General features: G+C 67.2%; 55 protein-coding genes, 1 tRNA gene and 1 pseudogene (2 of these 57 only partly in view). 29 read left to right on the top strand and 28 right to left on the bottom strand.

The genetic code is table 11. The features are described 5' to 3' along the window. Positions 1 to 895 carry the 3' portion of an ATP-binding protein gene (locus NO978_RS02240; protein ID WP_257297886.1) on the top strand. 161 nt of this gene lie to the left of the window's left edge, so 895 of the gene's 1,056 nt are visible here — the last part of the coding sequence; its start codon lies beyond the left edge, outside the window; its stop codon occupies positions 893 to 895. A gap of 59 nt (positions 896 to 954) precedes the next feature. Here NO978_RS02240 and NO978_RS02245 read toward each other — a convergent pair whose 3' ends face one another. After that, positions 955 to 1,692, bottom strand: coding sequence for a metal-dependent hydrolase (locus tag NO978_RS02245; protein WP_257297888.1), 738 nt, complete (start codon positions 1,690 to 1,692; stop codon positions 955 to 957). A gap of 135 nt (positions 1,693 to 1,827) precedes the next feature. On the opposite strand from NO978_RS02245, the gene NO978_RS02250 reads away from it, so the two are divergent. Then, on the top strand, positions 1,828 to 2,091 hold the full coding sequence (locus tag NO978_RS02250; RefSeq protein ID WP_257297889.1) for a hypothetical protein: 264 nt from the start codon (positions 1,828 to 1,830) through the stop codon (positions 2,089 to 2,091). 34 nt (positions 2,092 to 2,125) lie between these two features. Here the strand turns inward: NO978_RS02250 and NO978_RS02255 are convergent, their stop codons facing one another. Continuing rightward, a complete protein-coding gene (locus NO978_RS02255; protein ID WP_257297890.1) occupies positions 2,126 to 2,326 on the bottom strand; it encodes a hypothetical protein in 201 nt (66 codons plus the stop codon). A gap of 151 nt (positions 2,327 to 2,477) precedes the next feature. Between NO978_RS02255 and NO978_RS02260 the strand changes: the two genes are divergently transcribed. The 7 genes from NO978_RS02260 (at position 2,478) to NO978_RS02290 (ending at position 9,939) form a co-directional block, all read left to right on the top strand. Next, positions 2,478 to 2,825: a helix-turn-helix domain-containing protein gene (locus NO978_RS02260; protein WP_257297891.1), complete on the top strand. Its 348-nt coding sequence runs from the start codon at positions 2,478 to 2,480 to the stop codon at positions 2,823 to 2,825. Between the two features lie 87 nt (positions 2,826 to 2,912). Further along, entirely contained in the window at positions 2,913 to 3,173 is a 261-nt protein-coding gene (locus NO978_RS02265; protein ID WP_257298053.1) for a hypothetical protein, read from the top strand. 47 nt (positions 3,174 to 3,220) lie between these two features. Then, on the top strand, positions 3,221 to 5,368 hold the full coding sequence (locus NO978_RS02270) for an OB-fold nucleic acid binding domain-containing protein (RefSeq protein WP_257297892.1): 2,148 nt from the start codon (positions 3,221 to 3,223) through the stop codon (positions 5,366 to 5,368). A 185-nt stretch (positions 5,369 to 5,553) separates the two neighbouring features. Continuing rightward, positions 5,554 to 6,789, top strand: coding sequence for a DHHA1 domain-containing protein (locus NO978_RS02275; protein ID WP_257297893.1), 1,236 nt, complete (start codon positions 5,554 to 5,556; stop codon positions 6,787 to 6,789). 223 nt (positions 6,790 to 7,012) lie between these two features. Further along, positions 7,013 to 7,804: a winged helix-turn-helix domain-containing protein gene (locus NO978_RS02280; RefSeq protein ID WP_257297894.1), complete on the top strand. Its 792-nt coding sequence runs from the start codon at positions 7,013 to 7,015 to the stop codon at positions 7,802 to 7,804. 78 nt (positions 7,805 to 7,882) lie between these two features. Next, complete coding sequence (locus NO978_RS02285) at positions 7,883 to 9,025, top strand: acyl-CoA dehydrogenase family protein (RefSeq protein ID WP_257297895.1); 1,143 nt, start codon at positions 7,883 to 7,885, stop codon at positions 9,023 to 9,025. Positions 9,026 to 9,099: 74 nt separating this feature from the next. After that, positions 9,100 to 9,939, top strand: coding sequence for a hypothetical protein (locus NO978_RS02290; RefSeq protein WP_257297896.1), 840 nt, complete (start codon positions 9,100 to 9,102; stop codon positions 9,937 to 9,939). 140 nt (positions 9,940 to 10,079) lie between these two features. On the opposite strand, the pseudogene cysE reads toward NO978_RS02290, so the two are convergent. Beyond that, positions 10,080 to 10,583 (bottom strand): annotated as a pseudogene (gene cysE, locus NO978_RS02295) (serine O-acetyltransferase); the annotation flags it as partial. Positions 10,584 to 10,852: 269 nt separating this feature from the next. Between cysE and NO978_RS02300 the strand changes: the two are divergent. From NO978_RS02300 to NO978_RS02310, 3 genes are all read left to right on the top strand, one after another. Then, positions 10,853 to 11,074: a hypothetical protein gene (locus tag NO978_RS02300; RefSeq protein ID WP_257297898.1), complete on the top strand. Its 222-nt coding sequence runs from the start codon at positions 10,853 to 10,855 to the stop codon at positions 11,072 to 11,074. Continuing rightward, positions 11,074 to 11,421, top strand: coding sequence for a hypothetical protein (locus tag NO978_RS02305; RefSeq protein ID WP_257297899.1), 348 nt, complete (start codon positions 11,074 to 11,076; stop codon positions 11,419 to 11,421). The genes NO978_RS02300 and NO978_RS02305 overlap by 1 nt, the downstream gene beginning before the upstream one ends. Before the next feature lie 147 nt (positions 11,422 to 11,568). Then, complete coding sequence (locus NO978_RS02310; protein WP_257297900.1) at positions 11,569 to 11,889, top strand: hypothetical protein; 321 nt, start codon at positions 11,569 to 11,571, stop codon at positions 11,887 to 11,889. 6 nt (positions 11,890 to 11,895) lie between these two features. Here NO978_RS02310 and NO978_RS02315 read toward each other — a convergent pair whose 3' ends face one another. From NO978_RS02315 to NO978_RS02325, 3 genes are all read right to left on the bottom strand, one after another. Further along, the gene (locus NO978_RS02315; protein ID WP_257297901.1) at positions 11,896 to 13,272 is read right to left on the bottom strand and encodes an aspartate aminotransferase family protein; all 1,377 of its coding nucleotides are present in this window, start codon (positions 13,270 to 13,272) and stop codon (positions 11,896 to 11,898) included. A 73-nt stretch (positions 13,273 to 13,345) separates the two neighbouring features. Further along, complete coding sequence (locus NO978_RS02320) at positions 13,346 to 14,647, bottom strand: MgtC/SapB family protein (protein WP_257297902.1); 1,302 nt, start codon at positions 14,645 to 14,647, stop codon at positions 13,346 to 13,348. Between the two features lie 557 nt (positions 14,648 to 15,204). Further along, positions 15,205 to 15,477, bottom strand: a complete 273-nt coding sequence (locus tag NO978_RS02325; RefSeq protein WP_257297903.1) for a PadR family transcriptional regulator — start codon at positions 15,475 to 15,477, stop codon at positions 15,205 to 15,207. A gap of 227 nt (positions 15,478 to 15,704) precedes the next feature. Here NO978_RS02325 and NO978_RS02330 point away from each other — a divergent pair, with 227 nt between their 5' ends. After that, on the top strand, positions 15,705 to 15,995 hold the full coding sequence (locus NO978_RS02330; RefSeq protein ID WP_257297904.1) for an amphi-Trp domain-containing protein: 291 nt from the start codon (positions 15,705 to 15,707) through the stop codon (positions 15,993 to 15,995). Between the two features lie 306 nt (positions 15,996 to 16,301). Here the strand turns inward: NO978_RS02330 and NO978_RS02335 are convergent, their stop codons facing one another. Together NO978_RS02335 and NO978_RS02340 are read right to left on the bottom strand one after the other, a co-directional pair. After that, complete coding sequence (locus tag NO978_RS02335) at positions 16,302 to 17,120, bottom strand: transcriptional regulator TbsP (protein ID WP_257297905.1); 819 nt, start codon at positions 17,118 to 17,120, stop codon at positions 16,302 to 16,304. Between the two features lie 415 nt (positions 17,121 to 17,535). Continuing rightward, a complete protein-coding gene (locus NO978_RS02340) occupies positions 17,536 to 19,599 on the bottom strand; it encodes a hypothetical protein (RefSeq protein WP_257297906.1) in 2,064 nt (687 codons plus the stop codon). A 123-nt stretch (positions 19,600 to 19,722) separates the two neighbouring features. Between NO978_RS02340 and glyA the strand changes: the two genes are divergently transcribed. Continuing rightward, complete coding sequence (gene glyA, locus NO978_RS02345; protein WP_257297907.1) at positions 19,723 to 20,970, top strand: serine hydroxymethyltransferase; 1,248 nt, start codon at positions 19,723 to 19,725, stop codon at positions 20,968 to 20,970. A 38-nt stretch (positions 20,971 to 21,008) separates the two neighbouring features. On the opposite strand, the gene NO978_RS02350 is transcribed toward glyA, so the two are convergent. Both NO978_RS02350 and NO978_RS02355 read right to left on the bottom strand, forming a co-directional pair. Beyond that, on the bottom strand, positions 21,009 to 21,380 hold the full coding sequence (locus NO978_RS02350) for a hypothetical protein (RefSeq protein ID WP_257297908.1): 372 nt from the start codon (positions 21,378 to 21,380) through the stop codon (positions 21,009 to 21,011). 62 nt (positions 21,381 to 21,442) lie between these two features. Next, positions 21,443 to 21,955 carry a multiprotein-bridging factor 1 family protein gene (locus NO978_RS02355; RefSeq protein ID WP_257297909.1) on the bottom strand — a complete coding sequence of 171 codons (513 nt, stop codon included), beginning with the start codon at positions 21,953 to 21,955 and terminating at the stop codon, positions 21,443 to 21,445. Between the two features lie 152 nt (positions 21,956 to 22,107). Between NO978_RS02355 and NO978_RS02360 the strand changes: the two genes are divergently transcribed. The 3 genes from NO978_RS02360 to NO978_RS02370 all read left to right on the top strand — a co-directional run bounded on the left by NO978_RS02360 (position 22,108) and on the right by NO978_RS02370 (position 24,316). Further along, positions 22,108 to 22,192: transfer RNA gene (locus tag NO978_RS02360), tRNA-Leu, on the top strand. 628 nt (positions 22,193 to 22,820) lie between these two features. Further along, a complete protein-coding gene (locus NO978_RS02365) occupies positions 22,821 to 23,705 on the top strand; it encodes a plastocyanin/azurin family copper-binding protein (protein ID WP_257297910.1) in 885 nt (294 codons plus the stop codon). 41 nt (positions 23,706 to 23,746) lie between these two features. After that, entirely contained in the window at positions 23,747 to 24,316 is a 570-nt protein-coding gene (locus NO978_RS02370) for a DUF420 domain-containing protein (RefSeq protein ID WP_257297911.1), read from the top strand. Here NO978_RS02370 and NO978_RS02375 read toward each other — a convergent pair whose 3' ends face one another. The 5 genes from NO978_RS02375 to NO978_RS02395 form a co-directional block, all read right to left on the bottom strand. Beyond that, positions 24,317 to 24,853 (bottom strand): GNAT family N-acetyltransferase, encoded by a 537-nt coding sequence (locus tag NO978_RS02375; RefSeq protein WP_257297912.1) that lies wholly within the window; start codon positions 24,851 to 24,853, stop codon positions 24,317 to 24,319. A gap of 70 nt (positions 24,854 to 24,923) precedes the next feature. Then, positions 24,924 to 26,405 carry an amidophosphoribosyltransferase gene (gene purF, locus NO978_RS02380; protein ID WP_257297913.1) on the bottom strand — a complete coding sequence of 494 codons (1,482 nt, stop codon included), beginning with the start codon at positions 26,403 to 26,405 and terminating at the stop codon, positions 24,924 to 24,926. 157 nt (positions 26,406 to 26,562) lie between these two features. Beyond that, the gene (locus tag NO978_RS02385) at positions 26,563 to 26,736 is read right to left on the bottom strand and encodes a 50S ribosomal protein L37e (protein WP_089735067.1); all 174 of its coding nucleotides are present in this window, start codon (positions 26,734 to 26,736) and stop codon (positions 26,563 to 26,565) included. Next, a complete protein-coding gene (locus tag NO978_RS02390) occupies positions 26,733 to 26,927 on the bottom strand; it encodes an LSM domain-containing protein (RefSeq protein ID WP_256297427.1) in 195 nt (64 codons plus the stop codon). Before NO978_RS02390 ends, NO978_RS02385 begins: the two co-directional genes overlap by 4 nt. Before the next feature lie 62 nt (positions 26,928 to 26,989). Further along, positions 26,990 to 28,054 carry a M20/M25/M40 family metallo-hydrolase gene (locus NO978_RS02395; RefSeq protein WP_257297914.1) on the bottom strand — a complete coding sequence of 355 codons (1,065 nt, stop codon included), beginning with the start codon at positions 28,052 to 28,054 and terminating at the stop codon, positions 26,990 to 26,992. A gap of 133 nt (positions 28,055 to 28,187) precedes the next feature. On the opposite strand from NO978_RS02395, the gene NO978_RS02400 reads away from it, so the two are divergent. Both NO978_RS02400 and NO978_RS02405 read left to right on the top strand, forming a co-directional pair. Then, the gene (locus tag NO978_RS02400; protein WP_257297915.1) at positions 28,188 to 28,487 is read left to right on the top strand and encodes a hypothetical protein; all 300 of its coding nucleotides are present in this window, start codon (positions 28,188 to 28,190) and stop codon (positions 28,485 to 28,487) included. Between the two features lie 52 nt (positions 28,488 to 28,539). Next, entirely contained in the window at positions 28,540 to 29,502 is a 963-nt protein-coding gene (locus tag NO978_RS02405) for a zinc-dependent metalloprotease (protein WP_257297916.1), read from the top strand. A gap of 25 nt (positions 29,503 to 29,527) precedes the next feature. On the opposite strand, the gene NO978_RS02410 is transcribed toward NO978_RS02405, so the two are convergent. From NO978_RS02410 to NO978_RS02425, 4 genes are all read right to left on the bottom strand, one after another. After that, on the bottom strand, positions 29,528 to 29,767 hold the full coding sequence (locus NO978_RS02410) for a hypothetical protein (protein WP_257297917.1): 240 nt from the start codon (positions 29,765 to 29,767) through the stop codon (positions 29,528 to 29,530). Position 29,768: 1 nt separating this feature from the next. Next, positions 29,769 to 30,152 (bottom strand): nuclear transport factor 2 family protein, encoded by a 384-nt coding sequence (locus NO978_RS02415; RefSeq protein WP_257297918.1) that lies wholly within the window; start codon positions 30,150 to 30,152, stop codon positions 29,769 to 29,771. 65 nt (positions 30,153 to 30,217) lie between these two features. Then, on the bottom strand, positions 30,218 to 30,769 hold the full coding sequence (locus tag NO978_RS02420; RefSeq protein ID WP_257297919.1) for a hypothetical protein: 552 nt from the start codon (positions 30,767 to 30,769) through the stop codon (positions 30,218 to 30,220). Between the two features lie 73 nt (positions 30,770 to 30,842). After that, positions 30,843 to 31,361, bottom strand: a complete 519-nt coding sequence (locus NO978_RS02425; RefSeq protein WP_257297920.1) for a hypothetical protein — start codon at positions 31,359 to 31,361, stop codon at positions 30,843 to 30,845. A 97-nt stretch (positions 31,362 to 31,458) separates the two neighbouring features. Between NO978_RS02425 and NO978_RS02430 the strand changes: the two genes are divergently transcribed. From NO978_RS02430 to NO978_RS02445, 4 genes are all read left to right on the top strand, one after another. Next, entirely contained in the window at positions 31,459 to 34,128 is a 2,670-nt protein-coding gene (locus NO978_RS02430; protein ID WP_257297921.1) for an AAA domain-containing protein, read from the top strand. 40 nt (positions 34,129 to 34,168) lie between these two features. Beyond that, entirely contained in the window at positions 34,169 to 35,017 is an 849-nt protein-coding gene (locus NO978_RS02435) for a phosphatase PAP2 family protein (RefSeq protein ID WP_257297922.1), read from the top strand. 78 nt (positions 35,018 to 35,095) lie between these two features. Continuing rightward, positions 35,096 to 35,605, top strand: coding sequence for a DUF6789 family protein (locus NO978_RS02440; protein WP_257297923.1), 510 nt, complete (start codon positions 35,096 to 35,098; stop codon positions 35,603 to 35,605). Between the two features lie 111 nt (positions 35,606 to 35,716). Beyond that, on the top strand, positions 35,717 to 36,754 hold the full coding sequence (locus NO978_RS02445) for a hypothetical protein (protein WP_257297924.1): 1,038 nt from the start codon (positions 35,717 to 35,719) through the stop codon (positions 36,752 to 36,754). Positions 36,755 to 36,824: 70 nt separating this feature from the next. On the opposite strand, the gene NO978_RS02450 is transcribed toward NO978_RS02445, so the two are convergent. Further along, a complete protein-coding gene (locus NO978_RS02450) occupies positions 36,825 to 39,623 on the bottom strand; it encodes an ATP-dependent helicase (protein WP_257297925.1) in 2,799 nt (932 codons plus the stop codon). A 337-nt stretch (positions 39,624 to 39,960) separates the two neighbouring features. On the opposite strand from NO978_RS02450, the gene NO978_RS02455 reads away from it, so the two are divergent. The 3 genes from NO978_RS02455 (at position 39,961) to NO978_RS02465 (ending at position 45,617) form a co-directional block, all read left to right on the top strand. Next, on the top strand, positions 39,961 to 40,695 hold the full coding sequence (locus tag NO978_RS02455; protein WP_257297926.1) for an MBL fold metallo-hydrolase: 735 nt from the start codon (positions 39,961 to 39,963) through the stop codon (positions 40,693 to 40,695). Positions 40,696 to 40,833: 138 nt separating this feature from the next. Next, on the top strand, positions 40,834 to 44,835 hold the full coding sequence (locus NO978_RS02460; RefSeq protein ID WP_257297927.1) for an MMPL family transporter: 4,002 nt from the start codon (positions 40,834 to 40,836) through the stop codon (positions 44,833 to 44,835). Further along, positions 44,835 to 45,617: a TrmB family transcriptional regulator gene (locus NO978_RS02465; RefSeq protein ID WP_257297928.1), complete on the top strand. Its 783-nt coding sequence runs from the start codon at positions 44,835 to 44,837 to the stop codon at positions 45,615 to 45,617. The genes NO978_RS02460 and NO978_RS02465 overlap by 1 nt, the downstream gene beginning before the upstream one ends. 191 nt (positions 45,618 to 45,808) lie before the next feature. On the opposite strand, the gene NO978_RS02470 is transcribed toward NO978_RS02465, so the two are convergent. The 4 genes from NO978_RS02470 to rqcH form a co-directional block, all read right to left on the bottom strand. Further along, positions 45,809 to 46,876: an mRNA surveillance protein pelota gene (locus tag NO978_RS02470; RefSeq protein ID WP_257297929.1), complete on the bottom strand. Its 1,068-nt coding sequence runs from the start codon at positions 46,874 to 46,876 to the stop codon at positions 45,809 to 45,811. A 405-nt stretch (positions 46,877 to 47,281) separates the two neighbouring features. Beyond that, the gene (locus tag NO978_RS02475; protein ID WP_257297930.1) at positions 47,282 to 47,716 is read right to left on the bottom strand and encodes a hypothetical protein; all 435 of its coding nucleotides are present in this window, start codon (positions 47,714 to 47,716) and stop codon (positions 47,282 to 47,284) included. A 49-nt stretch (positions 47,717 to 47,765) separates the two neighbouring features. After that, a complete protein-coding gene (locus tag NO978_RS02480; RefSeq protein WP_257297931.1) occupies positions 47,766 to 48,470 on the bottom strand; it encodes a DUF4013 domain-containing protein in 705 nt (234 codons plus the stop codon). A 33-nt stretch (positions 48,471 to 48,503) separates the two neighbouring features. Beyond that, complete coding sequence (gene rqcH / locus NO978_RS02485; RefSeq protein ID WP_257297932.1) at positions 48,504 to 50,645, bottom strand: ribosome rescue protein RqcH; 2,142 nt, start codon at positions 50,643 to 50,645, stop codon at positions 48,504 to 48,506. A gap of 95 nt (positions 50,646 to 50,740) precedes the next feature. On the opposite strand from rqcH, the gene NO978_RS02490 reads away from it, so the two are divergent. Both NO978_RS02490 and NO978_RS02495 read left to right on the top strand, forming a co-directional pair. Next, positions 50,741 to 50,980, top strand: coding sequence for a hypothetical protein (locus tag NO978_RS02490; protein WP_257297933.1), 240 nt, complete (start codon positions 50,741 to 50,743; stop codon positions 50,978 to 50,980). Positions 50,981 to 51,042: 62 nt separating this feature from the next. Then, entirely contained in the window at positions 51,043 to 51,666 is a 624-nt protein-coding gene (locus NO978_RS02495; protein ID WP_257297934.1) for a LysE family translocator, read from the top strand. A 113-nt stretch (positions 51,667 to 51,779) separates the two neighbouring features. Here the strand turns inward: NO978_RS02495 and NO978_RS02500 are convergent, their stop codons facing one another. From NO978_RS02500 to NO978_RS02510, 3 genes are all read right to left on the bottom strand, one after another. Next, positions 51,780 to 51,989, bottom strand: a complete 210-nt coding sequence (locus NO978_RS02500; RefSeq protein ID WP_257297935.1) for a hypothetical protein — start codon at positions 51,987 to 51,989, stop codon at positions 51,780 to 51,782. Between the two features lie 154 nt (positions 51,990 to 52,143). After that, a complete protein-coding gene (locus tag NO978_RS02505; protein WP_257297936.1) occupies positions 52,144 to 52,374 on the bottom strand; it encodes a hypothetical protein in 231 nt (76 codons plus the stop codon). A gap of 67 nt (positions 52,375 to 52,441) precedes the next feature. Further along, positions 52,442 to 54,100: a tRNA uridine(34) 5-carboxymethylaminomethyl modification radical SAM/GNAT enzyme Elp3 gene (locus tag NO978_RS02510; RefSeq protein WP_257297937.1), complete on the bottom strand. Its 1,659-nt coding sequence runs from the start codon at positions 54,098 to 54,100 to the stop codon at positions 52,442 to 52,444. 120 nt (positions 54,101 to 54,220) lie between these two features. Between NO978_RS02510 and NO978_RS02515 the strand changes: the two genes are divergently transcribed. Continuing rightward, positions 54,221 to 54,940 (top strand): class I SAM-dependent methyltransferase, encoded by a 720-nt coding sequence (locus NO978_RS02515; protein ID WP_257297938.1) that lies wholly within the window; start codon positions 54,221 to 54,223, stop codon positions 54,938 to 54,940. A gap of 20 nt (positions 54,941 to 54,960) precedes the next feature. On the opposite strand, the gene NO978_RS02520 is transcribed toward NO978_RS02515, so the two are convergent. Next, a protein-coding gene (locus NO978_RS02520; protein ID WP_257297939.1) for a DUF1028 domain-containing protein crosses the window boundary here: on the bottom strand, positions 54,961 to 55,469 show its 3' portion. Its footprint extends 442 nt past the window's final position; only the last 509 of its 951 coding nucleotides appear in the window; the start codon falls outside the window, past its right edge; the stop codon is at positions 54,961 to 54,963.

The following is a 55,469-nucleotide window of genomic DNA, read 5'->3' on the forward strand; positions in this document are numbered from 1 at the left end:
CGGGAGCGACTGCGAGGAGGCCGGGGAGCGCATCTCGGACCGGTTCGCGGAACCCGAGGCGTTCGTCCCGCGACTCGCCGAGCTGCTCGACGCGCGCGAGCCGGTCCACGGCGAGGAGCTGGCCCTCGCGAACGGCCGGACGCTCGAACGGAGCTATATCCCCTACACCACGCCGACGGGCGAGGCGAACATCTGGGTGTACCGCGACGTGACCGAACGCACCACCCGCGAAGCCGAGCTCGAGCGGCAGAACGAACGTCTCGCGGAGTTCGCCTCCGTCGTCTCGCACGACCTCCGGAACCCGCTCAGCGTCGCGAAGACGAGCCTGCAGCTCGCCCGCGACGACCCGGAGGGCGACCACCTCGACGAGATCGAACGGAGCCTCGACCGCATGGACCGACTCACGACGCAGCTCCTCACGCTCGCCCGCGAAGGGGACCAGAGCGAGGAACTGGAGCCGACACCGCTGTCGACGCTCGTCGAGCAGTCCTGGAGCAACGTCGAGACCGGCGGCGCGACCCTCGAGAACGACACCTCGGGCATCGTCCTGGCGGACTGGAGCCGGCTCGGCCAGCTGTTCGAGAACCTCTTCCGGAACGCCGTGGAACACGGCTCGCCGGCCGACCAGCCACACGGCACCGATGACCTGACCGTCTCCGTCGAGTCCACCGCGGACGCGATCGTCGTCGAGGACGACGGCGACGGCCTACCGGACCCGGACCTGGAGACCGAGCGGCTGTTCGAGACCGGCTTCTCCACGGAGCCGGACGGTACCGGGCTCGGACTCGGTATCGTCCAGGAGATCGTCGCGGCACACGGCTGGGAGATCAGCCTCGAGGAGGGCGCGGAGAACGGCCTCAGGTTCGAGATGACCGGCATCGAGTTCGCGGAGTAGGCACCCGGACCCGGCCACTGCCGGGCTTCGGGTCGTCTCGAAAACGAGTCGCTTGCGGCTCAGTCGAGCAGATTCTCGCTGAGGGCCCAGCTCTCGTCGCCCTCAAGGACGACGACCTCGGCGTCGCTACCCGTCCCACGCACCTCGCGGGCGAAGTCGTCGGGGTCCTGTTCGATGGGCGGGAACGTGTCGTAGTGGATCGGCAGTGCGTAGTCGACGTCGAGCCAGTCGACGGCGATGGCGGCTTGCCACGGACCCATGGTGAAGTGGTCGCCGATCGGCACCGCGGCGACGTCAGGTTCGAGGTACGGCGCGATGACATCGCGCATCTCGGTCATGAGCCCGGTGTCGCCCGCGTGGTAGAACGTCTCGGACTCCTCGTCTGCGACCTGTGTGGGCTTCGTGTCGGAGATGACGAAGCCGGTCGGCATCCCGCCGGAGGTGCCGTAGCCGGTCTCCATCCCGTTGGTGTGGTCGGCGCGGTGCATCGTGACGTAGGCGTCCCCGCACTCGACCGTGCCACCGACGTTCATTCCCATCCCACCGATGGCCTCGTAGTCGCCGAACTCGTCCCGGCAGTACTCCACGACCTCTGGCGTCGCCACGAGCGTCGTCCCCTCGTACCGGTCCACGTCGCCGATGTGGTCGGCGTGGCCGTGCGTGAGCAGGACGTAGTCCGGGTCCAGCTCCTCGGGGTCGGTGTCGGTCTTCGGGTTGTCGAAGAAGGGGTCGATGAGCAGCTCTGTCTCGCCGACTGTCACACCGAACGTCGAGTGTCCGAACCAGGTGAGTTCCATACACACGTGGGTTCGTCCGGTGCCTACTTCAAGGTAGGCGGACCGTCGCTCGGAACCGACCGCAGGAACGGAAACTTGCCGTCGCGGCTGGCCCGACCACCCACGACTATGGTCCGGTGTCGACAACGGACGGCTATGCTCGCACTCGAACTCGACGAGTTCATGGTCGAACTGAAAGACGGCAGCATCAAGAACGTGGGTCCGACGAACAAGTCGGCCTCGGCGAAGCTGTTCGACGTCGAGTCCGCCGACGTCCGGGAGTTCGGCGACAAGCGTCTGAAGTTCGTCTTCGAGGACGACTCCGGGAACGAGGTACAGGTGTCCCTGTTCCCCGAGGAGGCAGAGAAGATGGCAGCAGACGTGGAGTCGCTGGCGGCCGACTCCCCTGTGTTCGAGTGACCGCCACGGCTCCGGTGTGGGATGAGCGAGCGGCTCAGGCGTTGTTCATCCGCTGGCTGGAACGCTCGCCGCAGGTCTGACACTCCTTGACGCGGTACGGCTCGCGGGAGAACTGGGCGTTCTCCTGCTTGCTGCTCTCCGTGATTATCTGGACGGACACCTTGTGGAGCGTCTCCGTACCGCAGTGATCACAGTGTTCGGTCAACCCATCTATTGAGTCGTCAGTCGTTGCCATACTCCCACTTCAGCGCCTATCCACATAACGACCAGTTAGCGTTTTCATCCGATGTAATAACCGGGTTATCGAGTAGGTTTATCGCCGCGAGTTCGGCAGCTGAAACCCTTCGGGCACAAACCTTTTAGTCACCAACCGGTCACGTAGTGTCGTGGACGACGAGCGGCCAATCGAAGAGATACTCGATACAATCGGGGACGAGACCGCGCGAGAGGTCCTCGCAGCCGTGAGCGAGGAGCCACGGTCAGCGAAAGAAGTGGCAGAGTTCTGTGACCTCTCGCTCCCGACCGTGTATCGTCGCATCGAGATGCTCAAAGAACACGAGCTGATCTCGTCAGAGACGCTCGTGGCCCGCGACGGGAACCACTACGACGCGTTCAAGTCGAACTTCGACGCGACTGTCATTCGGCTCAAAGAAGATGAGTACGACATCCGCATCTACCGGAAGGAGAACCTGCCTGACCGCTTCTCCAGTCTCTGGGACGAGCTCGGTCGGTGAGCCACCACGTCGGGACTGCCAGCCACGGCGGCCAGCGAGGGGTGAGGGCTGGTGGTCGAACTGAGTGCGATAGCGGACGTGCTCCTGATGGGCCTGCGCCTCGTGCTGTTCGCGCTGGCGCTCGGACTGACGTTCATCAGCTTCCAGGCGTACAACCAGAAGGGCGGTAGGCGACTGGAGTCTGCGTTCATCGGCTTCGCGTTCATCAGCATGGGCGTCGCGCTGACGACCATCAGCACACAGATCACCCGAGAGGCCACTGCCGAGACCGCGACGTACTTCCAGGTCGCGGAGACGATCCCGTTCATCGTCGGGTTCAGCATGCTGTACCTCTCGCTCTATCGCTGACACAGATTCGACAACCGTTTTAGGCCGGGTCTACTCTACTCGGTCAAATGGGTAACTGTATCATCTGTGGTGCCTCTGCTGACGGGCACATATGTTCGAGCCACGAGGAAGACGTCGTCTTCACTTTCGAAGGCAACCGAGCTAACCAGCTGAAGCCCGGCCGCTACTACGAGGGGTCGGTCGACGGGTTCGCCGAATTCGGCGTCTTCGTCGACATCGGGACCTCCGTGACGGGCCTGCTGCACCGAAGCGAACTGGACCGTCGACTCGACAGTCTCGACTGGGACGCCGGCGACTCGGTCTACGTCCAGGTGACCGACATCCGCGACAACGGCAACGTCGACCTGGGCTGGTCCATCCGCCAGCGCGAGTCCGACTTCCGCGGCAAGCTCGTCCAGACGCCGGAGGGCGACGAACTGCCCGACGAGCCTGACGAGGCCGACGAGCCCGACCAGGAGAAGACCGAGCCGGTCGCCGCGGGCGGGAACGCCGGCGCGAAGCAGAAGGTTCGCACGCCCGATGCGGACGACGCCGCCCCCGCGACCACTGAATCCGACACGACTGAGGAGGCCCCCTCCGAAGGCGAGGCCGAAGGCAGCGACGAGACCGCCGACGCGACCGACGCGGTCGACGACACCGAGCCGAGTACCGCGGCCGAGACCGACGACACCGAGGACCACTCCGAGCTCGCACGCAGCACGGTCGATAGCGTCACCGACCTCATCGGCCAGGTCGTCCGCATCGAGGGCGAGATCATCAGCGTCCGACAGACCTCCGGCCCGACCGTCTTCGAGATCCGCGACGAGACGGGCGTCGTCGAGGTCGCCGCCTTCGAGGAGGCCGGCGTGCGCGCCTACCCCGACGTGGAGGTCGACGACGTCGTCCGCCTCGAGGGCGAGGTCGAGCGCCACCACGACGAGGTCCAGATCGAGACCGAGGTCCTGACCACGCTCGAGGACGAGGACGCCAGCAACGTCGCCGACCGCATGGACGCCGCGCTGGACGAGCAGGCCGACCCCGGCAGCGTCGACCTGCTCGCCGACCACGATGCCGTCACCACCGTGGCCGACGAGATCCGCGACGTTGCGACCGAGATCCGTCGCGCGGTCATCCAGGGCCGTCCGGTCGTCGTCCGGCACACAGCAACCGCCGACGGCTACGTCGCCGGTGCCGCCATCGAGCGTGCCGTCCTCCCGCTCGTCGCGGCGGAGCACGAGCGCCAGGACGCCCAGTACCACTTCTGCGAGCGCCGCCCGCTCGACGACACCGTCTACGGCATGGACGCCGCGACCGACGACGTCACCGACATGCTCGACGCGCGCGAGCGCCACGGCGAGCAGCTCCCGCTCGTCGTCCTCGTCGACCTCGGCAGCACGCTCGAGTCCCGCGAGGGCTACGAGCTGCTCGACGTCTACGGGGCCGAGTGCCTCGTCGTCGACTCGGGCTACCCCGACGACGAGGTCGTCGACGACCTCGGCGGTATCGTCGACCCGCACCTCGCGGGCGACGTCACCGACGTGACGACGAGTGCGCTCGCAGCCAACGTCGCCGCCCACGTCAACAGCGACGTGCGCGACGACCTCGCACACCTGCCCGCGGTCAGCTACTGGCAGGACACCCCCGAGGCCTACATCGACCTCGCCAGCGAGGCCGGCTACACCGAGGACGACACCGACGAACTCCGCGAGGCCGTCGGCCTCGAAGCGTTCTACCAGTCCTACAAGGACAAGCGCGAGCTCATCACCGACATCCTGTTCGAGGAGGCGGACGGACTCGCGGGCCACGTCAGCGAGCAGTTCCGCACCAAGCTCGACCGCGAGCTCCAGACCGCCCGGCGCAACCTCTCGACGCGCTCGGCCGACGGCGTCGAGTTCGCCATCCTCGACGCGGACGCGTTCAGCAACCGGTTCGACTTCCCGCCGACCGAACTGCTCCTCGACGCGCTCCACCGCTCCGAGGCAGCCGAGACCGACGACGACGACCTCGTCACCCTCGGCCTCGACGAGGACGAGCTCCACATCCGGAGCACCTCGCCCATCGACGTCCGCACCGTCGGCGACGAGATCGCCGCACAGGTCGACGGCGGCGGCGTCAGCGTCGTCGGCGGTCGCGACGGCCACGTCGAGTTCCTGGCCGGCGAGCGCGACGCCGTGCTGAACGCGGCCGTCGCCGAAATCGCGAACTCCTTCGCCTGAACGCGACGCTGCGTCTCGTTCCGTCGGTCGTCTCCGTGACCTGCACCTGGGAGTGACGACACCAGCCAGGCAGTTCCGGGCCCATCGCCTCGCGACGGGAAGTCCGGGTGGCGGCCGACGCCAGACTCACGCGAGGCCCCGAGCGGCGGCACGTTTTTCTCGCCCGCACGTCTTGCAGTCGCGTAATGACGGGGCAACTCGCAGCGAGCCAGCCGTACACGACACGCTTCGAGACCACTGTCGCGGGCGTCGACGGGCGAGCGGTCCGGCTGGATACCAGCTACTTCTACGCCGAGAGCGGTGGACAGCCGAGCGACCGCGGCACCGTGGGCGGCGTGCCGGTGGTCGACGTCCAGGTCGAGGACGGCGAGCACGTCCACACGCTGGCCGAGGCGCCGGGCTTCCACGAGGGTTCGTCGGTCGTCTGCGAGGTGGACTGGACGTTCCGGATGTACTGCATGCGGGCCCACACCGCGAGCCACGTGCTGTACGGCGCGGCGCGTCGGGTCTGTGACGACCTCGGCTACGGTGGCTTCGGCATCGACGAGGAGAAGGTCCGGGTCGACCTGACGACGTCGAGCGACGTGACCGACGAGACGCTGGTCGAACTGGAACGACTGACGAACATGGCGGTCTGGGAGTCCCGCGAAGTCGGCTGGAAGTCGGTGCCGCTCGCGGAGCTGCGCGACGACGAGTTCGTCGCGTTCAACACGAAGACGGAGGAGGGCGTGTTCGAGGGCGCCGACGAGGTACGCGTCGTGACGGTCGGCGAGGGCGACGTGGTGCCGGGCGAGCCGCGCGAGAGCCCGTGGGACGTGGCGGCCTGCGGCGGGACCCACGTCCGGAACACCCGCGAGATCGGCCCGGTGACGCTGCTCTCGCGCTCGAACCCTGGCGAGGGGATGACGCGGATCGAGTTCGCGGTCGGTGACCGCGGCATCGAACACCGTGCCGCGGAGAAACAGGCTGTGCTCGACACCGGCCGGGCGCTCGACGCCCCGCCGGCGGACCTCGCCGACGCGGCGGCGCGGCTCTCCGGGCAGGTCGAGGAGTTAGAGGAGTCGCTCGCGTCCGCCCGCCGACAGCTGGTCGCGTCGGCGCTGTCGGCAGCGGACCCGGTCGAGCGGGACGGCGCTACCTGGCTGGTCGCGACCGTAGAAGGCGTCGAGGCGAACGACTGCCGAGAACCACTCCAGGCGTCAGCGGGTCGGGATGCGGATGTCGTGGTGGCGGTCGGCGAGTCCGGAGGTACGTTCGTCGCGGTCGCAGCCGGGCCGGGCCACGACGCGTCGGCCGTGGTGGAGAGGGTGACGGCCGACTACGGAGGTGGTGGTGGTGGCAGCGGGTCGTTCGCACAGGGCGGCGGCATCGACGCATCGTCAGCGAGGGTAGCCAGGGGCCTCGGCAGCGAGGGCAGCTGAACCCCTGGCTCGGGCACGAGCGTCGACGGCGTACGACGAGGGAGGCGTACGCCGGAAGCACCGACAGACAGCAGTGGAAAGTACCGAAAGCTGTTGTCTAAAGGTTACTATTCCGACCTGAACGAAGCGAGCGGAGAGGGCCGGAACGTTCCGACGTACTCGGAAACTTTGGTAATGCAGCCTAGAAGAAAACACATATGCCCGACGCCTCGTCACGTTCTGTATGGTCGGACCGACCGAGCGCGTCGAGTTCGTCTGTGGCTCGCGCTCCCGGCGGGAGGTGCTCCTCTCGCTCGCCAGCGAGCCACGCGAGCGACAGACGGTCGTCGCATCGACATCCGCCAGCGAATCGTCGGTGTACGACGCGATGAGCCGACTCTCGGACCGCGGCTTCTGCTACGAACGCGACGACGGCTACTGGGCGCTCACGGGGACGGGACGGGCCGTTGCGGACCTGCTCGACCGTGTCGGCACCGTCGAGTCCGTGGTCGACGACACCCGACCCTACTTCGACGAGCACGACCTCGGCGTGGTCCCGGACGCGGACCGCCGGGAACTCCACCGGCTCGTCGGCTGCGAGGTCGTGGAGTCCCCGGAGACCGACCCATTCCGGGCGGCCCGCCGGGTGCGGACCGCCATCGCGGGCGCCGACCACGTCTCGATCCTCGCGCCGGTGTACGACGACCGGTTCGCCGACGCATTGGTCGAGAGCGACCCCGACTCCGCGCGGCTGGTGCTCGAGCCAGAGATACTGGAACTCGCGCCCGAGGACGACGCGAACGCCGACGAAACGCCTCCGTTCGCGGAGCTGGTCGATATCCGCGTCGCCGAGCTCCAGTTCGCGATGACCGTCACCGATTCCGGTGTCTTCCTCTCGCTCCCGAAGCTCGACGGCACCTACGACCCACAGACCGAACTCGTCAGGGAGTCCGACGCGGCCGCCGACTGGGGGGCGACGCTGTTCGAACGCATCTGGGACCGGGCGACGCCCGTCGAGTCGCTCGTCGAGGACTGAGCCCGGTCCACCGTCGGGGTCGACGTACCCGCCGCGAGAATGGGGCAACTTTTTCCACTCGCTCCCGAAGGCAGTGGTATGAATCTGAGTTCGGAGCAGGCCGCCGTCCGCGACGTGGTTCGCGAGTTCGCGGCCGAGGAGCTACGGCCGGTCGCCCGGGAGTGCGACGAGGAGCAGCGCTTCCCCGAGGATGTCTGGGATGGACTGGCGGAGCTGGACCTGACCGGGCTGACCGTCCCCGAGGAGTACGGCGGCTACGATGCCGACCCGGTCACCTACGCCATCATCAACGAGGAGCTCGCCCACGGGATGCTCTCCGTGGCGACCGCGCTGTCGGTCCACGGGCTCGCGACCTCCTGCATCGACGAGTTCGGCACGCAGGACGTGCGCGACGAGTGGCTCCCCGAGATGGTCGACGGCCGCCCCGTCGGCGCGTTCGCCCTCTCCGAGCCCGAGGCCGGCTCGAATCCCGCCGAGATGTCCACCGTCGCCGAGCGCGAGGGCGACGAGTTCGTCCTGAACGGGAAGAAGCAGTGGATCACGAACGGGAACCGCGCCGGCGTCTACGTCGTCTTCGCGAAGACCGACCGCGACGACCCCGGTTCCATCACCCAGTTCCTCGTCCCCGCGGACACGGACGGCGTCAGCGTCGGGAAGAAGGAGGACAAGCTCGGCCTCCGGGCGTCGGACACGACGACGCTCATCTTCGAGGACGCACGCATCCCGGCCGAGTACCAGCTCACCGAGGAGGGCCGCGGGCTCTCCGCCGCGTTCCAGATTCTGACGGGTGGGCGCATCGCAATCGGCGCACAGTCCGTCGGGCTCGCTCAGGCCGCCCTCGACGCAGCCGTCGAGTACGCCCAGCAGCGCGAGCAGTTCGAGCAGCCCATCGCGGACTTTCAGGCCATCCGCCACAAGCTGGCGGAGATGCAGACGAAGGTCACCGCCGGTCGCCTGCTCACCCGCGAAGCCGCCCAGAAGAAGGCCGAGGGCGCGGGCATGGAGACCGCGTTCCTCGCCAGCCAGGCGAAGTACTTCGCCAGCGAGGCCGCGATGGACGTGACCAACGAGGCCGTCCAGATACACGGCGGCTACGGCTACACCACCGACTTCCCCGTCGAGCGCTTCTACCGCGACGCGAAGATCCTCACCATCTACGAGGGAACCACGGAGATCCAGAAGAAGATCATCGCCCGGCACCTGCTCGGCGACGACGCCTGAGGCGTTCTGCCCCGCCAGTCCTTTCTCGTGCTTGACCCCTGAAATTATTAACCTCGCCCCCGTTGCCCTCAGCGATGGCCACCGGCAGGACCGACCCGAACCGGAACGACACCGACGGGTCCGACGGACGGGACGGCGAACCGACCGACCAGCGACCCACCAGCGTCTCGCCGGAAGCGCTCACCTGTCGGCTCCGGTCCGCAGTCGGAGAAGCCCAAGCGGTCACCCTCCGGGTCCAGCAGACCGAGTTCGGCTCCGAGGTCGAACGCGTGCTGCACGCCGAGGAGGCGCTGACGACGACTACCGAGCTCGACCACCACGTCACGCTGGCCTGTGCCCGCGTCCTCGTCACCGAACTGCCCGGCGCCGCATCCGACGTGCGACTCGTCCGGCCGACGCTCCGGAGCTGTGACGCCGACGACGCCGTCGCGCACGAGGCGACGTTCCGCCGCGATGGCGACACCTTCGTCCGCGAGGGTCGTCAGGGACCGCCGACACCGCCCGCGTCACCACCCTCGTACACCCTGGACCGGCTCCGCGGGAGCGGCCTCGTCGCCGGCCTCGTCGTCCCCTCCGTCGCGCGGGTCACGCGACAGCTGTTCCGCCTCCGCGAGCGCCTCGGCGACGGCGACGTGACCGTCACCGCCGACGCCCTCGTCGTCCGGTTCGATGCCACTCCGGGTACACAGCGACACGACGACATCCGGGTCGAAAACGGCGCACTCTGTGTCTGGCTGCTCGGCGAAACCGACCGCCAGGACGGTGTCGAGCGGAGCGAACGCGTCGCTCGCATCGTACCACCGTTTCCGATAACAGCCGATGGGGCGACCGCCGAGCGAACCGACAGCGTCGTCGTCAGGCTGCCACGCTGTGGCCGCGGCGACACCGCCGACGGCCCGGTCCCGCTCGACTAGTCGTCTGCCTCGACCTCGGTCTCGTCACCGGGGATCGACTCCGCCGGAGAGTCGTCGTCGACAGTCTCGACGTCGCCCGTGTCGGCGTCGTCCGCTTCGTCGTCGCCCGTCTTCCCGGAATCTTCGGGTTCGCCGCCAGCGACGCGAACCGCCGGAACCCCGGCCCAGGTCTCGCCCGTTGCGACGTCCTTCGTCAACACCGAGCCCGCGCCGACACGCGCCTCGTCACGGACCTCGATGTCGCCAATCAGCGTTGCGTTCGCACCGACGACGACACCGTCACCCAGCGTCGGGTGTCGTTTCGTCGGTTCGGGCGAGTTCCCGCCGAGGGTGACGCCGTGGTACATGTGCACGTCGTCGCCGACCTCGGCCGTCTCGCCGATGACGACGCCCATCCCGTGGTCGATGACGACCCGGCGACCCAGCTCCGCGCCCGGGTGGATCTCGACACCGGTCATGAACCGGACGAACTGCGAGAGGAGCCGCGCCGTCAGATGGAAGCCGCCCTCCCAGAGCCGGTGGATGCCGACGTGCGCCCAGACGGCGTGCAGGCCCGCGTAGCAGGTCAGCACCTCCACGCTGCTCTTCGCTGCAGGGTCGCGCTCCAGTACCGCCGCCACGTCCTCGCGGAGGCGGGCCAGCATCAGTGGCCCACCCCGTGGTCACGCGCACCCGACGAGAGACAGCAACACGCCGTGTTCGACCGGTGGTGGTCGACGGCGATACGGTCGGGTACAGATGTGACCGACATACACATTCGTGGGAGCGGAGCGGCAAAAAGGGGTACGGTTCCGCGACTGGGACGCACAGCCGCCGATTCAGGTGATCGTCGGAGGCCGTCTCCCTACCCTGTCCTTGGGTAGTGTTCCGGGCCGGTGCTTATGCGACTCCACCGCTAACAGAAGCACGAGGTATGAGCACAGACGACACAGAGTCCACGGCGGAGATCTCCGAGACCACCAGCTGGCCGGAGTTAGGAATCGCGCTGTACGAGCGACTGACCGGGAGAGGTGCGACCATCGAGTACGTCTTCGAGGAGATGGAGGTCGCGGTGCCGAGCAAGGCAGGCGAGGATGCCGACCACGCACACTGGAAGGTCGACGGCACGGTCAGCATCACGACACGCGAGGACTGATGACGACCGCGGTCGAACCGCTGTCGGTCGACGCTACACTCGACGTGACGGTCGACGGCAGTCGGTGTGCGGTCTGGACCGAGACGGAGCTACTGGTCGTCAACGCACCGACGCTGTCGGCGGCCCGGACTCTCGTCTCCGGGGTGGACGCGCTTCCGCTCCCACGGCGACGCCTGACGGGGGCGCTCTCGGCCACCGACCTCACCGTGGAGGTCCGTGTCAGACACACGCCTGTCGCACGGGTCGGGGCCGGCGTGACGCCGTCCCGCCCCGCAGCGGCGGCCGGCTACGACGCCGACGTGTCGCTGCGAGGGCTCGCTGTCGCCGCCTGGCGTGCCCTCATGTAACGGTCCCCGGCGGGAGCGCGGACTCGCGGCCGTCTCCCGCCCGCGTCGCTTGGTAGTCGAACCATCGGTGAACGACGTTCGCCGAGCTGTGGCGTCGTCGGTCAGAACACGAAACGCGCTTCAGTCACGAACGACTACCGGCGGGGCATGAGTGGACTCGACGACCTGCAAGCCGACGTGACCGAAGCCTACGACGAGATCGACGACCAGCTCGACTTCGACCGCGAGACGACGAACGAGCTGGCGATGCTCGCCGCCGGCCTCGGCACCGACACCGACCAGCTGGTCGAGCGCGCGGTGCAGCTACTGTTCCAGACCACCGTCGACTCGGGGAAGCTGGACTTCCACCTGCGCTCCGCGTACGACGTGACCTACGACGAGTACCTCTCCGGAATGACCTACGAGGAGATGACCGGCGGAAGCTTCCCACAGCCGGAGACGAACGACGACCGTCGCTACCAGTTCTGAGCCGGCTCAGTCGTTGGCCGGGGCGGCGACGTCAGAGACGTCCTCGATGGCCTCGAACAGCAGCTCCGCGGCCAGTGCTATCTCGCGCTCGGTGACGTCGAGCGGCGGCAGCAGGCGCAGCGTCTTGTAGCCACAGCCGAGGGTCAACAGCCCCCGTTTCAGCGCGGCGTCGACGACCGCGTCCCGGCGCTCTTTCATGTCGAACTCGACGCCGAGCATCAGCCCTTTCCCGCGGACATCGACGACCGAGTCGTGGTCGGCGTCGACGACGAGCTCGGTCATCTGGCGACCGCGCTCGACGGCGTTGTCGAGCAGATCGTACTCCTCGATGGCCTCGAGGGTCAACACGCCCTGAAGCGACGAGAGCACGTCACCGGCACCCCAGGTCGAGGAGAGACGGCTCTTCTCGTCGGGGAACAGCTCTTCGCGCCCGACGGTCGCGCCGACGCGCAGCCCTTTCGCGCCGGTGATGATGTCGGGCTCGATGGCGTAGTGGTCCGAGGCCCACATCTCGCCGGTCCGGCCGACGCCGGACTGTATCTCGTCGGCGATGAGAGTGATGTCGTGCTCGTCGGTGAGGGCGGCGATCTCGTCCATGAACGCGTCCGAGGGCGGCCGGTACCCACCCTCGCCCTGGATGGGCTCCATGATGATGTAGGCGACCTCGTCCGGGTTGACGTGGCCGGAGTCGGGGTCGAGCTTCCGCCGCAGCGCCGAGGAGTCGTCGGCCCCACCGGGGAAGAAACCACAGCCGCAGGAGGCGGGGTCGCAGTCCGAGTCCGCACAGAACGGTACGTCGTGGACGCTCGATATCTCGGGGAACTCGCGCCGGTACACCTCCTTCGACCGGTTCAGGGAGAGCGTACCGAGGGTCCGACCGTGGAACGCACCCTCGAAGGTGAAGCCGTACTTGCCGCCGTCGCTCGCGTCGTAGGAGAGCTTCAGCGCGTTCTCGACCGCCTCCGCACCGGAGTTCGAGAGGAAGACCCGGTCCATGTCGTAGTGGCTCGTCAGGTCCGTCAGCCGGTCCATGAGGTGGGCCGGACCGGGGATGTCCGCCTCCTCGGGCGGCCAGCCGCCGCTGAAGTAGAAGTCCTGGCCGGCGATCTTGTTGGGGTCGACGATGTCCAGTTCGGACATCGGCTCCATGATCTTCGGGTTGTTGTACCCGAGCGGCGCGGCGGCGACGTGACTCGTGAAGTCCATGAGAACGTTCCCGTCGACGTCGGTACAGAACGGGCCCTCCGCGTCGGCGGTGATGTCCCAGACGAAGTCGTAGACGTACGTGGTGGTCGCCGCGTGCTGATGGTGGTACTCTGCCCACTCCTCAGCCTTCTCCCCGGGCATCTCTTGTACCCGTGGCTCGGCCGTGTCTCTGTCCATAATCCTGCTATGGACAGGGTTCGTTTAATACATTCGTTTATTTCCACGCAACATTTGCACGGAGGCCACACCGTCACGCGAACAGGACGACGAGAGCGCCCACACCGGCGACGACGACGAGCAGGCCGCTGAGAACGGCGACCCGACGAGCGAACTGTCGGTTCGGGCTCGCGGCGGTGAGTCCCGCCTTGACCAGCACCGACGATGCCGTCGCGAGCAGCACCGAGATGACCGTGGTCGAGGTGCTGAGAGTCCCGCCGCGGTGGAGCAGCACCGCGGAGGTGGTCGCGCCGGCGCTGGAGACCAGTCCGGAGGCGGCGGCCGTCGCGATGAACCCCTCCTGGCCGAATCGCGCCTCGGCGACCGCGCCGACCACGAGGACGGCGAGGAACATCACGCCGAACCCGAGCGCGTATCGGAGCGAGAACGGGCTCTCCAGCTCCATCTCGACGCTGTCGCGCCAGTCCGCTGACCACGCCGCGACCCCGAACGAGGCCAGCACGAGCAACACGAGCGGGACCGCCGTCGGGACCAGAATGTCGGTCGAGACCGAGAACGCGACGACGATGAACAGGTTCCGGAGTGCCATCGCGGCGTCCGCGAGCAGGATGGCGGCGACCGCGTACGCGACGGCGTTCTCCTGCTGGCGGACGTAGTCCATCATCGAGCCGACGACCGCCGTCGACGAGGCCAGCCCACCGAAAAAGCCCGTGACCGCGATACCGCGGCTCCCGTAGGTCATCACGACCGCGTAGTTGACGATGCCGATGGCAGCGACCGTCACGACCATCAGCCAGACGACACGCGGCTCGATCGTGATCCCCTCGACGCCCAGTGGCTCGTAGGCGTAGGTCTGTTCGCCGGTCGGCAACAGCGGGTAGACGACGAAGGCCAGGATTGCGAACTCCGCACCCGAACGCACCTCCTCGCGCGAGAGGTTGTCAGCGAACGAGTGCAGCTCCCGCTTCAGTACGAGCAACATCGAGGAGAGCACCGCCACGGTGACCCCCTCCAGGACGAAGCCGCCGACGACGAGCGCGCCGACCCCGTAGGTCACGAGCATCGACATCGAGGTGGTCAGCGCCAGCCCGCTCTCTCCGCCCTCCAGTAGCCCACGGACCGCCAGCACCACGCCCTGGGCGACGACGAGGACGCCACCGACGACGTGCAGCAGTCCCCCCCACTGCGTCTCCATGGCCAGCAGCGTGAACACGCCGCCCGCGACCGCGATGAGCGAGAACGTCCGGACCCCGGCAGACTTCTGTGACCACTCGCGTTCGAGCCCGAGGAACATCCCGAGCGCTCCAGCGAGGATCAGCCGGATGACCGAGCTGTCCAGCGAGAGGCTCGCGGAGCCCTGAAGTACGGCGTTCACCCCACATCGTACCTCGTTCCGATGTAAAAAACCTGCCCTGGGTGGAGGTAGCCGGACGGGGTATCTTCGGCCTGCTGACCGGGGGCGTGAGCTTCATCTCGGTCGTCGGAATGACACTCGTCTACGCCCTCGTCGCGGGGTCCTGCGCTTCCGTGCGGCGACTGGGGAGCCGACCGGCGCGTTCCCCGCACTGTTCGTCGCCGCCTCATCCGTCACCATCGACCGACTCCCGCCCTCGTGTTGCGAGTGTACGTCCCGGGGCGGAACCTGCAGGTCGGGTCCGTCATGTCCGCGTACATCTTCGGCACGCTCCTGTTCGGCTGGTACGGCATCTTCCTCGGATCGGTGCTGCTGGTGCTGTCGGTCCACTTCGCACGGGTGGTGCTGCCGGCGCTACTCGACGCGGAACGAGTCCAGCCAGACGCGGTCGACCCATCGCGTTTCGAGACGGCGACGGAGCCGCCCGCGGAGACTGGAACAGAAGATGTGCCCGGTGGCTCCCCTGCAGTGAGAGTGACGGGTGAGTGCCTGGTCACCCGTCGTCGAGCCTGTGCCCGTTACTCGACGTACTGTGACTCCCATTCGTCGCGGGCGCTGATCTCTCTGCGCCCACGGCGCGTCAACGTGTAGAAGTTGGTCCGGCGGTCCCGCTGACCCTTCTCCACGAGGCCCTTGTCGACGAGCGTGTCGAGGTTCGGGTAGAGGCGACCGTGGTGGATCTCCTTCTCGTAGTAGTTCTCGAGCTCTTCTTTGATCGCAAGTCCGTGTGGTTTGTCTTTCCCGGCGATTACATACAGTAAATCGCGCTGGAATCCTGTCAGGTCGTGCATTGGGGGAACGTCGCTCGCGGTTTATTGTCGGCTATTATTAAATATATCGGCTTATCCATGCATATTCAGCGTATGACCACGGATATCGCCTTATTTTATCGTGTTCTCCGTAGCTACAGGAACTTACCGATAGCGTCTGACTGAGTGGAAACAGGCAAAACTGTACGGAATCTGTCTATATCGTCTGAGTTGAGACACTTATGGTCCGTCGGCGCGTACTGAGAGGTATGCCAGAAGAAGTGCTGTTCAAGACGGAGGCGATGCGAACCCGAAGTGACGTCGCAAACTACCTGCGGACCGTCGCTGACAAACTCGACGGTGGCGACTCGCTCACGCTGACCGCCGGCAACGACTCGGTCACGCTCGACCCGCCGGAGCGGGTCGAGTTCGAGGTCAAAGCCGAGCGGGAGACGAGCAAGGGGGACAGCGAAGGTGAACTCAGCATCGAGTTCGAGGTCGAGTGGGACGAACGGCAGTCCGGCGGTGCCGGCGACACCGGCGACCTCGCTATCGAGTAATCGGCGGCGCCGCCGCTCGACGACGCTCTTTTTCGTAGTTCACGGCGGAGGCACGCCTCCGCGTTTTGTATCGGAAACAGGAAAGCAGACCACGCGGGAATAGTGGGCCCGCGTGGTCGCTTGCCGCCCTGAATTGGTCCCCGCTGACGCTTCGGCCCTCCAAGCGAAGCGTCACCTGAAACAATCGGTGCCAGACTCTTAAATGTACCGCAAACGGCCAGCCTGGTGCCCTCTCGTGGAGGACAGAAACCCGGCCGACGGCGTCGACGCTGGGCGAGTTGTGCAACAGAAGAATGCGCGAGGTGTTCAGTTGAGGATGGACTGTGCGACCGTCGCGAGCTGGCCGTTGTCGGCGCTCCGCAGGCGGTCGTCGCCGATCTTCAGTCGGAGACGCGGGCGGCCGACGTCGATTGGGACCTTCTCGGTGTCGATGAGGCCCATGTCCTCGAGCTTCGTCTTCGTCCGGGAGAACGTCGCCTTGCTGGCGATTCCAACGTCTTCGCCCCACTTGCTGATGTCGTACAGCAGCGCCTCGTTCTTCGCGGCCACGAGCAGCGAGATGGTGACCTCGTCGAGCCCCTCACCGTCACCACGGGCGGTCTCGAGCGAGTCGAGAATGTTCGTGAAGTCCGCTTCGGCCTCGGGGCTGATGTCGGACTCCAGGGACTCGCGGACACGCGAGATCGGCGGGGTGCGGAGCTTGAACGCCTCGGCCTCTTCCCACGCCACCGTGTAGGCGTCGTAGGCGGTCGTGACGAACTCGTCGTCCGCTGTCGTCAGCCCACCGACGCGGTTGCCCGCAGTGACGAGCGCGACGACGCTGTCCTCGGTGACCAGCAGCGAGTTCTCCGGGGTCTCCTCGACCGTCCGAAGCTCGAGCGAGTCACGGTCGACGAGGTCGGACGCGTTCGACGCCACGATGAAGTCGTCCATGACGTCTTTGAGGGTGCGTTCGTCGGCGAGCATGTGGACCATCGGAAGCTCGCCCTCGAAGCGAGTCGCGACGCGGACGAACTCCTCGATCGCGTCGGCCGACGGATTCACCACGAATACGTCGCCCGTGGCATTCTCCAGCACGGTTTGGAGAATATCGTCAATCTGTCTGTCGAGTAAATTCGAACTCATGCCTATGCACAACAAAACGGCCCCGCGCCACTTAATTTTATTGGCCACTGATGCCTCAAATCTTGGCAATCTGCTCTTGATTCCGGGGCAATGTAAACGAGAGGAAGATTGTGAGTGGCTCGCGTGGGATATTATAGCATATATCGTCGAAACGCTTTCGTTTCAAAAATCGACGGCTGCGACCACGACTTCAGGGTCGGAGGCGGCTATCGCTCATCGCTTCGGTGGCCGAACCGACGCTCGATCGCCCCCGGGCGAAGTCTCGCTCCACAATCTATAAGTCAAATCGAGAGACAAGGTGGGGTACTCTCGCATGCGACGTGGTCTCTCCACCCCCGACCGGCAGCCCACGAACGGACTCGACGGCGGCAGCAGCCCGTACACGGGCCCCTGAGATCGGTTCGGTACTCGGTCGCTATTCGTTCGACAGCTGGGTATAGAGGTCGTCCGACCAGCAGAACTCGCCGTCGTAGATGACCGATGTGTCCGCCCGTTCGAGGAAGTCGAGCAGCGCCGGCCTGGAGAGCGCGAACTCCGACTCGTTCCCACAGAGGTACGAGTACTCGTTGCCCTCGACGTACGGGTGGTAGTAGCTGCCGGCGTGCTGGAGCGAGAACTGGTCGAACGTGAGGAAGAACTGGTCGTCGTCCAGCCGTTCGAGTTCGGCGGTCGTCGGGAGCCGGTTCGTCGTCTGAGTCAGCGTGTAGGTGCCGTCGCCGACGACGGCGTAGTCCTTCCCCATCATGATCCGTCGACGCGCGATTCGGAGCGCGCGCTCGAAGCTGAACCCGTGGATGAGCAGGCGGGCGAACGCCGACCCGACCTTCACGGCGTGGTCGTTGAGCACCTGAGTGAACGTGACGCCACCGGCGACTGCCCCCTTCTCGACGAGCTCCATGCCCTCGTGGAACGAGCCACAGGCGTTCAGGAAGAACGTCTGGGTGGCACACGACGAGAGGCTGCTGGCGGAGAGGTAGCCGTCGGGACAGCGCAGGCCGTCCGTCTCGCAGTGACCGATGTAGTGGACGAACTCGTTCTCGTCCTCGAACACCCGCGCGAGTTCGGCGGTCCCGAGGTGGTCGACGACGTTCACCGACAGCGGGAGGTCGGTCGCGTGCTCCCGGTAGATGCGGCCCACGTCGATGTGCTCGTCGTCCATCTTCTCGTCGTTGAGCACGACGGTCACCTCTGCGGTCTCGTGCTGCCGGTCGAGCGACGACAGCCGGTTCCGATACGCCGCAGGCGCACATTTGAACACGTCGATGGGGACGCCATCCGCCAGCCAGCCGTGGACCCGTCCCTCTCGCAGCTCGGGCTTGACGACGTCCACCGAGGCGACCTCGCCGGGGCCGGTCGCGCGGTAGAAGTCGTCGAGCGAGCGTTCGACCAGCTCCGAGCCCGCCAGCTCCGACGTCCGTGGCATGTAGATCGCCGCGAGGTCGTGGAGCAGGAACGGGATGGTCTCGAGGGTCTCCGGGCTCGGCTCGACGTACATCGAGAGGTGCCAGTCCGGCAGCCGGTGTTCGAGCGCGGCGTAGGGGACGTCGAGGTAGGTCTCCAGACGGTCCACGGGCGTCCCGTGGTACAGTGCCTCGGCGTCGAGGTCGAGCGCGTCGAGGAGACTCTCCTCGGCGAGGTTCGTCCCGTACGGCCCTGCGTTCCGGACCAGACAGTCGAGGAAGAACGTCTTCCGGAGGACACGCGTCGTCCGACGTTCGAGGTCGGGCATCGTCCCGAGCTCGTGGCGGATGCCCGCCCCCGGCGCACAGAGCATCGGGGCTTCGATGTCGGGGACGGTCTCGACGTCGGCCTGCAGATAGTACGCCAGCGGCGCGGTGACGTACAGCTCGTCGAACGACGGCGGCACCAGCAACTCGATACCGACGTCGGGGGTGGCGTCCCTGATGGTCGAGGACACGTCGACGGTGTCACCCGTCTCGATGAGCGGCGGGTGGCCACGCAGCGTCGGGTAGGTGCGGTCCGGCGCGGTGGTCTTGTGTGAGGCCGGCAGGTGGCTGAGCGCGACCGCCAGCCCCTTCGGCGTCGGTGGGACGGTGATACGACCCGACGGCTGGACGTTCCGGCTCCGGAACCCGAGGGTCACCTCCGTCTCGTCGGCGAAACTGACGACCACCTCCTCGAAGTCCGGTGTCTTCGAGATTGCCAGCGGCCCGTCCGCGCGCAGGTACGTCTTGATGTCGGTGTCGAGGTCGACGATGTACTCCCCGGCCGGCAGCTCGAGCGGGCCGGTGTCGTTCTCCAGCTCGTAGGTGGCGTCGCTCGACTCCGAGGCGACGTACACCACCGAGATGGGAAAGCGAACCTCGTCGGTTCGACAGGAGAGCGTCGCATCGACCGGTCGTGGGAGGGAGACATCGTCGTCGTCGGCCACGGAGAGGTTCGGCCCTTCGACCGTGACCTCCGAGTTCCCGGGATCGACCACCCGGAGACCGGTGGCCGTCACCTCCCACTCTATCATTCGCGTTGGTAGATGTAACTAATGGCAGTTAGATGTATCGGGAGACGTACGAGAGTACATATTCGGTGGCAGTATCGCCCGGAGACGAGTACACTTATGCCCGAACCGACCGGGTCTTCTCGCATGGACTACGAGCACGTCCGCGAGGTCGACCCGGCGGTCGCTGACGCCCTCTCAGGCGAGGTCACACGCCAGAACGAGACCCTGGCGATGATCGCGAGCGAGAACCACGTCTCCGAGGCGGTGCTGGAGGCACAGGGCTCCGCACTGACGAACAAGTACGCCGAGGGGTACCCAGGTGCACGGTACTACGGCGGCTGTGAGTACGCCGACGACGTCGAGAACCTGGCCATCGAGCGCGCGAAGGAGCTCTGGGGTGCCGAGCACGTCAACGTCCAGCCGCACTCGGGCACCCAGGCGAACCAGGCGGTCTACTTCGCGATGCTCGACCCCGGCGACAAGATCCTCTCGATGGAGCTGAGCCACGGCGGTCACCTCAGCCACGGCCACCCAGCCAACTTCACCGGCCAGCTCTACGAGGTCGAGTCGTACGAGGTCGACACCGAGACGGGCTACATCGACTACGAGGAACTCCACGCGATGGCCGAGGAGTTCGAGCCGGACATCGTCGTCTCGGGCTACTCCGCGTACCCGCGGACAGTGGACTGGGAGCGCATCCAGGAGGCCGCCGACGCAGTCGATGCGCTCCACCTCGCCGACATCGCACACATCACCGGCCTCGTCGCCGGCGGCGCACACCCCTCGCCGGTCGGCGTCGCGGACTTCGTCACCGGCTCGACGCACAAGACCATCCGCGCCGGCCGCGGCGGCATCGTCATGTGCGACGAGGAGTACGCCGACGACATCGACAAGGCCGTCTTCCCCGGCGGGCAGGGCGGTCCGCTGATGCACAACATCGCCGGCAAGGCCGTCGGCTTCAAGGAGGCGCTCGACCCCTCGTTCGAGGAGTACGCCGCACAGACGGTGTCGAACGCGAAGGCGCTCGCCGACCAGCTTCAGGAGCACGGCTTCAGCCTCGTCTCCGAGGGCACCGACAACCACCTCGTCCTCGTCGACCTCCGCCCGTCCCACCCGGACACCACCGGCGGCGACGCCGAGGAGGCGCTGGAGGACACCGGTATCGTGCTGAACGCCAACACCGTCCCGGGCGAGACGCGCTCGGCGTTCAACCCGTCGGGCATCCGCATCGGCACGCCCGCGCTGACGACGCGTGGCTTCGACGAGGACGACATCCGGGTCGTCGCGGACTGCATCGCGAAGGTCGTCGACGCCCCCGAGGACGAGTCTGTCAAGAGCGAGGTCGGCGAGACGGTCTCGGAGCTGTGCGACGCGAACGCGCTGTACGACTGACCGGTAAGCACACAGCCTTCCTTCGACTCGACCTGGAACTACGCAGCTCCGACGGTGAGTTCGATACGCTCGTCGTCGATGATTATCTGGACACCCGGCGGAGCAGACGCCTCGAACGACGCCGAAAGTCCGGAATCCGTCGACACGTCGTACACCAGCCGCCCGCCGATGTCGATCTCGTCGTAGACGTGCGTCCCGGCCCCTGGCAGCGTCCGACTGTCGGTAAACACTGTTCCACCGCCGGGGCGTATCATCGTGAGTTCGTACGCGACCCGGTCGCCCGTGTAGTTCTCGACCTCGATGGCAGGGGGCTCTGACCCCCGCTGGAGGGACGAGAGACAGCCCACCAGAGACACCGTCCCCGTTGTCGCCACGCCACGTGCGTACTCCCGTCTCGTGAGTTCGACCATTCGAGGACATCGAGAGCGTCGACACCGTGGAACATAACGTTTCGGACGGGAGGACAGCCAGATCAGGATTCCGAGAGCTGCACGTCGAGCCTGTCCTCGAGCTTCGCGATGAGGCCGCCGCCGATGCCGGCCCGTGCCGCGCGGCCCTGCTCGACGGCGATGATGTCGGCTTCGTCGGTGTCCAGTTCGGCGGCGAGTTCGTCGCGCTGGAGCCCGGCGTCCTGCCGCGCCTCGGTCAGCAGCTTGCCGTAGTCCTTGACGAGGTACGGCAGCTGGTCGTCGTCGTAGTTCGTGCCACTCTCCTCCCAGTGGGAGGTGTCGCCGTCCCAGTTCGATGTCTTGGCCGTGTTCTGGGCGGCGTTGCGCTTGCGCTCGCCGGAGTCACGGCTGCTGCCGTCGCCGCTGGAACCGCTCGTCGTCTTCTGGGCGTCGTCGTGCGGGGCGCAGTCGGGACAGACCTCCAGCTCGGCTCCGGCGACGTTCGCCATCCGGAGCCGCTCGCTGGCCGCACCGCAGAGTTCGCAGGTGTCACCGTCGCCGCCACCCGACGAGTCACCCGTCGAGTACTTCGCCATACGCACCCCTATCCGGGGCGTACATTTGAATACCCCGCTTTGCTGTTTCCTGTCACGCACCCTGCCGGTCGCTACCACAGCCTCCGGCGGCGCGAAAAGGACACGCTTTTATTTGTGCCGGCGAAACGCAGGAATGCAGTAAGACACAGCGAGCGTGGGTAGCCAAGCCAGGCCAACGGCGCAGCGTTGAGGGCGCTGTCCTGTAGAGGTCCGCCGGTTCAAATCCGGTCCCACGCATCGTATACAAATCCCACAGGATTTGGCTGCCAGCGAATCTTCGATTCGCGCGGCACAGGCGGTCACCAACTCGACCGCCAACACGATGCGGGTGCTCTCCTGACGGACAGCACCCACGCATAATCCTTTCCGACGCAACACTCGAACAGCGACGGCGCTGTCCTGTAGCGGTCCGCCGGTGAGGATTCAGATTGCTGAATCCGAACGCCGTCGTGGAGCGAAGCGGAACGACGGAAGTTCAAATCCGGTCCCACGCATCGTATACAAATCCCACAGGATTTGGCTGCCAGCGAATCTCCGATTCGCGCGGCACAGGTGGTCACCAACTCGACCGCCAACACGATGCGGGTGCTCTCCTGACGGACATTCTCAGAACGGTGAAGCCGTTCTGGGAAGCAGCCAGAAATCTCCGATTTCTGGCCAGCGCACCCACGCATAACCCTTTCCGACGCAACACTCAAACAGCAGCAGGACTACTCCTCGCGTTCCGTTGCCGACGCCACCTGTGACGACCGGATAGACCCCTGACAGCGCAGGGTTCGACGGCGGTACGGTTCCCAGCGACTGGGAACACTTTCGGGGGTATTTTTATCACGGCCGGGATAGCTGAACCGAGGATTGGTCCCCGATGCACGACTCCGACGATACATCGACGAAGCGACGGCGTACAGTACTGAAAGCGACGGGCGGCACGCTCCTTCTCGGCGGTCTGGCGGGCTGTAGTTCCGACGGTGGCGAGGATGGAACGCCGACGGACACACCGACCGAGACCCCGACGGCCACGGCGGAACCGACCACGGAGCGGACGACGACAGACGAACCCGAACCGACGGGCGAAGACGAGACTGGGGACGGCGGCCAGTCGAGCACGGGTGCGGTCGTCGAGGTCGGCGCGGACGGCGAGTACGTCTTCGAGCCCGGCACCGACGAACCGCTGTACGTCACCCCCGGAACCGAGGTCCTGTTTGCCTGGGACTCGGACAACCACAACATCACCGTCGAGGAGACACCCGACGGCGCGACGTGGGAGGGGCACGAGCCCGTCGAGACTGCCGGGTTCACGTACCGTCACACGTTCGAGACGCTCGGCGAGTACCGGTTCCACTGTAAGCCACACCGCTCCATCGGGATGACCGGCACCATCGTGGTCAACGAGGCCGGTCAACCGCCCGAGACCACGACCGAACAGCCCACTCCCGACGGACCGGTCCGCCTCGGCGAGGACGGCACTGCGGAGATCAGCGTCGGTCCCGACGATGAATACGTCTTCGAACCAGGGACCGAGCGTCCGGTGAGTGTCCCGCCCGGAACCCAGGTGACGTTCGTCTGGGAGTCCGACAACCACAGCCTGCGGATGAACAAGACGCCCGAGGGAGCGACGTGGACGGACCACGAACTGGTCGAGAACGCCGGCTTCGAGTACGACCACACCTTCGAGACGCCGGGCCGGTACGAGTTCTACTGTGAGCCACACGAGTCGCTCGGGATGACCGGCACCCTGTTCGTCGAGTAGACTGAGTAACGGCTTTGGGTGTCCCGCCCCGAGACCCGGGTATGCAACAGACGGTCAAGCGGAACGTTCCGGCGGTGACAGCCGTCCTCTCCATCGTCTCTCTGGGGCTGGTGTTCGGCGCCGCGCGACAGCTCATCCCGAAGGCGCTGCTCCCGGCCGCGCCGGAGTGGCTGCTTGAGGCGATTCCACACGTGAACGCGGTCATCAGCGTCGTCGCCGTCGTCGTCATCCTCGCTGGCCTCCGAGCTATCAAGCGGGAGCAGTACGACCGCCACCGAAAGCTCATGCTGACTGGCGTCGTCCTGTTCGTCGCATTCCTCGCGCTCTACCTCTACAAGGTCGCGCTGAAGGGGCCGAACACGTTCCCGGGGTCGGGCGTGGCGGAGCTGGCGTACCTCGGCATCCTGGCGGTCCACATGGTACTCGCCATCGCGTGTATCCCGCTGCTGTACTACGTGCTCCTGCTCGCAGTGACCCGACCGATGAGCGAGCTCTCCGAGACGGCACATCCGAAGGTCGGGAAGATAGCCGCCCCGCTCTGGCTCGTCTCGTTCGTCCTCGGGACGGTCGTCTACGTCATGCTGTACCTGGTGCCGGCGAGCGCCTACTGATCAGTTCCGGTCTCGCCACTGGTCGGCCGTGACGGCGTAGATGTGCGAGTCGTGGTGCTCGCCGTCGACGAACGCCCAGTTCGGGATGGTGCCGACGCGCTCCATGCCGATGGACTGCAGCATCGCGTTGGACTTCTCGTTGAACGCGAACGCCTCAGCGCGCACTGTCTCCATGCGTCGCTCGTCGACGAGGAAGTCGACGAACGTGCTCGTCGCGTCAGTGCCGTAGCCCTGCCCCTGGGCGTCGGCCGCCAGCCACGCCGACATGACCGCGTGGCCGTGGCGCTCGCTCATCCAGTTCGAGCTGATGACGCCGACGGGCTCGTCGTCGGCGACGATCAGGAGGTTGAAGCCGTCGTCGCTCGCCACCTCCTCCTCGACCCACTCCTCGTGCTGTGTCTCGTTTTTCGGCTCGGCGATGCCGAGCGGGACCCGTACCTCGGGGTGGTTCAGGGCTTCGGTGACGAACGCCACATCGTCTTTCTCGATGGTGCAGAGGTCGACGCTGTCGCCTTCGAGGAAGGTTGCTCCGGGCATGAACGAACGGTCACGCGCCGGTCACTTAAGCGAAGGACCACGTGTGGTACCACGGGACGAGGGAGCCGTCTCAGTCGTCGGCGGCGAGGTCCTGTCCCTCGATGACCGGGCGCTCGACGTCCCTGTCGGTCGACTCGCCCTCGATGTCGTAGGGGTACTCGCCGGTGACGCAGCCGAGACAGAGGTCCGCCCGGGAGCGTTTCAGCGCGTCGGCGACGGCGTCGATGGAGAGGTAGGAGAGCGAGTCGGCCTCGATGGCCTCGCAGATGTCGTCGACGTCCTGATTGGCCGCGATGAGCTCCTCGCGCGTGGCCATGTCGATGCCCATGTAGCAGGGGGCGACGATGGGCGGTGCGCCGATGCGCATGTGGACTTCCTCGGCCCCGCAGTCCTTGAGCAGGGCGACGAGCTGTGTCGAGGTCGTGCCACGGACGATGGAGTCGTCGATGAGCGTGACGGTCTTGCCCTCGACGGTCGACTTGATGGGGTTGAGCTTCAGGCGGACGGCACGCTCGCGCTCGTCCTGGGTAGGCATGATGAACGTACGGCCGACGTAACGGTTCTTCATCAGCCCCTCCGCGAACTCGGTGGTGGCACCCGCCTCCTGTGCTGCCTCGGCGTAGCCGGAGGCGAACGCGCGCCCCGAGTCGGGCACGGGCATCACCACGTCGGTCTCGATACCGGACTCGTCCCAGAGGTGGCGGCCGAGCTCGCGTCGCACCTCGTAGACGAGTTCGTCGTCGATGACGGAGTCGGGACGGGCGAAGTAGACGTGTTCGAAGAAGCAGTGTGCGGTGTTCTCCTGCTCGACGAGCTGGTAGGAGTCGAAGCCGGAGCCGTCCTCGTGGAGGACGACGAGCTCGCCGGGCCGTACGTCGCGGACGAGGTCCCCGTCGAGCGTGTCGATGGCGGCGGACTCGCTGGCGAGCACGTAGCCGTCCTCCACCTCGCCGATGCAGAGCGGGCGGTTGCCCTCCGGGTCGCGGACGCCGAGGACGGTCTCGTCGTGCATGATTGTCAGGGAGTACGAGCCGTGGATGCGGCTCATGGTTCGCTTGACCGCGCGGACGAGGTCGGCCTCGAGCAGGTTCCGCGCGAGGTCGTGGGCGATGACCTCGGTGTCGCCGTCGGAGGTGAACGCGTGTCCGAGCCCCGCCAGCTCGTCGCGGATCTCCCCGGCGTTGACCAGGTTCCCGTTGTGGCTGAGCGCGAGCGAGCCGGACTTGAACGAGACGGTGAACGGTTGCGCACAGGACTTGTCGACGCTACCCGCCGTCGGGTAGCGGACGTGGCCGATGCCGGAGTCGCCGTTGAGCCGTTCGATGTCGGTCTCGTCGAAGGCGTCGCCGACGAGCCCCATCTCGACGTGGTCGTGTTGCTGGAACCCGTCGTGGGTGACGATGCCCGCGGACTCCTGCCCACGGTGCTGGAGCGCGTAGAGGGAGTAGTACAGCGGCCGCGCGGCGGCGCGGTCGTCGAGCGCGACGCCGACGACGCCGCATTTCTCGGTTGGTCCGCTCCGGTGCGGGGACTGCCCCGACCCGTGTGTCATGTGAGAGGGTCAGGTTCCGGACGGTAAAAATCCCCGTGGTTGTGTTCTCCTGAACGCTTCCCAGGGCAGATGTATTCACGTTCTTGCATAGAATCGGAACTGCAGTACACGGAGCAAGGGCTCGTCGTCGGTGGAGAACGCGAGTGAGAATCGGGAGTTACTCGCCGGCCTTCGACTGCCACTCGTAGTCGCGGCGCTTGGCGGACTTGCCGAAGCCACACGAGGAGCAGACGCTTTTCTTCACGTGATAGGACTTCTCACCACACCGTCGGCACTTCACGTGCGTCGTGGTGTTTTTCTTGCCTTGGGAGGGGGTTCCTGCACCAGTCATGGAGTTATCGAAACGACGTTATCGCCGCGTATAATGGTTGTGTTGTCGCCTCGGTCCAGCACGAGATTCATGTGCTGATCGTAGCCAGTGAGTTCGCCGTCGTACTCCTCGCCGCCTTTCAGTCGAACCGTGACCTGCTCGCCGACGGAGGCCTCGAGCACGTCTAGCGGCCTGCCACTCGATTCACTCATACTCACACGGCCTGCCGACGCATTGATAAACGTACCGAGTCGCGGACGGCGTGTTGGATATTCTACACGTCCACCGCGAACGTCTCGTACTCGGTGCTCTGGTCGGCGAAGGCGGCGAGCAGGTCGGCGACGGCGTCGAGGTCGTCGGTGTCGATGACCTCGACCGGCGTGTGCATGTACCGGTTCGGGACGCCGAGGTTCAGCGTCGGGACGCCACCGCGGGCGGTGTAGAACGAGCGCGCGTCGGTGCCGCCCGCGTTCGGGTCGGCCTGCAGCTGCACGTCGATGTCCGCGTCGGCCGCGGCCTTCCGGACGGCCTGTGCGACGACCGGGTGGTTCGCGCCGCCACGACCGACGATGGGACCGCTACCGAGCGCAGTGTCGCCGGCCCTGTCGGCCTTCCCGCCGGGGTAGTCCGAGACGTGGGAGACGTCCACGACGACGACCGCGTCGGCGTCGACCTCCGTGGCGACCATCTTCGCCCCCTGGGTGCCCAGCTCCTCCTGGACGGTCGAGACGGCGTACACCGTCGCGTCGACGTCGGCCTCGACGGCCCGGCGGAGCGCCTCGGCGGCCGCCCAGGTACCGACACGGTTGTCCAGTGCGCGGCCCGCGATGCGGCTCTCCATGAGCTCCTCGACGCCGCTGGAGAAGGTGATGGGGTCACCGACCTCGACGGTCTCGCGCGCTGCGTCACCGTCCGCGGCTCCGATGTCGACGGTCTGCTGGGTGATATCCTCGAACTCGTCCCCGTCGCGGTCGCGGAGGTGGATGGCGGTCTGTGCCACGACGCCAGACACCGGACCGTCACCGGTGTGGACCGTGACGTGCTGGCCCTTCGAGACGGTCCGGTCGGAGCCGCCGATGGGTGCGAGGTGGAGGAAGCCGTCGTCGTCGATGCGGTTGACGGAGAACCCGATCTCGTCGGCGTGGCCGGTGAAGGCCACCGCCGGCGCGTCAGGGCTCCCCTCGGCGACCGCGACGGCGTTGCCGTAGGCGTCCGTCCGTACCTCGTCCGCGAACTGCTCGACGTACTCGACCCAGGTCCGCTGCCCCCGCGTCTCGTAGCCCGACGGACTCGGCGTCTCCAGAAGCTCCATCAGGAACTCGCGTTCGATTTCGTCCATACCGGTCGATGGGACGGCCCCCGTTTGAACCCGACGGTCCCGAACGGGCCGACGCGGCGGACACAGCGACAGTACCCAGGTCCCCATCTGCCGAGGCACAACCGCTAAGTTGCCTGTCGAAGAACTGATTCGTATGGAGATTACACTGTTCGAACTCCACTTCGACGGCGACACGAGCTTCGGTCCCACGTTCGGTAGTGGTGACGACGAAGAGGAAGCCACCGAGGTGTCGGAGGCCGGTGACGACGAGGTCGATATCGACCGGGGAGACGACGCCGAGTCCACCGGACTCCCGGGCCCGAGCCCCGTCGCGGTCCTCGTCGGACTCGTCCTGCTCGCCCTCCTCGCGGTCGGCGTCAAGAAGGCACTCGGCGGTGGCGAGGTGGCCGAGACCGAAGACTTCGAGCCCGAGATGGTCGAAATCGAGGAGTAGAGGCGTTTCCAGCACACAGAAAGGTTTTGCGTGCGCGGTCCCAATCCGGTCTGTGAACCTCTTCCATAGCGTCCGGGCGGTCGCATCCTCCGGCGACGGCGAGGGTGCCATCGACTGGGACGCCGTCGTCGAAGCGGCCCGCGCCGGGACCGACCCAGGCTCCGTCGACCTGACCCAGGCCGAGCGGTCCGGCTACGCGACCGACGTGCGGGACGCCCGCGACCGCGTCCGAGAGGTTGCCGCCGTCGAGTTCGACGTGCCGGACGCCATCGAGATACAGCACCGACACCACTGGATCGACGCGAACGTCGCCACGTTCCGCCGGGTGCTCGGCCCGCTCGAGGACCAGCAGTCGGAGTTCCTCCCCGGCGTCGCACGCACGGTGAACACCGGCACGATGTCGTTCATGCTCGGCTTTCTCGCGCGGAACGTCCTCGGCCAGTACGACCCGCTGTTGCTCGCCGACGAGGCCGATGCCGACCACGCGCTCTACTTCGTCCACCCCAACATCCAGCAGGTCGCCGCCGACCTGCAGGTCGACTTCCCCCGATTCCGCCGCTGGATCGCCTTCCACGAGGTGACCCACGCCGCGGAGTTCGGGGCCGCCCCCTGGCTCTCGTCCTACCTCGAGGACCGGATGGAGGAGGGTCTCGATGACCTCTCCCAGGGCGGCTTCGACCGCGAGGCCTTCCGCGAGATGAACGTCGCGATGACCGTCGTCGAGGGCTACGCGGAACTCCTGATGGACCACGCCTTCGACGACGAGTACGCCGACCTCCGCGCGAAAGTCGACGCCCGCAGACAGTCCGGCGGACCGATCTCGAAGCTCGCGAAGCGGCTGCTCGGACTCGGACTCAAGCGCCAGCAGTACGAGCGCGGCAAGGAGTTCTTCGAGGGGGTCGCCGCCCTGCGCGGGCTGGAGGCGGCCGGCGCGGTCTGGGAATCGCCCGAGCACCTGCCCACGGACGACGAGCTGGACGACCCCGGTGCGTGGGCCAGGCGCGTCGGCGTCTGACTACCGCCGTCGCCGGAACGCGCCGCTACCGCCGCGACCGAGACTCCGTCTCCTGCTGTGCCGACTGGAACGTACTGACGAGGTACCACCACAGCAGCGCGCCGACGAGACCCCCGCCGGCCGCCGCCGCCGCGACGACCGCCAGCGACGCTTCCGCCTGAAGCGCGACGAGCGCGCCCGACGCAGCGACCATGACGACGAACGTGTACCGGATGCGTTGCATCCCGTTCTCGCGGTCCTCGTCGGTCATCGATGGACCGACCATGTCAGATCGACCGCGGCGCAGAGACGTGCATCTGGATGAATCCCCACTCCTCGTCGTTCCCGTCGAGAGGCTCCAGCGCTCCGCTCCAGCGCGAATCGAAGCCGTGGCGTTGTCCCGTTAGCGTGTCCGTCCAGGCGAGGCGGACCGCGTCGTCGAACAGCGCCAGCCCCTCCCGCCCGGTGACCGACAGCGCCTCGCTCTCGACGGTCCACTCGTCCGTGGTCCGGCTCTGCTCCCGAAGCGCCTCGCTCACCGCGTCGTAACCACTGTACTGGGTGCTGATCGCCGCCTTCCACGTCTCCGCGCGCTCGACGAAGTACGGGTACAGCGGCTCGCCCCGGCGCAGCGCCTCGTAGTAGTCCAGAACGGTCTCCTCCGGAGTCATACCTCCAGCAACGGCCTGGGCGGGTTTGAAACCCCCGTTCCCCGGAGTGTCGACCCGGCCCGCCGTCACATGAAGCCGCGGTCGACCCCGTCGTCCTCGATGACGTCGTCGAGTTCGGCGTCCAGCACCGTCTCGGCGTCCTCGAACGTCGTCGCGAGGTCGTCAAGCCCCTCCGGCCGGTCGTAGTTGTCGAACTCCATCGGTCCGAACGCCGGGCTGTCGAGTGCGTCCATCACGTCGTCGAAGAAATCGCCCGGCGTCGTCGGCGCGTCCGCGTGCGCCTCCACGACTGCCTGCAGGCGTTTCGCCGCGTCTTCGGCCTCGTCCTCGTCCTCCGGCGGGGACTGCACCGCAAAGCGGTTCCCGTCGGTCTTCGTCGGGAACAGCGGCGCCAGTTCGTCGTCCAGCCGTCGCGCCACCTGCGTTCCGACGCCGTGGACCTCGAACGGGTTCTTCGCGTACGTCTTCAGGTGATAGACGCCGCTGTTGGGGTGTCCGAGATACAGGTCCTCGCCGAGGCCGTTCGCGCGGTCACCCGCGACCGCACGCCAGCCCTCCGGGTCCGCTCCGGAATCGACCACGTCCGCGACGATGTCGTCCCAGTCTCGAACGCGCATGGACGGGGCTAGTTCGTACTGTCGCAAGAACGTATCGGTGCCCGAGAGTCGTGACAGGTGTCGCGACGCGGAGTCAGTTCTCCTCGTTCCCCGGCCCCTGCAGCTCGTCCTTGACGCCCTCGACGGTCTCTTTGGCCTCGTCGGCCTGCTCCTCGACGTGCTTCGCGCGGCCCGTGATCTCCTCGGCGGTCTCCTCGGGTGCGCCGGTCTCCTCGACGGACTGCTCGACAGTCTCCTCCAGCTCCTCGGCGGCGGTTCTGACCTGCTCGGCGGACTGCTCGACGCCCGCTGCGGACTCGGCGACGGTCTCCTCGCGGCGGCGGACCCCGCGGGCGACGAGGAGCAACTGGAGCGCGCCGGCGAGCACGAACAGCGTGACGACGACGCTCGTGAGCTGTGAGAGCAGCTGGCTGTTGCTGGCCGACAGTGCCAGGGCGTCCGTGGTCGCCCGGACCAGATGGACGAGCGCGACGAGCGCGGCCGCGACGAGGAGCCCGCGGACGAACCACCGGTACCACGGAGCGAACACGACTCGTTCCAGCGCGTCGGCGGCCGGTGTGAGCACCGGGACGCCGTCGTCCGACTGTGACATGCTCTCAGGTTTCTCTCGCAGCCTATATCAAACCCCGACACGACGAGGGTCCGCGGGCCACGCCGGGTTTATCAACGGGGACGACCGAGGGGTGGACGTGAGCGTTCGCGGTATCGTCACGACGGTCGGGGAGGAACGGTCGGTCGACACGAGCCACGGCACGAGCGAGCTCGTGGAGGTGGGGCTCGAACGGCCCGAGGACACCCCGACGACGGTCACGCTGTGGGGGCGCTGGACCGAGACCGCAGCGGTGCTCGAACCGGGGATGGAGCTGCTGGTCACCGAGCCGAAACGGGAGGAGTACGAGGGCGAGCGCTCGTTCTCGACGACCGGTGACTCGTACGTCGTCGTCGAGCCGGACTTCCTCGTCAACGTGACCGACGTGCGCCAGTGGGTGCAGTGTCCCCGGATGTACTACCTGAACAAGCTCTCCAGCGTCCCGCTCGCCTACCCGGTGGTGAAGGGGACCGTCGTCCACGAGGTGTTCGGGGACCTGCTCCGCGGCCGTGACTTCGACGAGGCCGTCGAGGACCGCGTCGCGGAGCAGGCGCTCGAACTCGGCCTGCTCGACTACACCGCCGAGGACGTCGAGCGCGAGGTGGCCCAGAACGCCCAGGCCATCGCGGGCTGGCTCCAGCAGGGGCGACTGGCCGACGAGGACGAGTGGCGCTCCGAGCGTCTGCTCGTCTCGGAGACGTTCGGCATCAAGGGGCGGGCCGACGCTATCCGGCGGGGCCAGCCCGTCGAGCTGAAGACCGGGAAGAACCTCAAGAGCGAGCCGCGGTTCCACGACAAGATACAGGCCGCGGCGTACGCGCTGCTGCTCCAGGAACGCGGCGTGCCGGCCGACACCGGCACGCTGCTGTACACGAAGAACGAGGCGCTGGACCGCGACGAGTTCACCGGCGACTTCTCGCCGGCGAAGGAGTTCTCCATCGGCGACGGCCTGCTCAAGTTCGTGGTCCGGGCGCGCAACGAGATCGCCGCGATGGAGTTCGACGCCGACGTGCCGACGGGCTACGAGGCCGACGCCAGGTGCGAGTACTGCTTCGAGCAGGACACCTGCATGGTCGTCTCGGGGCGGCTGGACCAGGAGTCCAAGGCCGGCCAGATCGGCACCGCCCTCCCCGAGGACGAGCGGGCGTACTTCGAGCGGACCTACGACGCCATCGAGGCAGAGCGCGGCGCGGCCCACGACGAGTTCGTGAAGCTCTGGGGGCAGACCGCCGCCGAGCGCGCCGACGACGACCGCGCGCTCGTCGACCTCGAACCCGTCGCGAAACGCGAGCTGCCGGCGGGCCGCTGGGAGCTGACGGCCCGGCGAACCTCCGCCGCCGTCTCGAAAATCCGCGAGGGCGACTACGTGCTCGCGAGCGACGGCGACCCCGTCCGTGGCCACTCGGAACTCGCGACGGTCGAACGCCTGGGCGACGAGGAGATAATCCTCACCGCCGACGAGCCCGTCGACGTGCATCGCCTCGACGTCTACCCCTCCGACATCGGCCCGTCGCGGCTGCTGACGGCGGTCCACGACGCACTGCTGAAGGGCGACGAGCGCCGGAAGGACGTGCTGTTCGGGCGCGAATCGCCGGCGTTCGAATCCACGGACGAGACGTTCGTCGACAACAACGACGCGCAGGACGAAGCGGTCCGCATGGCCGTCACCGCCGACGACTGCGCGCTCATCCACGGCCCACCCGGGACGGGGAAGACCTACACCATCGCGCAGGCGGTCCGGGCGATGGTCGAGCGCGGCGAGCGGGTCCTCCTCTCGGCATTCACGAACCGTGCGGTCGACAACGCACTGGAGGCCATCAGGGAGACGGGCTTCGAGGACGACGACCTCGGCGACATCGTCCGCATCGGGACGAAGTCGGGCGTCCGCGAGGACATGCAGGACCTCCGGCTCCGTCGTCACGGCGACCCGCAGGAGCGCGCCGCCGAACTCGAGGACGCCAGCGTCGTCGCGGCGACCACCGCCACCTGCGGCTCGACGGTGATGCGCGAACAGCAGTTCGACGTGGCGCTCGTCGACGAGGCCGGCCAGCTCACCGAGCCCGGCACGCTCGCGGCGGTCAACCTCGCCGACCGGTTCGTCCTCGTCGGCGACCACCAGCAGCTCCCACCGGTCATCCGCGCCGACACCGACCTCTCGCGGTCGCTGTTCGAGCGCCTCATCGACACCCACCCGGAAGCGGGTGTGCTGCTCGACCGGCAGTACCGGATGTCACAGCGCATCCAGGCGTTCCCGTCGCGGGAGTTCTACGACGGCAAGCTCCGACCCGCGACGGGCGAGGTTGCCGGGCGCTCCCTCGCGGACCTCGACCACGTGGACGTGACGGCGCTCCCCGACGCTCTCCGTGGCGGCGTCTCCATGGTCGACACACCGGGCGACGACGGCCGCCACACCGACGCCGTGGAGGCCGCCGAGGTCCGTCGGGTCGTCGACGCCCACCTCGAGGCCGGGCTCCGCCCCGAGGAGGTCGGCGTCATCGCGCCGTTCCGGGCACAGGTCGCCGAGATAACCCGTGACGTGCCCGACGGCGTCGCCGTCGACACGGTCGACCGCTTTCAGGGGTCGGCGAAGGAGGTCATCGTCGTCTCCTTTGTCGCCTCGGGAGACCTCGACAGCCCCATCTTCGAGGACTACCGGCGGGTGAACGTCGCGCTGACCCGGGCGAAGCGCTCGCTCGTCCTCGTCGGCGACAGCGACACGCTCTCGACCGACGAAGTGTACGCCCGGATGGTCGACTGGGCGGACCGGTAAAGCGAAAGCGTTCAGTTCACGGCCGGGGAACGTGCAAGGTATGGTTCGACTGGAGGCCGCCAGCGAGGCCATCCGCACGGCGTTCCCGAACGGTCTCGTCGACGTGTACGCAGGCGTGACTGCGCTCGGGAACCCCGGCCTGCTGACGGTGCTGCTGGCGCTCGTCTACTGGGGCTACCGCCGCGAGGAGACCGCGACGGTCGCCGGCTACGCCTTCCTCGCGTTCGCGCTCGTGCTGTTCCTGAAGGAGGTCTTCGCGATGCCGCGCCCACCCGAGTCGGTCATGCTCGTCGCTGAGGACGGCTACGGCTTCCCGAGCGGTCACGCCATCGCCGGTGTCGTCGTCTACGGCGGACTCGCCCTCGAGTTCGACTGGCTCGAGGAGCCGCCGAAGGCGCTCGCGGCGGGGCTGCTTTCCCTCTCGGTCGGTCTCTCGCGGATCGTCCTCGGCGTCCACTATCTCGGGGACGTGCTCGTCGGGGCGGCGCTCGGCCTGGCCGTCCTCGCCGCCGGACACTGGCTCTGGCGCGACCAGCCCGCGGTCGGCTACGGCCTCGGTGCGGTCGTCGCCGTGCCGGCCGTCCTCGTCTCCGACGGCGACCCCCAGACGGTGGCGCTGCTCGGCTCCTGCCTCGGCGGTGTCTGGGCGTGTCGGACGGTCACGCCGCTCTCCGACGCCCGGGACCGCGCCGAGCTGGCGTTCCTGTTCGCCGTGGGCATCCTGCTCGCGGTCGGCCTGCTAGCAGGCAGGGTCGTACTGGAGACGAACCGGCCGGCGCAGTTCGTCCTGGGTGTGGCGACCGTGGCGACCATCCTCGCGCTCCCCGCGGCGCTCGACCGACTCGACGCCTTCGCCGTCGTCCGACGCATCGCAGGTCGAGCGACGTGAGTGCCGAATAAACGGCGTACCGAACACATTCGTCTGCGCGGCCAATCGTTTATATTCGTGGCGGTGGTATGTTGTGACATGGCAAGCAGTCACTCGGGTGCAGAAGAGGAGAACGAGGGGTTCGATCGGACGGCCGAACGAGACGACGAACTCCGGGCCGCGATCGGTGCCGTGGCCGGCGGTATCGTCGGCACCACCGTCATGACGGGCGTGCTGCTCGCGGTGAACGCGATATACGCGCCGGAGATCAGCGTGTTCGCGACGCTCGCGGAACTCGCCGGCGTCGGTGCCGACAACGTGGCCCTCGGGATGGCGATGTTCCTCGGAGCCGGGGCGCTCGCCTGGCCGCTCACGTTCGCGACCCTCGGCGCGTACCTGCCGGGTGGGACCCGTTCACAGCAGGGCATCGTCTTCGCACTCGTGCTCTGGACCGGCTTCGCCGTCGCGTTCGGCACCAGGTACTCCGGTGCGGACCTCGCGGTGTTCGTCGTCACGTCGGTCGCCACCCACATCGCCTACGGCTACCTGCTCGGCTTCGTCGCGGGCCGGCTGACGGGGCACCGGGAGAGCCCCGAGATCGCCGTCTGATTCGACCCGAATTCTAGAACCACTCCGGACGGAGTTGCCACCCACTCCGGAGAGAGTCTGTCCGAATCTCGAACAATCCTCTTCTAGTGGCTCGGCCTCTCCACGGATGGAATGTCGAACTCACCGTACACCAGACGCAGCTTCGTTGCAGCGACCGCAGGGACTGGACTCGCGGGTCTCGCCGGCTGTCTCGGCGGCGACTCGTCGGGCAGCGACACCGAGGAGATGACCGACGGCATGTCGACCACGGAGGGCATGACCGACGGCATGAGCACCACCGAGGAGGAGATGATGGCGGAACCCACCGACCCCGATTCCGCACCCGTCGCCGCGGTCGACCGGTTCAGCGAGTCCGCAGGCACCCTGCACGTCAGGTCCGACGGGAACGACCTACCCGGCCCTGACGAACCCATCGACTTCGACCAGGCACCGTTCATCACCCGAGGGCTCGCCCCCGACGGCGAGCCGGTCGAGTACTACAACTTCGACGTACAGGCGACCGCACCCGCTCCGATCTACGTGCTGTTCCACGAGGGCGAGGACACCCCGGTCGAGGGCCAGCCGAACGTCGTCGGCGTCGTCCCGGGCGACGACGGCTACAACGACTTCTGGCAGGTCCACCGTGTGACCGTCCCCGAGGACTACACCGCGAACACCATCACGAGTGCCGCCGGACTGATGGACAGCGGCTACGACGTCGAGGCGACCGACATGCTTGTGAACTGTCCCATCGTCCCCGAGGGCTCGACCGCGACGAAGCGGGCCGGCGACGGCGACACCGGGCTGGTACAGGGCTGGTACGACGGTCAGGTCGTCCACTACTTCACCTTCGGCGAGGCGTCGCTGACGGTGACCGACGGGTCCGTCCCGCTCTCGCCCATCTTCGTCGCGTTCAACACGAACCCGGGGATGGACGGCGGCGGTCCCGCCTCCGGGTTCATGACCGAGATGGGGAGCAGTCAGACCCACAACGTGGTCGCCACCCTCCCCGGCGACGACGGCTACTCCCCGCTCTGGCAGGTCGCGGTCTACGACAACGCCGACTTCGAGAGCGTCTCGGACCTCGAGTCGGCCAGCGACGCGAACATCCTGAACAACAACGCGGCGACGGTGAACTGTCCCATCGTCTCGACCGGGATGATGGGGTAGCGTTCCACGTCGACTCGCGTCCTTCCGTTCCCCCTGCTGGTCCCGCTGACGCCACCAGCCACCGACGCGACTACTCGATAGTCCCGGCGAGGTCGTCCACGCCGCTCGCCTGGTCGCCGATGGCCTCGACGACGCGCTCGTGGAACTCCTGGAGCACCGCGCTCTCGTCCTCCGCGAGGACCACGTCGCTGGCCGACAGCGTGGCGAGCCCGAACGCCCGCGGCGTCGGCGACTCGACGCGCGTGTGGGTGACCTGTATCTGGCCGGCCGCGATGGCGCGGACGACCGCCTGTACGGCCGCGACGTTCAGTTTGTCCTCGAGGATTTCGCGGTACGTCTCCTCCATCACCGCGAACTCGTCGAGGTCCTCGGCGAAACCGAGCAGCATCTCGCTGGAGACCTGCTGTTGCTTCGCGGACTTCTCGTACCCCTTGTACCGCTTCAGTATCATCAGCGAGCGCGTCGCGTCGATGCGGAAGTAGCGCTGGAGCAGCTCGGTACCCTGCAGGCTCGCCCGCAGGTCGGGGCGCACGTCGCCCGCATCGAGGCTCTCGACGATGCCCGCGATGTCGACCTTCCGGTTCAGCGGCATCGAGAGCGTGAACCCGTTGTCTGCGACGCTGACCGAGACGTTCGCGTTCGTCGCCTGGGCACAGCGGTACGCGAGCAGACGGGAGAGCCCGTCGTTGAAGCGCCGACCGTACGTCGAGTGGACGTGGTAGCGGCGCTCGTAGTCGTTCCGGTCGACGACCTCCTCGACGGCGAGCCGGTCGCTCGTGCTGACGCTCTCGACGCCGGCGTAGGCGACCTGTTCCTCGAACATCCGGGTGACCGCTCGGACGGTGTTGTCGTCCAGTGGGAACGCCCGGAGCCAGTGTCGGACCGCCGGGGCACCGCCCTCGGACAGCCGGTCGAGCAGTTCGCCCTGGAACGCGGCTATCTCTCGCCCGAGGTCGTACGAGAGGGGAAGCCGCTCGGAGTACCAGGACGGTACGGTCGGCGCGGCGCTCGTCGGGTCGACGTACACCTTCGAGCCGCGACGGTACCGGAACTCGAAGTGCTGGCCACCCAGCACGAACACGTCACCGGATTCGAGCGTGTCGAGGTACTCCTCGTCGAGCTGGCCGACCCACTCGTCGCTGCCACGGGTGAACACGTCGCAGGTGAACGAGTCCGGGATGGTGCCGACGTTCGTCATGTAGATGACCCGCGCGAGCCGGCCGCGCTTCCCGACGAGGTGCTCTCCTACCGGGTACTCCTCGTAGTGATGTTCGCCCGATGGCGCGTCGTTCGTGTCCCGCCAGACCTTCGCGTAGACGTTCTTCTCCTCCAGCCCGTCGTAGTCGGCGGTGAGGTAGCGCATGAGCTGCTCCCACTCGGCCTCGCCGTACTCGCGGTAGGGCCACGCCGACCGGAGGATGCGCCGGACCTCCCGCTCCGGTCTGATCTCCGCGATGGCCATGCCGTACACCTGCTGGGCAGCCACGTCCTGTGCACGCTCGGGTACGTCGACGCTGTCGACGAACCCCTCGTCGGCCTTCTTCAGCATCACCGCGCACTCGACGAGCTCGTCGCGGTCGAGGGCGACGACCCGCCCGGTCACGGTCTGCCCGACCCGGTGGCCCGCGCGGCCGACGCGCTGGAGGAGCGCCGCGACCGACTTCGGCGAGCCGACCTGCACCACGAGGTCGACGTGTGGCATGTCGATGCCGAGTTCGAGGCTCGTCGAGGAGGTGACCACGTCCAGCTCGCCCGACTTCAGCTTCGACTCCACGTCCTCGCGGACCTCCTTCGAGAGGCTGCCGTGGTGACAGCCCGAGTTCGCCTCGTCGTAGCCGTCGAAGCGCTCCCTGAGCCGGTGGAGCACGCGCTCGGCCCCCGACCGCGTGTTCGTAAACACGAGTGTGTTCGTGTGCGCCTGGATGAGATCGTGCAGCTGGCCGTAGAACCGCTCGGTGACGACGTCCCGACGGGTGTCGATGAGGTCGTCCGTCGGGCAGGTGAGCTGGAGGTCGAACTCGCGGGCGAAACGCGTGTCGACTATCTCGCAGTCCCGGGGCTCGGGCTCCGGGAACCCGCCTCGACCGTCGGCGGCGTCCGGGTCGTCCGGCACGTCGTTCCCGACGAGGAACTCGGCTACGTCCTCCAGCGGGTCGATGGTCGCCGAGCAGCCGATTCTCGTCGGCGAGTGCTCCGCCAGTGCCTCCAGTCGCTCCAGCGACACCGAGAGGTGTGTCCCGCGCTTGTTCTCCGCGAGGCTGTGGATCTCGTCGACGACGACGTACTCCACGGTCCGGAGCTTCTCGCGGAACTTCGGCGCGTTCAGCAGGATACCCAGCGTCTCCGGCGTCGTGTTCAGCACGTGTGGCGTCTCCTGCAGCATCTTCTGTCGATCGGACTGGTCGGTGTCGCCGTGGCGGATGGCGTGGCGTACCTCGCCCACCGGCTCGCCGCGTTCCTCGGCGATCTCGCGGATACCCGACAGCGGCTCCTCCAGGTTCCGGTGGATGTCGTTCGCGAGGCTCTTCAGCGGCGAGACGTACAGGCAGTACACCGAGTTCTCGAGACCGGCCTCGCGTTCTCTGGCGAACAGCTCGTTCAGGATGGCGGTGAAGCTCGCCAGCGTCTTCCCACTGCCCGTCGGCGCGCAGATGAGGGCGTTCTCCTCGGCGTGTACGTGCGGGATGGCCCCCTTCTGGGGCGGCGTGAAGAAGCCGCCGTTCTCGGGGACGAACGAGCCGAACTGCTCGACCCACCACTCCTGTACGGCGGGGTCCAGCAGCTCGAACACGTCTTCGTCGTCGATGCCGACCGTCTCGGGGTCGCCCTCGAACCCGTCCAGGTCGGCGAGCAACGCCCTCGCGTCCATTGGTAGCTCCTGAGGGGCGGACCGGCAAGTGCCTTTGCCCTCGCGAGTCGTTCGTGAATCGCTGCGAGAAGGCGCGACCGTCGGAGCCGTCGCGACGAGGCGTTTACGTCTGTCGTAAACTTCGGCGGGGGCATACCGTCCGACCATCCCTGTGGCGTGCGGGCTGTTCTGTCCGCTGTCACCGCCAGCAGCTCCACCGATTGCCGGAAGCGCCGTTCCTGATGCTGATGAAGGAGCTATCTGGCTGTTGCTAATCCAGCCCAGTCGTAACGAAAGCCGCCACCGAAGTCGAACGAGTGGCGGCACACATTTCACGGTGGCCGTCCCGAACCCGAGTATGCGCGTCACGTTTCTCGGAACCGGGACTGCGATGCCGACGGCGGACCGCCACCAGACCGGCATCCTGCTGGAGGGAGACGAGCAGCCGCTGCTGGTCGACTGTGGGGCGGGGTCGCTCCACCGGCTGGCACGCACCAACGTCGGCTACGAGGGTGTCTCGTCGGTGCTGCTCACGCATCACCACCTCGACCACGTCTCGGACCTGATGGCGCTGCTGAAGGCGCGCTGGCTGGCCGGCGAGGAACACCTGGAGGTCGTCGGGCCCACCGGAACGAAGGAGCTGGTGGACGGGCTGCTCGACGTCCACGACTACCTCGACGGCCGGGTGGACCTCACGGTCCGGGAGGTAGGGCCACACGAGTTCTCGGTCGCGGGCTTCGAGGTCGAGGGGTTCGAGGTGCGCCACTCGCTACCGTGTCTGGCCTACAAGTTCGACGGGGCGTTCGCGTTCTCGGGCGATAGCGAGGCCTTCGCGGGGCTCGCCGAGTTCGCGGAGGGCGCGGCGGTGCTGGCCCACGACTGCTCGTTCCCGGACGGTGTCGACGTGGACAACCACCCGACGCCGTCGGAGTTAGGACGGGCGCTGTCTGGCCACGAGATCGGCCGGGTGTACCTCACGCACCTCTACCCGCACACGACCGGCGAGCACGAGGCGATGCTGTCGTCCATCGCGGAACACTACGACGGCGACGTCCGGTTCGCCGAGGACATGCTCTCGCTGACAATCGAGTGAACGATGGCCACCTCGCGTCCGGTTTCCTCTTCGGGTAGCGACAGCTTTATCTCAGGGAGTTTGTTAGTAGCGTCATAACAACACCACTGTCGTTATGCTTCGAATACACAGGAAGGCCGGCGGCACGGAGGGCGCCGAATGAAGGCGCTACGCCGGCTCACGGACGGAATCACGTCGTACAGCAAGGTCATCATCGCAGTGATGCTGGTCATGACAGTCGTCCTCGGCGCGGGGGCGGGCAGCGTCAGCAGCGAGTCCGGCCTCAGTCAGTTCGAGAGTGACACGCCGGAGGCCGCCGCACAGACCTACATCGGCGAGAACTTCACCAGCGGCGAGCAGGAGACACAGACCACGCAGGTCATCGTACGGAGCGAGGACGGAAACGTCCTCTCGAAGGATTCCCTGCTCCGCTCGCTCGAGTTTCAGCGGACGTTGCGTGACGACGACGAGATCAACGCGACGCTGATCGACGAGCGACCCATCGTCGGCGTCTCGAACATCGTCGCAATCGCGTCCATCCAGGGCGAGCGCATCGCCGAGCTGGAGGCCCAGGGCGCACAGCTTCAGGCGCGCCAGCAGCAGCTAGAGGAGGACCAGGCGGAGCTGGAGGCCGCCTTCGAGCGGCTTCAGACGGACCGGACGGAACTCCAGCAGCGCAGCGATAGCCTGAACGCGACGGCCGCCCAGCTCGAGGCGGCGCTCGGCGAGGTTCGGCGGAACCCCAACGCGAGCATCCGGACCGAGTGGGAAGGGGTCGAGCCGAACGGCTCGGTCACGCTGAACGAGACGCAGTACGCCGTCTTCGAGCAGGCCGGCGAGGACATCCGCAACGCGACGAACCAGTCGGCAGTCCAGCAGGCGTACCGGCTCGGGACCGTCGGCGTCCTCGAGAGCCAGTACAGCGCCCTCGATGATGAGGGCGAGGCCCTCCAGCAGCGCGCGGCCGAGCTTCAGGAGCGACGCGACTCGCTCAAGGAGCGCGGCGCGGCGCTGGAGGCGGATTTCGCCGCGTTCCAGGAGCAGCAGGCCGCGCTCCAGAACGCCCCGACGCCGACGCTCGCCGAGCAGCGGGCGCAGCTCGAGTCCCTGAACGAGTCGGAGCTCGACTCCGTACTCGGGACTGTTCTGGGCAACAGCGGCGGTGAGGGCGGTAACTCGCCGTTCGCCGGGCAGGCTGTCCGACTGATGGAGAAGGGCTACACGCCCGGCTCGACCGAGGCCAGCGCACGGACGATGGTCATCCAGCAGGCGGCACAGTCCAGTAGCGACGTGGCCGGCGGCGCCGGCGTCAGCGATGCGACCATCGACGCCCAGCTGAAGATGCAGGAGTACGCACAGGACGTGGACTCCGGCGAGGACTACCTCGTCTTCGGCTTCGGCATCATCTCGAACGAGATCAACCAGTCGATGGAGGACTCGCTCGCCATCGTCGGTCCGCTCGCCATCCTGTTCGTCCTCATCACGCTCACTATCGCCTACAGGGACGCGCTCGACATCGTGCTCGGGCTGTTCGGCATCGGCGTGGTGCTGACGTGGACGTTCGGGTTCATGGGCTACCGCGGCATCTCGTTCAACCAGATCATGATCGCGGTCCCGGTGTTGCTCATCGGGCTGTCTATCGACTACGCGATCCACATCTTCATGCGCCAGCGCGAGGAGCGCCTCGACGACGACACGCCGAGTGACGTGCGCGGCTCGATGAGCTACGCGCTGGCCGGCGTCGGCATCGCCCTCATCTGGGTGACGGCGACGACCGTCATCGGGTTCCTCTCGAACCTGACGAGCCCGCTCGCGCCCATCCAGGAGTTCGGCGTGGTCTCCTCCGTCGGTATCGTCGCCGCACTCGTCGTCTTCGGCGCGTTCATCCCCGCGCTGAAGGTCGAGTTCGACGGCTTCTTCGAGAATCGCCTCGGCTGGGACCGCAAGAAGCGCGCGTTCGGGACCGGTGGTGGCCGCTTCAGCCAGGTGCTCGGCGTCGGGTCGACCCTCGCGAAGAAGGCGCCCGTCGCGGTCATCCTCGTCGCGCTGCTGCTCTCCGTCGGCGGCGCGGCCGGCGCGACGCAGGTCGACACGTCGTTCCAGAACGAGGACTTCATCGCGGACGAGCCGCCGAGCTGGATGTACGACCTGCCCGAACCGTTCGTCCCCGGACAGTACACGGCGAAGTCCAACCTCGACTACGTCAACGACAACTTCCAGCGCGAGGACTCGCAGGCGCAGGTGTTGATAAAGGCCGGCGGCGACGGAACCGGCATCGACGACCCCGCCACGTTGCAGGCGTTGCACGAGCAACAGGAACTGCTCGGCGATGGCAGCACCTACCAGACGCCCTTTGTCGGCGCGACCGGTGAGGTCGCCTATCGCTCGCCGCTGACGGTCATGGAGACGGTCGCGGCACAGAACGCCAGCTTCAACGAGAGCTATCGGGCCTCGCTCGGCTCGAACGGCGTGCCCGAGGAGAACGTCACGGCGCTGTACGACCGGCTGTTCGAGGTCGCCCCGCAGCAGGCCGCCGACGTCATCTACCGGACGGAGAGCGGCGACTACGCGGCGATGCGGCTGGTCGTACCCACCGACGCCAGTACGACGACCACCGAGCAGACCGAGGAGATGCGTGCAATCGCGACCGCCATCGAGGACGGCGGCAACTCGGTGTCCGTCATCGCGACCGGCTCGCCGGTCGTCAACGAGGTCGTCCAGAACCAGCTGCTCGACACGGTCATCCAGAGCCTCGTCATCACGCTCGTGGCCGTGTTCGCGTTCCTCATGATCGCCTACCGGGTCACGGAGGGGAGCGCGACGCTGGGCATCGTCACCCTGCTGCCAGTCGCCCTCTCGGTGACGTGGATTCTGGGGACGATGTACCTCATCGGGATGCCGTTCAACGTGCTGACCGGGATGATCACGAGCCTGACGGTCGGGCTGGGGGTCGCCTACAGCATCCACGTCTCCGAGCGGTTCAACCTCGAACTCGGCCGCCGCGACACCAAGTGGGAGGCGATGGACACGACCATCACCGGCACGGGCGGCGCGCTGCTCGGCTCCGCCGCCACCACGGTCGGCGGCTTCGGCGTGCTGAGCTTCGCCATCTTCCCGGCGCTCCAGCAGTTCGGCGTCATCACCGCGCTCACCATCATCTACGCGTTCCTCGCGAGCGTGCTGGTGCTGCCGAGCCTGCTCATCGTCTGGCAGCGCTACCTCGGCCCCGAGGAGACCGAGTCGATGTTCGACGACGACACGGACGACGACGGCGTCGGCGACGCCGTGGCCACTGCCAACGGCGGGACCGACGACCCGACGACGGTGGAGTCGGAGACGAGCGACCCCGCGACCACGCCGGGCGAGACCAGTGAGGCCGACGCGACGGCCGGGGCCGAGCCCGCGACGGCGCAGTCGGACGCCACGTCCGGCACGTCGAGCGACGCGGCAGGGTCCGCGTCCGCGGAGGCCGTCCCCTCCAACGACCTCGACCTCGGCGGGGACGGGAGCGACCTGCACGACGCGACCGAAGCGGAGACTGCGACCGCCACGGGCGAGACGACGAACGACGGCGAGTCGGCCGTCACGGACGCCGAATCACCTGACGAGGCACCCGACACGGCCGCAGTCGGGAGTGCGGCCGCGGCCGGGGTCGCAGTCGACGACGACGACACCCCGACGGCTACCCGCACGGTCTCCGACGAACGTCCCGAGCCCGGCACCGACTTCCAGGTCACGCTGGCCGTCGAGGACGCTCAGGGGCGGGTCGTGCTCTCCGAGACGGTGCCCGGCAGCGGCGGGCGCGTGACGACGCTCTCGCCGACGCCGACCTCGTACTCGATGGTCGGCCGCCGGCTGTACGTCGCCTGGGAGTTCGACGAGCCGACCGAGCTGACGCTGACCTACGAGGCGACCGTCCCGGCCGGCGCGACCGCCGGCGAGGAGCTACCGTTCGACGCGACGCTCTCCTCGGCGGCCGGCGAGACCGGGTTCGACGGCCCCGCCGCGCTGACGGTGACGACGCCGTTCCTGCGCGAGGCGCTCGACGGCCCGGTCACGCGCGAGACGCTCGACCGTGCCAGCGACCTCGCGAGCGACGGCGAGCTCACCACCGACGAACTCGAATCGCTGTACGACCGTTGGCTCGACGGGGAAGAGTGATGTCTGTCGACGAGGACGACGCCATCGAGTCGCTGGAACGCCTCGGTCTCACCAGCTACGAGGGCAAGGTGTTCATCGCCCTGCACAAGCTCGGCACCGGCACCGCACGCGACGTCTCGCGGGTCACGGACGTGCCGCGGTCGCAGGTGTACAGCGTCACCGAGAGCCTCGAGGACCGTGGGCTGGTCGAGGTCCAGCAGTCGAGCCCCATCCAGTACCGCGCGGTCAGCATCGACGAGGCGCGCTCGACGCTGCGCGAGCGGTTCGAGCACGAGTCCGAACGGGCGTTCGACTACGTCGAGACGGTCCGCGATGAGTTCGGCCCCGACCAGGAGGAGGAGCAGGAGGACATCTGGATGGTGCGCGGGCAGGACCGCATCGCGGACCGCGCGGCCGACCTGATACGGCGGGCCGAGCGCTCGGTGCTGTTCGCCGCCCGGTCACCCGAACTCGTCGGCGAGGACATCGACACCGCACTGCGCGAGCGCGCCGACGACGGGCTCGCCGTCGTCGTGTTCAGCGAGGACCCCGCCGTCCGCGCGCTGTACGACGACCACGACGCCATCCGGGCTATCGAGCCGGCGACGGACCACCGCGTCAACGACGAGCACACGGGCCGCGCGCTGCTCGGCGACGACGACATCCTGCTGTTGAGCGTGCTCGGGAACGACGAGGAACTACCGGGAATCAACCGCGAGACCGCGTTCTGGAGCGCCAGAACCGGCTTCGCCGAGGTGCTGGTCCAGCTGGTCGAGACGACCATCTCGCCGGGCGACCGATAGCCGGAATCGAAAGACGGACGGCCAAGATGTGCGGCCGTCCGGGTCCGCATGACAACGGACAGGGGGAGGGGACGGAATCGACGGTTGGCAGGGGTCGTCGTCTCGGCAGTCCGCAACTGCCGGCGGCTGAACGCCGCGAACGCAGCTCGGTCCGCCACGCCCCAATACCCGACGCCAAACAGTGTAGGCGCTTACTCCAGTCGGTACCGCAGCAGCGCCGCGACACCGCCCAGATTCCGGAGCTGCAGCCCCGGGTCGAACTCGCTCGAGAACACCGTTATCTCGCCGCCCTTGCGCTCGACGTCGGTAATCAGGTCGTTCACGTCGATGTCCCACTCGCCGTCGGGGCCGCGCTCCTCGCGCAGCTTCTCGTCCAGGATGAGGAGCTCGTCGATGGCGCCGTACTCCGCCGCCTTCTGGACCTGCTCGGGCCCGTAGGCGGCCTCGTGACCGGTCGCGATGCGCTTCGTCAGTTCGTCGATGGCGTCCGCCTCGGCCGCGATGCGCGTCTCCCGCTGGACGTCCTCGACCGCGCCGCGCTTGAGCACCTCGTGGACCCCGCGGTCGCCGACGGAGGCGGTGTCCACGACGGTCATCTTCTCCGCGAGCTCGGGGTGTTCGGCCTCGATGTGGTCGTAGGCGTCCTGCTTCGTGAAGCCCGGCCCGGCGAGGATGAACGCGTCGGCGTCCATCCGCGCGAGCGCATCGGCGAGCTCGGCGAACAGCTCGTCACGGCCACGGGCGTACTCGCCCTTCCCGGTCGTCCCGGTGAACGTGCCCCGCGACTCGGTGCCGTACTGCGTGACGGTGTGGATGTGCGCCTCGCCCTCCTCGACCGTCGCGATGACGACGTCGGGGTTGTCGGCGGACTCCTCGGCCTCGTCGAGGCGGTCGAGCTGGTCGGGCTTCCAGTCCTTCGTGACCTCGACCTCGTCGTAGTCCTCGACGTTGAGCGTGTGGTGCAGCCCGAGCTGGTCCTCGCGGGAGCAGTCCTCGATGGTGCCCGCGACGCGCAGCCGGTTCGAGAACTTGTGGAACTCGATCTCCTCCACGCCGATGGTGACGTGCATGTGCTCGCGCTCGCCGCCCGTATCGCGCAGCTCCTCGTCGTCGCGCTGGATGCGGCGGGTGGTGTCGCCGGCGACGAGGTCGCCGGGTTCGAGGACGTACTGGAGGTGCCAGAGGTCGTCGAGGCTCTCGGGGACGAGCGTGATGCGCTCGCGGCCGCCCTCGACGCGGACCCGGCTTTTCACCTGCATACGGTCGTGTCGGGTGTCCGGGGCTACATGCCTTTCTGTTCTCCGAGAACATCCAGAAGCTACCGCGGCAGTTCAATCGCTCCGTTCGTCGGCTCGCTCTGGTGGGACCAGTGCTCCGAACAGGGTGATTAGTAGTCCAATTACAAACATTACTACCCAAACAGCGGGATGGTTTTGTTCGAATAGTAGCTTCCCGAAGATAGCCGACTGCGAGGTCATAAGACCAAGAGTCATGACCTTGTTGCTATTGTCCAAGATAGAACTCATGGGTCACACTCAGTTAGCAGCAGCCAACAGTGTCTGCATCAGCTTGCGATAACTTAAGATCGTTGCCATCGCTATCGCGTTTCCAAGTGTCTTGAGTCATGTCGATGCCACTAGTATCGACAGAGAGAACACCATAGCCTAACGCGATACCGTTGAGTTCTGTTTGTATGTTAATGCTACCACGTCGGCTGGATGTAAAGTCGCGTAATCCCACATCCAGCTTGCAGTAGCAAAGTACTGCCCAGTATCGGGATAGTAGTTCAGATCGATACCGAGGTTTAGGTCATCTCTAGGTTGATACCCACTATTCGTTCCAACACGGGTGGAGGGCTCTACCTCTATCTCGGCCATGTGGGAAGCGATATTGAATCCGTTATTCTGTAAAAATTCCTGAGCAGTCGCATGACTATTGGTCCGATGTAGAATTTCCCGAGATTCATCGAATAATCGTCTAACTTCTTCTTCTTCTTCAGGAGTACGCCCGCTAACAGCACTGACCCCCGCAGGAAGCACCGACGCTGCCGCTATACTGGTCAAGAGGCCCCTGCATTTATGGCGATTTCCATCGGCCATATCCTCACGTCCCTATTCGGGAAAATAATATTTTTGGTTTCATATATAGTCAGCTTCGGACGTAGCCGATACCGACCAGTCGCGCCGCAACGACGCTCGCGTACACCGTGACGAGGCCGGCGAGCAGCCCGGCGAGGCTCCGACCCCCGAACAGCTGGCCGGAGACGCCGAGGCCGACGAACGCGACGACCATCGCGGCGGCCCACGCGACGAGGTAGGAGGGGTTCTGGATGATGTACAGCAGCCCGCCGGGGTGGAACAGCGGCGCGTCCTCCCGGTCGAGCCGTCGGGCGACGACGGCGGGGTAGACGTAGCCGACAGCCAGCGCGACGAACATCGAGATGGTCGAACCGAGGAGGACGATGCTGCCCGTCTCCATCGTGATGGTCGCCGGGTCGATGCGGCTCGCGCCCTGGACCGTGACGAGTAGGGTCGCGCCCGGGACGGCGAGGTAGACGGCGGTCACCGCGACGAGCAGGAGTCCGTCACGCAGGCGGTCCCGAACGCTCCCGAACGACGGGAGCGGCGCGTCCCGGTCCGCGACCGTCGACGCGACGACGTGCCGGCAGTAGCCAGCCCAGGCGACGAGCGGGAAGGGGACGACGAGCGCGGGGACGAGCCACGGCGTCGCCGGGTAGAGCGCGACGGCGAGCTGGCCGCAGATGGCGGTCAGGAGCCCGCAGACGAACAGCGCAGCGAGGGCGGCCCGGTCGCTCCCGTCCCGGAACGGGTAGAGGAACGCCTCAGCGACCACGCGTTCCCCTCCGAATCCCGGCCCGAATCACCATCACTCCTCCACGATGCGGCTCCCGCCCGGCGGCAGGAAATGCTGGATGCGGTCGGGGCTTGCGACCTTGCGGACGAACGAGGTGTCGTTGAAGCGCTCGCGGAACTCCCGGTAGATGCGCTTTGCCACGTCGCCCTGGGCGTAGCGGCCCGGCTCGACCGTCATACTCGTCTCGACGGGGTCCGCGATGGCCGCCGGCGGGCCGCCGATGACCCGGGTCGACGGTTCGCACTTGATGCCGACCGCACAGCCGACCGGCGTGTCGCGGAAGTAGGTTCGGTCGCCCCGGATGGCGAAGCCGCCCTTCTCCAGGAACTCGCCGCTCTCGGGCGTCTTCGACACCTGGTCGGCGTCGACCATGTAGACGTCGTCGGCGTAGCGGCCGTCCTTCCAGACCGAGGAGTAGGTGACGGCGAACTGGGCGGCCTGTTCCAGCGTCTCGTCGTCGAACTCGACCTCGCGGGAGGGCTCGCTCGGGTCGGTCGCCTTCAGCACGGTGACGGGGCCGCCGCGGGCCTGCGTGTGGAACACCTTGTCGCCGCCCTCGACGTACTTCTTGACGAGCTCCTCGTTCTGGTCGGCGTCGCGCCCACCGATGACGAGGTAGCCCGTGCTCGTGTGGAACCAGCGGAACCGCTCGTACCACTGCTCGTCGCGGCGGACCGGGATGGACGAGCGGGCGAGCCAGTCCACCTCGCGGTCCTCGTCCTCGTCGTCGATGTCGTCCTCGTCGCGCTCCTCGTAGGCTGCTTTGCGCGCCTCTATCTCCGCCAGGTCCTCGCGGGTGTCCTCGATGGCGGCGAGCGCGCCCTCCTTCTTGCCCTCGATGCGCTTGGCCTCGGTGTAGAGCCGGTCGGCGTTCTTCTCGACGCCGTCTTGCACGTCGACGTCGACGCGAGTGCCGTCGAGTTCGAGCGTCACCGTTCCCTCGGAGCCGTCGACGTCGACGACGGCCTCGGCCTCGGCGATACCCTGCTCCGCACCGGCCTCGAACGTCTCGGCGATGTCGGCCCAGGGCACGTCGTCGTCCCGTGCGTCCCGGACCGTCGAGATGACCTCGTCGACGAGCCCGTAGTTGCCGTAGAGGAGTTCGGCCTTCTCGCGTTCCACCTCGGCCTGCTCCTCGAATCCCTGAATCGCGCCCTCCTGCTGTTCGATGATGCGTTCGTGTTTCTCGATCTGCTCCTGGAAGTCCGGGCCGGTGTCGCCGACCGGCTGGCTCTCGTCGTCCTCGCTCCGGTCCAGCTCGTAGAAGTAGTCGTCGACCGCGCCGTTGAACGTCTCGTAGGCGTCGCTCGCGAGCGCGTCGTCCATCTCGCGCTCCTCCAGTGGGATCGGCGTCACGTCGACGACGTTGCGAGGGGTGTCGCCCGCGTCTCCCTCGTCGTCTGCGACCTCGTAGTACACTCGCGGGTCGAGGTCGGCCGACGAGAGCGACTCGGCGAGGCGCTGGACGGTCTCGTACACCTGCTCGTACTCCTCGTCGCCGGCCTCGGTGATGTCGAGGGTCTTCTCGACGCCGGCACGGGTACACAGCTCCTCGGCCCAGAGCCCACCCCAGTTCAGCTGGGTGGCGAGGGTACGGACGACGTCGGTGTCGGAGTCGTCCATCTTGAGTGCGAAGCCCTCGTAGTCCACGGTCAGCGGGTTGATGCGGGAGTCCGGGAAGCCGTAGGTCGACCCCGGTGCGACCGTGCGGGACTTGAGTCGCACGGTGTCGAGACAGTCGATGACCTCGTACGTCTCGTCGCAGACAGCGACGTTGCCGTGGCCGAACAGCTCGACGATGATCTTCGTGTCGCCGTCCTCGCGGGAGAACTCGAACTCGAGGATGCGGTCGAACTCGTACTGCTCGACGCCCTCGAAGTCCGCGCCAGACAGCCGGTTCCGCAGCATCATCGCGAAGTTCGGCGGCCGACCGGGTGCGTCGGGGACGTGCGTCGGCGCGGCGATGTGGGCGCGCATCACGTCGCCGACCTCCAGGATGAGTTCGACGCGACCCCGGTCGTAGTCGCGCAGCTTCAGCCTGACCAGGTCGTCGCCGTAGAGGTACGCCTTGTCGAGCTTCGCCCCCTTGTAGGCGTTCAGCTCGGAGACGAGCGCGGCGAGGTCGACGCTGGTCAGTTCGCGCTTCGGTTCCATGCTCCCGATTTTTCGTGGCTGGGGTAAGGGCCTGTCGTTCGTGTGTGACGGTGTCGAAAGGAGTTTGCCGCCGATTCCTGTCGGTGTGTACGAATATGTCCGTTCCGACGACAGGTCCCGGCGATGGCGGCTCGCTCCTGCCGGTTCCACCGCGACTGCTCGGACTCGCCACCGTCGCGCTCTCGGTCGTCTCGCTGACCGCGTACGGCGTCTACTGCTCGCTCGTCGGCGACTCGATGCACGCGACCGTCGTCCGGCTCGCCGTCGGATTCGTCGCACTCGGGCTGGTGCTCGTCGCGCGGGACGAGCTCACCGACTTCTTCGAATCGTCGTGACCCTGAGACAGGTTTCGCCCCGAGCGTGACCGCTTTAGGCCGGGGGGCCGTGGGAGGGACACGTGTTTCCGGTCGACCCGTTCGTCGCGTTCGTGCCGGCCGCGGTGGCGCTCGTGCTCGCGCCCGGTCCGGACACCGTGTTCGTTCTGGCACGTGGCGTCAGCGACGGGCGCCGGGTCGGCCTCGCCGCCGCACTCGGAGTGAACACGGGTATCCTCGTCCACACGACCGCGGCAGTGCTCGGGCTCTCGGTGCTCCTCCGGACTGCACCGGTGGCGTACACGGTCGTCAAGTACGTCGGCGCGGCGTATCTGGTCGTCCTCGGCGTTCGGACGCTCGTCTCCGAGGCGGAGTTCGCGGTCGACCCGGAACTGGCGGGCTACAGCGCGGGCCAGGCGTACCGGCGCGCCGTGCTCGTCAACGTACTCAACCCGAAGGTCGCGCTCTTCTTCCTCGCGTTCCTCCCGCAGTTCATCCCCGCGTCGGCGAACGCGACCGTGCTCATGTCCGCCCTCGGTGTCACCTACGCCGCCATCGGGATGGGCTACCTCGGCCTCGTCGCCGCCTTCGCGGGAGTGACGGGACGGCTCCTGGAGACCCGCCCCCTGCTCCAGTCCGGCCTTCGATGGCTCAGCGGGCTGGTCCTCGTCGGCTTCGGCGTCGCGCTCGGAGCCGACTCGGTCTGACGGTGCGACGGGTGTGTTCGACCGCGAGCTGCTGCCCGCGTGTCGCGAGCGCGAGGAGATCCTGTCGCTGCTGGGCTCCAGGGAGTGAACCCGGCGGTCTCAGCTCCCTCGAGTCAGACGAACAGCGCCCCGACCATCAACACGATTCCGAAGAGACCGAGCAGCGCGGAGAGACCGCGTTCCAGCGCGACGCGCCACTCCGCGGGTTCGACTTCCATCGGGTCGCGTTTGCTCCCGATAGCGCCGATCTGCTCGCTGAACAGCGATATTTCGTAGGCGTACCTGTATCCGACCAGCCCGAGGAACGACATCGCGAGTCCCATGAACAACGTATCACTTTTCACGATTGGGAAGTGTCTGGAAAATGACATTTAGCAGATGCGGTTGGTCGTCGTGCACCCGGCGGCAGTAGAGTGGCTGGCGAAACTGAACTACCGACGGTACGTACAATCCCGGATGCTACCAGGCGCGTGGCGGTCAGAGAAGCCCACCCACGACGAGCGCGAGCCCGACGAACGCGACGACTGCACCGGCGAACCGTGTGAGCGCCACGTTCCAGTCGGCCGGCTCCACCTCCTCCATCCGCGTCTTGCTCCCGATGGCGTCGAGCTGCTCGGAGAACCGGGTGAGCCCCTCTGCGTAGTAGTATATTGTCGTGCCGCCGACAAGTGCAAGGAGGCCGAATAACACGTCCTGCGTTGCAGTCATATCTGATTCGTTATGCGTCCGCGACGAAAGTCTTGTGTTCGTCGGCGACCGACCGGTCGGGACCCCCCTACAGCCGCTTGCTCACGTACGGCCCGTCCTGATGGTAGCCCAGCTTCTCGCGGTAGTACTGCCGGACGCCGATACCGGAGATGACCGACAGCTTCCGGTAGCCGGCTTCGCGGGCGCGGCGTTCGGCCTCGGCGAGCAGCCGCCGGCCGTAGCCGCGGTGTTGCTGGTCGCCCTCCTCGCCCGACTGCCCGACGGCGACCTGGTCCCCGTAGACGTGGAGCTCGCGGACGAGCGCGGCGTCTTCGAGCTCGCGGCGAACCGGGTCGTTCGGGAACCGGAGCCGACAGAACCCGACGAGCAGCTCCTGCTCCCTGTCCTCAAAGCTGATGAAGTGCTCCGTCCCGCCCCCGGCCTGGTAGGTGATGGTGTCGAGGGAGACGTCCGTCGGCTCCTCGTCGTTCATGCCGGCCTCGCGACAGCGGATGCAGTGGCAGTCCCAGCCGTGCTCGTCCATCTTCTGCCAGGCGAGCTGGCGCAGGTTCGACTTCCAGACGCCCGCGTCGATGAAGTCGGCGGGGATGTCCCGCTGGACACGCTGGACGCGGGTGTACTTCGGCACCATCGACAGGGCCTCGGCGACCAGTTCCGCGGCCTCCTCGTTCGTGAGCGGGTCGTACTCGTCGCGGTACCACGAGTCGTAGACCCGCGTGCCACGGACCACCAACGTCGGGTAGATCTTCAGGTAGTCGGGCTTCCACTGCTCCTCCTCGAAGATGCGCCGGAAGTCCTCCAGGCACATCGCCTGCGACATGCCGGGCTGGCCGGGCATCATGTGGAAGCCGACCTTGAACGCCGCGTCCCGCAGCCGCCGGTTCGCGTCGACGCTCGCCTGCACGCCGTGGCCGCGGTGCATCTCGCGGTTGATTCGCTCGAAGGTGGTCTGCACCCCGACCTCGACCTTCGTCCCGCCGAGGTCGAGCATCCGGTCGATCTGCTCGGGGTCGCACCAGTCCGGCTTCGTCTCGAACGTCGTCCCGATGTTGCGCACGTCCGCCGTCTCGTTCTCCGCGATGACGTCCTCCAGATACCGGAACTCGTACTCGTCGGGGTCCTGCGCGAAGCTCTCGCCCTCCGCCGGTTCGGGCTCTTTGTCCACGTCGAAGTCGTTCATCGCCTCCAGCGCGCGCTTGACGAACCACTCCTGGTAGTCGTGGCTCCGGGCGGTCATCGTCCCGCCCATCAGGATGAGTTCGGCCTTGTCGACGGGGTGGCCGATCTCGCGGAGCTGTTCGAGCCGCAGGGTCACCTGCCCGTACGGGTCGTAGTCGTTCTGCTCGCCCCGGGCCGCCGCCGGCTCGTGGCCGGTGTAGCTCTGCGAGGAGTCGAACTCGCTGGCCGGGCCGCCCGGACAGTAGAGGCACTTCCCGTGCGGGCACATGTGCGGCGAGGTCATGATGGCGACAGGCGAGACGCCCGACGCCGTTCTGACGGGCTTGCGCCGGAGGACGGCCTCCAGCTCCCCGCGGCGGTCCGGGGGCGCGTAGTCGAGTATCTCCGAGTTCTTCGGCACCTTCGGTGCGCTGTGCTCGGAGCAGGCCGCGAGCTTCGCGGACTCGACGTCGTCGCGTTCGATGTCGCCCGCGAGGATGCCCTCGACGAGGCTCTCGCAGACCGCCTCGAACGCGTCCGAGTTCGTCGGGTCCGTCTCGGTGCTCATTATCCTCTGGTGGCCCCGTGACGGCAAAAAGCGTGTCGTTAGCGAACCCCCGCCGGCAGTGGGAACCGCTCACGTGGCTGCGGTCCCTTTTTCACTCGCCCGCCGCACCGTCGTCCCACGATGACGGACCCGTTCGCCCAGGCCATCCACGACTGCCACTTCGACGAGCTGGCGGGACCGCTCCTGTACCGCAACGGCGAGGAGACCCACGAGGCCGCGGTGGCGGCGGTCTACCTCGACGAGTGGGAACCGGACGGCGAGGCCGGCGACTGGTTCGAGTCCTGGCTCGACGGCCCCTTGCTCGACATGGGCGCAGGCGGCGGCCGCCACGCGCTCTACTTCCAGGAGCAGTTCGAGACCGTCGCCATCGACAACAGCGAGCCGCTCGTGGCGGTGATGCGCGACCGCGGCGTCGCGGACGCCCGCCTCGGCGACATGTTCGCCCTCCGCGAGTCGTTCGAACGGGACCGCTTCCGGTCCGCACTCGCCGTCGGTACCCAGCTGAGCCTCGCTCGCTCCGAGGCCGGCGTCACGGAGTTCCTCGCGGACCTCGCGTACGTCACGACACCCAACGCGACGGCGGTCCTCGACTGCTTCGACCCCGAACACGAGCGCACCCGGGAGATGCTCGACTTCTACGAGGACGCGACCCCCGGCAGGGCCTACCGCGTGCTCCAGTTCGAGTACGACGGCACGCTCGGCGAGCCGTGGCTCTACCGGCTGTTCACGCCGGAGACGCTGCGCGAGCTGACCGTCGGCACCGACTGGCGGGTGGCCGACGTGCGCCGAGGCTCCGGCGAGTGGGACCACAACGTCAACATCGCGCTGGAGAAGTGCTGACGGGGCGTCACCGGCGCTCGCTACTTCCGCTCTAATCGCTGCAGTCCGTGCCAGATGGCGTCGACCATGCGGTCCTCGCCCTCACCTTCGGCGTCGTCCCAGCCCCGCGCCAGTGCGTCCTCCAGGGTCGCGACGCTGTGGTTCTCGAAGTTGTTCATGCCGCGGAAGTCTTCCAGCGCTTCGCGCTCGCCGTCGCCGAACTCGCCGTTTGTGGTGCCGTCGTAGAAGCCGAGGTCGGCCAGCGTCGCGGCGACAGCCTCGGCGGTCTCGCCCGATAGCTCGCGGGTGTCCTCGGGCTCCTCCCGGGCGAGCAGCGTGATGTCGTAGAGCCGGAACACGCGCTCTAACTCGTCGATGGGGTGCTCGTGGTCGTCGACGCGCACGTCGACCCAGCGGTCGTTCTTCCCGTCGTAGCCGCCCTCGGGCTTGGCGACGTAGAGCGCGGCGGACTGCTCACCGCGGGAGTCGCCGCCCGCCTCGTTGCCGGCGTGGAGCGCGGCGATCATGCGCTCGGGGAGGCCGCCGTCGG

The sequence above is a fragment of the Haloarchaeobius sp. FL176 genome, assembly GCF_024609245.1.
Lineage (GTDB): Archaea > Halobacteriota > Halobacteria > Halobacteriales > Natrialbaceae > Haloarchaeobius.

Bases quoted from the DNA above. Each gene is read 5' to 3' on its own strand.
- NO978_RS02410 (WP_257297917.1), bottom strand. From the start codon at position 29,767: ATGGTCGGTCCATCGATGACCGACGAGGACCGCGAGAACGGGATGCAA.
- NO978_RS02310 (WP_257297900.1), top strand. From the start codon at position 11,569: ATGAGTGGACTCGACGACCTGCAAGCCGACGTGACCGAAGCCTACGAC.
- NO978_RS02340 (WP_257297906.1), bottom strand. From the start codon at position 19,599: ATGATAGAGTGGGAGGTGACGGCCACCGGTCTCCGGGTGGTCGATCCC.
- NO978_RS02470 (WP_257297929.1), bottom strand. From the start codon at position 46,876: ATGCAGGTGAAAAGCCGGGTCCGCGTCGAGGGCGGCCGCGAGCGCATC.
- glyA (WP_257297907.1), top strand. From the start codon at position 19,723: ATGGACTACGAGCACGTCCGCGAGGTCGACCCGGCGGTCGCTGACGCC.
- NO978_RS02370 (WP_257297911.1), top strand. From the start codon at position 23,747: ATGCAACAGACGGTCAAGCGGAACGTTCCGGCGGTGACAGCCGTCCTC.
- NO978_RS02465 (WP_257297928.1), top strand. From the start codon at position 44,835: ATGTCTGTCGACGAGGACGACGCCATCGAGTCGCTGGAACGCCTCGGT.
- NO978_RS02300 (WP_257297898.1), top strand. From the start codon at position 10,853: ATGAGCACAGACGACACAGAGTCCACGGCGGAGATCTCCGAGACCACC.
- NO978_RS02415 (WP_257297918.1), bottom strand. From the start codon at position 30,152: ATGACTCCGGAGGAGACCGTTCTGGACTACTACGAGGCGCTGCGCCGG.
- NO978_RS02505 (WP_257297936.1), bottom strand. From the start codon at position 52,374: ATGACTGCAACGCAGGACGTGTTATTCGGCCTCCTTGCACTTGTCGGC.
- NO978_RS02440 (WP_257297923.1), top strand. From the start codon at position 35,096: ATGGCAAGCAGTCACTCGGGTGCAGAAGAGGAGAACGAGGGGTTCGAT.
- NO978_RS02245 (WP_257297888.1), bottom strand. From the start codon at position 1,692: ATGGAACTCACCTGGTTCGGACACTCGACGTTCGGTGTGACAGTCGGC.
- NO978_RS02390 (WP_256297427.1), bottom strand. From the start codon at position 26,927: ATGAGTGAATCGAGTGGCAGGCCGCTAGACGTGCTCGAGGCCTCCGTC.
- NO978_RS02460 (WP_257297927.1), top strand. From the start codon at position 40,834: ATGAAGGCGCTACGCCGGCTCACGGACGGAATCACGTCGTACAGCAAG.
- purF (WP_257297913.1), bottom strand. From the start codon at position 26,405: ATGACACACGGGTCGGGGCAGTCCCCGCACCGGAGCGGACCAACCGAG.
- NO978_RS02490 (WP_257297933.1), top strand. From the start codon at position 50,741: ATGTCCGTTCCGACGACAGGTCCCGGCGATGGCGGCTCGCTCCTGCCG.
- NO978_RS02455 (WP_257297926.1), top strand. From the start codon at position 39,961: ATGCGCGTCACGTTTCTCGGAACCGGGACTGCGATGCCGACGGCGGAC.
- NO978_RS02500 (WP_257297935.1), bottom strand. From the start codon at position 51,989: ATGGGACTCGCGATGTCGTTCCTCGGGCTGGTCGGATACAGGTACGCC.
- NO978_RS02425 (WP_257297920.1), bottom strand. From the start codon at position 31,361: ATGTCACAGTCGGACGACGGCGTCCCGGTGCTCACACCGGCCGCCGAC.
- NO978_RS02475 (WP_257297930.1), bottom strand. From the start codon at position 47,716: ATGGCCGATGGAAATCGCCATAAATGCAGGGGCCTCTTGACCAGTATA.
- NO978_RS02350 (WP_257297908.1), bottom strand. From the start codon at position 21,380: ATGGTCGAACTCACGAGACGGGAGTACGCACGTGGCGTGGCGACAACG.
- NO978_RS02280 (WP_257297894.1), top strand. From the start codon at position 7,013: ATGGTCGGACCGACCGAGCGCGTCGAGTTCGTCTGTGGCTCGCGCTCC.
- NO978_RS02400 (WP_257297915.1), top strand. From the start codon at position 28,188: ATGGAGATTACACTGTTCGAACTCCACTTCGACGGCGACACGAGCTTC.
- NO978_RS02270 (WP_257297892.1), top strand. From the start codon at position 3,221: ATGGGTAACTGTATCATCTGTGGTGCCTCTGCTGACGGGCACATATGT.
- NO978_RS02420 (WP_257297919.1), bottom strand. From the start codon at position 30,769: ATGCGCGTTCGAGACTGGGACGACATCGTCGCGGACGTGGTCGATTCC.
- NO978_RS02265 (WP_257298053.1), top strand. From the start codon at position 2,913: ATGGGCCTGCGCCTCGTGCTGTTCGCGCTGGCGCTCGGACTGACGTTC.
- NO978_RS02375 (WP_257297912.1), bottom strand. From the start codon at position 24,853: ATGCCCGGAGCAACCTTCCTCGAAGGCGACAGCGTCGACCTCTGCACC.
- NO978_RS02515 (WP_257297938.1), top strand. From the start codon at position 54,221: ATGACGGACCCGTTCGCCCAGGCCATCCACGACTGCCACTTCGACGAG.
- NO978_RS02275 (WP_257297893.1), top strand. From the start codon at position 5,554: ATGACGGGGCAACTCGCAGCGAGCCAGCCGTACACGACACGCTTCGAG.
- NO978_RS02285 (WP_257297895.1), top strand. From the start codon at position 7,883: ATGAATCTGAGTTCGGAGCAGGCCGCCGTCCGCGACGTGGTTCGCGAG.
- NO978_RS02290 (WP_257297896.1), top strand. From the start codon at position 9,100: ATGGCCACCGGCAGGACCGACCCGAACCGGAACGACACCGACGGGTCC.
- NO978_RS02255 (WP_257297890.1), bottom strand. From the start codon at position 2,326: ATGGCAACGACTGACGACTCAATAGATGGGTTGACCGAACACTGTGAT.
- NO978_RS02445 (WP_257297924.1), top strand. From the start codon at position 35,717: ATGTCGAACTCACCGTACACCAGACGCAGCTTCGTTGCAGCGACCGCA.
- NO978_RS02395 (WP_257297914.1), bottom strand. From the start codon at position 28,054: ATGGACGAAATCGAACGCGAGTTCCTGATGGAGCTTCTGGAGACGCCG.
- NO978_RS02250 (WP_257297889.1), top strand. From the start codon at position 1,828: ATGCTCGCACTCGAACTCGACGAGTTCATGGTCGAACTGAAAGACGGC.
- NO978_RS02325 (WP_257297903.1), bottom strand. From the start codon at position 15,477: ATGCACGACCTGACAGGATTCCAGCGCGATTTACTGTATGTAATCGCC.
- NO978_RS02435 (WP_257297922.1), top strand. From the start codon at position 34,169: ATGGTTCGACTGGAGGCCGCCAGCGAGGCCATCCGCACGGCGTTCCCG.
- NO978_RS02335 (WP_257297905.1), bottom strand. From the start codon at position 17,120: ATGAGTTCGAATTTACTCGACAGACAGATTGACGATATTCTCCAAACC.
- NO978_RS02330 (WP_257297904.1), top strand. From the start codon at position 15,705: ATGCCAGAAGAAGTGCTGTTCAAGACGGAGGCGATGCGAACCCGAAGT.
- NO978_RS02385 (WP_089735067.1), bottom strand. From the start codon at position 26,736: ATGACTGGTGCAGGAACCCCCTCCCAAGGCAAGAAAAACACCACGACG.
- NO978_RS02365 (WP_257297910.1), top strand. From the start codon at position 22,821: ATGCACGACTCCGACGATACATCGACGAAGCGACGGCGTACAGTACTG.
- NO978_RS02315 (WP_257297901.1), bottom strand. From the start codon at position 13,272: ATGGACAGAGACACGGCCGAGCCACGGGTACAAGAGATGCCCGGGGAG.
- NO978_RS02305 (WP_257297899.1), top strand. From the start codon at position 11,074: ATGACGACCGCGGTCGAACCGCTGTCGGTCGACGCTACACTCGACGTG.
- rqcH (WP_257297932.1), bottom strand. From the start codon at position 50,645: ATGGAACCGAAGCGCGAACTGACCAGCGTCGACCTCGCCGCGCTCGTC.
- NO978_RS02355 (WP_257297909.1), bottom strand. From the start codon at position 21,955: ATGGCGAAGTACTCGACGGGTGACTCGTCGGGTGGCGGCGACGGTGAC.
- NO978_RS02450 (WP_257297925.1), bottom strand. From the start codon at position 39,623: ATGGACGCGAGGGCGTTGCTCGCCGACCTGGACGGGTTCGAGGGCGAC.
- NO978_RS02510 (WP_257297937.1), bottom strand. From the start codon at position 54,100: ATGAGCACCGAGACGGACCCGACGAACTCGGACGCGTTCGAGGCGGTC.